The organism is Thioclava sp. DLFJ4-1 (assembly GCF_002020145.1).
Lineage (GTDB): Bacteria > Pseudomonadota > Alphaproteobacteria > Rhodobacterales > Rhodobacteraceae > Thioclava > Thioclava sediminum.
Window position 1 is genome coordinate 391,965 of sequence record NZ_MPZT01000003.1, and the last position, 57,671, is coordinate 449,635.

The 57,671-nt window shown below is 63.3% G+C and carries 47 protein-coding genes and 1 pseudogene (1 of these 48 only partly in view); 21 read left to right on the forward strand and 27 right to left on the reverse strand.

The features are described 5' to 3' along the window. Nucleotides 1-678: 678 nt before the first annotated feature. The 16 genes from BMI85_RS11755 to tsf all read left to right on the forward strand — a co-directional run bounded on the left by BMI85_RS11755 (nt 679) and on the right by tsf (nt 16,500). Complete coding sequence (locus BMI85_RS11755; RefSeq protein WP_143595063.1) at nt 679-1,101, forward strand: hypothetical protein; 423 nt, start codon at nt 679-681, stop codon at nt 1,099-1,101. A gap of 109 nt (nt 1,102-1,210) precedes the next feature. Further along, a complete protein-coding gene (locus BMI85_RS11760) occupies nt 1,211-1,651 on the forward strand; it encodes a hypothetical protein (RefSeq protein ID WP_078601410.1) in 441 nt (146 codons plus the stop codon). Nucleotides 1,652-1,758: 107 nt separating this feature from the next. Continuing rightward, the gene (locus BMI85_RS11765; RefSeq protein ID WP_078601411.1) at nt 1,759-2,094 is read left to right on the forward strand and encodes a hypothetical protein; all 336 of its coding nucleotides are present in this window, start codon (nt 1,759-1,761) and stop codon (nt 2,092-2,094) included. 1,184 nt (nt 2,095-3,278) lie between these two features. Further along, nucleotides 3,279-3,470 (forward strand): Thivi_2564 family membrane protein, encoded by a 192-nt coding sequence (locus BMI85_RS11770; RefSeq protein WP_078601412.1) that lies wholly within the window; start codon nt 3,279-3,281, stop codon nt 3,468-3,470. An 8-nt stretch (nt 3,471-3,478) separates the two neighbouring features. Beyond that, the gene (locus tag BMI85_RS11775; protein ID WP_210402347.1) at nt 3,479-4,555 is read left to right on the forward strand and encodes an ABC transporter permease; all 1,077 of its coding nucleotides are present in this window, start codon (nt 3,479-3,481) and stop codon (nt 4,553-4,555) included. Continuing rightward, nucleotides 4,555-5,328, forward strand: coding sequence for an ATP-binding cassette domain-containing protein (locus tag BMI85_RS11780; protein ID WP_078601413.1), 774 nt, complete (start codon nt 4,555-4,557; stop codon nt 5,326-5,328). Before BMI85_RS11775 ends, BMI85_RS11780 begins: the two co-directional genes overlap by 1 nt. After that, nucleotides 5,328-6,230 (forward strand): MlaD family protein, encoded by a 903-nt coding sequence (locus tag BMI85_RS11785; protein WP_078601414.1) that lies wholly within the window; start codon nt 5,328-5,330, stop codon nt 6,228-6,230. Before BMI85_RS11780 ends, BMI85_RS11785 begins: the two co-directional genes overlap by 1 nt. Continuing rightward, complete coding sequence (locus BMI85_RS11790; RefSeq protein WP_078601415.1) at nt 6,227-6,844, forward strand: ABC-type transport auxiliary lipoprotein family protein; 618 nt, start codon at nt 6,227-6,229, stop codon at nt 6,842-6,844. The genes BMI85_RS11785 and BMI85_RS11790 overlap by 4 nt, the downstream gene beginning before the upstream one ends. A gap of 252 nt (nt 6,845-7,096) precedes the next feature. Next, nucleotides 7,097-7,516, forward strand: a complete 420-nt coding sequence (locus tag BMI85_RS11795) for an HPF/RaiA family ribosome-associated protein (protein ID WP_246832548.1) — start codon at nt 7,097-7,099, stop codon at nt 7,514-7,516. Between the two features lie 497 nt (nt 7,517-8,013). Continuing rightward, entirely contained in the window at nt 8,014-9,651 is a 1,638-nt protein-coding gene (locus BMI85_RS11800) for a recombinase family protein (protein ID WP_078601417.1), read from the forward strand. Between the two features lie 169 nt (nt 9,652-9,820). Next, on the forward strand, nt 9,821-11,197 hold the full coding sequence (gene trkA / locus BMI85_RS11805) for a Trk system potassium transporter TrkA (RefSeq protein WP_078520699.1): 1,377 nt from the start codon (nt 9,821-9,823) through the stop codon (nt 11,195-11,197). A 13-nt stretch (nt 11,198-11,210) separates the two neighbouring features. Then, nucleotides 11,211-12,734: a potassium transporter TrkG gene (locus BMI85_RS11810; protein WP_078601418.1), complete on the forward strand. Its 1,524-nt coding sequence runs from the start codon at nt 11,211-11,213 to the stop codon at nt 12,732-12,734. A gap of 149 nt (nt 12,735-12,883) precedes the next feature. Beyond that, nucleotides 12,884-13,117 carry an RNA chaperone Hfq gene (gene hfq / locus BMI85_RS11815; protein ID WP_038060695.1) on the forward strand — a complete coding sequence of 78 codons (234 nt, stop codon included), beginning with the start codon at nt 12,884-12,886 and terminating at the stop codon, nt 13,115-13,117. 33 nt (nt 13,118-13,150) lie between these two features. After that, complete coding sequence (gene hflX, locus BMI85_RS11820) at nt 13,151-14,437, forward strand: GTPase HflX (protein ID WP_078601419.1); 1,287 nt, start codon at nt 13,151-13,153, stop codon at nt 14,435-14,437. A 340-nt stretch (nt 14,438-14,777) separates the two neighbouring features. Continuing rightward, nucleotides 14,778-15,545 (forward strand): 30S ribosomal protein S2, encoded by a 768-nt coding sequence (rpsB, locus tag BMI85_RS11825; protein WP_078540912.1) that lies wholly within the window; start codon nt 14,778-14,780, stop codon nt 15,543-15,545. A gap of 73 nt (nt 15,546-15,618) precedes the next feature. Continuing rightward, nucleotides 15,619-16,500 (forward strand): translation elongation factor Ts, encoded by an 882-nt coding sequence (gene tsf, locus BMI85_RS11830; RefSeq protein WP_078520695.1) that lies wholly within the window; start codon nt 15,619-15,621, stop codon nt 16,498-16,500. An 86-nt stretch (nt 16,501-16,586) separates the two neighbouring features. Here the strand turns inward: tsf and BMI85_RS11835 are convergent, their stop codons facing one another. The 19 genes from BMI85_RS11835 to BMI85_RS11925 all read right to left on the reverse strand — a co-directional run bounded on the left by BMI85_RS11835 (nt 16,587) and on the right by BMI85_RS11925 (nt 36,488). Then, nucleotides 16,587-17,315, reverse strand: coding sequence for a LuxR family transcriptional regulator (locus BMI85_RS11835; RefSeq protein ID WP_246832549.1), 729 nt, complete (start codon nt 17,313-17,315; stop codon nt 16,587-16,589). 188 nt (nt 17,316-17,503) lie between these two features. After that, nucleotides 17,504-19,255, reverse strand: coding sequence for a sulfate permease (sulP, locus tag BMI85_RS11840; protein WP_078601420.1), 1,752 nt, complete (start codon nt 19,253-19,255; stop codon nt 17,504-17,506). A 24-nt stretch (nt 19,256-19,279) separates the two neighbouring features. Beyond that, entirely contained in the window at nt 19,280-19,720 is a 441-nt protein-coding gene (locus tag BMI85_RS11845; RefSeq protein ID WP_083076851.1) for a TIGR01244 family sulfur transferase, read from the reverse strand. A gap of 67 nt (nt 19,721-19,787) precedes the next feature. After that, nucleotides 19,788-20,651, reverse strand: a complete 864-nt coding sequence (locus BMI85_RS11850) for an MBL fold metallo-hydrolase (protein WP_167376022.1) — start codon at nt 20,649-20,651, stop codon at nt 19,788-19,790. 48 nt (nt 20,652-20,699) lie between these two features. Continuing rightward, on the reverse strand, nt 20,700-21,401 hold the full coding sequence (locus BMI85_RS11855; protein WP_078601422.1) for an HAD family hydrolase: 702 nt from the start codon (nt 21,399-21,401) through the stop codon (nt 20,700-20,702). Beyond that, nucleotides 21,395-22,057, reverse strand: coding sequence for a phosphoglycolate phosphatase (locus tag BMI85_RS11860; RefSeq protein ID WP_078520689.1), 663 nt, complete (start codon nt 22,055-22,057; stop codon nt 21,395-21,397). Before BMI85_RS11860 ends, BMI85_RS11855 begins: the two co-directional genes overlap by 7 nt. Next, nucleotides 22,054-22,608: a thioredoxin family protein gene (locus BMI85_RS11865; RefSeq protein WP_078601423.1), complete on the reverse strand. Its 555-nt coding sequence runs from the start codon at nt 22,606-22,608 to the stop codon at nt 22,054-22,056. The genes BMI85_RS11860 and BMI85_RS11865 overlap by 4 nt, the downstream gene beginning before the upstream one ends. 8 nt (nt 22,609-22,616) lie before the next feature. Then, nucleotides 22,617-23,573 carry an MBL fold metallo-hydrolase gene (locus tag BMI85_RS11870; RefSeq protein ID WP_246832550.1) on the reverse strand — a complete coding sequence of 319 codons (957 nt, stop codon included), beginning with the start codon at nt 23,571-23,573 and terminating at the stop codon, nt 22,617-22,619. 2 nt (nt 23,574-23,575) lie between these two features. Then, nucleotides 23,576-24,484, reverse strand: a complete 909-nt coding sequence (locus tag BMI85_RS11875; RefSeq protein ID WP_078601424.1) for an MBL fold metallo-hydrolase — start codon at nt 24,482-24,484, stop codon at nt 23,576-23,578. Nucleotides 24,485-24,596: 112 nt separating this feature from the next. After that, a complete protein-coding gene (gene rpe / locus BMI85_RS11880; RefSeq protein WP_078550350.1) occupies nt 24,597-25,298 on the reverse strand; it encodes a ribulose-phosphate 3-epimerase in 702 nt (233 codons plus the stop codon). Nucleotides 25,299-25,313: 15 nt separating this feature from the next. After that, entirely contained in the window at nt 25,314-27,641 is a 2,328-nt protein-coding gene (locus BMI85_RS11885) for a VWA domain-containing protein (protein ID WP_078601425.1), read from the reverse strand. A gap of 12 nt (nt 27,642-27,653) precedes the next feature. Continuing rightward, nucleotides 27,654-28,490 (reverse strand): CbbQ/NirQ/NorQ/GpvN family protein, encoded by an 837-nt coding sequence (locus BMI85_RS11890; protein ID WP_078601426.1) that lies wholly within the window; start codon nt 28,488-28,490, stop codon nt 27,654-27,656. A gap of 84 nt (nt 28,491-28,574) precedes the next feature. Then, the gene (locus BMI85_RS11895) at nt 28,575-28,940 is read right to left on the reverse strand and encodes a ribulose bisphosphate carboxylase small subunit (RefSeq protein ID WP_078520682.1); all 366 of its coding nucleotides are present in this window, start codon (nt 28,938-28,940) and stop codon (nt 28,575-28,577) included. Between the two features lie 41 nt (nt 28,941-28,981). After that, complete coding sequence (locus tag BMI85_RS11900) at nt 28,982-30,415, reverse strand: form I ribulose bisphosphate carboxylase large subunit (protein WP_078540934.1); 1,434 nt, start codon at nt 30,413-30,415, stop codon at nt 28,982-28,984. Between the two features lie 71 nt (nt 30,416-30,486). Next, nucleotides 30,487-31,566 carry a class II fructose-bisphosphate aldolase gene (gene fba, locus BMI85_RS11905; protein WP_078540936.1) on the reverse strand — a complete coding sequence of 360 codons (1,080 nt, stop codon included), beginning with the start codon at nt 31,564-31,566 and terminating at the stop codon, nt 30,487-30,489. A gap of 44 nt (nt 31,567-31,610) precedes the next feature. Further along, nucleotides 31,611-32,612, reverse strand: coding sequence for a type I glyceraldehyde-3-phosphate dehydrogenase (gene gap, locus BMI85_RS11910; RefSeq protein WP_078601427.1), 1,002 nt, complete (start codon nt 32,610-32,612; stop codon nt 31,611-31,613). Between the two features lie 13 nt (nt 32,613-32,625). Further along, complete coding sequence (tkt, locus tag BMI85_RS11915; RefSeq protein ID WP_078601581.1) at nt 32,626-34,599, reverse strand: transketolase; 1,974 nt, start codon at nt 34,597-34,599, stop codon at nt 32,626-32,628. A gap of 17 nt (nt 34,600-34,616) precedes the next feature. Then, nucleotides 34,617-35,489: a phosphoribulokinase gene (locus BMI85_RS11920; RefSeq protein ID WP_078520678.1), complete on the reverse strand. Its 873-nt coding sequence runs from the start codon at nt 35,487-35,489 to the stop codon at nt 34,617-34,619. Between the two features lie 3 nt (nt 35,490-35,492). Beyond that, nucleotides 35,493-36,488 (reverse strand): class 1 fructose-bisphosphatase, encoded by a 996-nt coding sequence (locus BMI85_RS11925; RefSeq protein WP_078601428.1) that lies wholly within the window; start codon nt 36,486-36,488, stop codon nt 35,493-35,495. A 107-nt stretch (nt 36,489-36,595) separates the two neighbouring features. Here BMI85_RS11925 and BMI85_RS11930 point away from each other — a divergent pair, with 107 nt between their 5' ends. Next, nucleotides 36,596-37,525 (forward strand): LysR family regulator CbbR, encoded by a 930-nt coding sequence (locus BMI85_RS11930; RefSeq protein WP_078540940.1) that lies wholly within the window; start codon nt 36,596-36,598, stop codon nt 37,523-37,525. Between the two features lie 47 nt (nt 37,526-37,572). Then, the gene (locus tag BMI85_RS11935) at nt 37,573-38,544 is read left to right on the forward strand and encodes a quinone oxidoreductase (RefSeq protein ID WP_078601429.1); all 972 of its coding nucleotides are present in this window, start codon (nt 37,573-37,575) and stop codon (nt 38,542-38,544) included. Nucleotides 38,545-38,667: 123 nt separating this feature from the next. Here BMI85_RS11935 and BMI85_RS11940 read toward each other — a convergent pair whose 3' ends face one another. From BMI85_RS11940 to BMI85_RS11965, 6 genes are read right to left on the reverse strand one after another with little or no spacing between them, the layout of a single operon-like run. Beyond that, nucleotides 38,668-40,293 carry an alpha-D-glucose phosphate-specific phosphoglucomutase gene (locus BMI85_RS11940; RefSeq protein ID WP_078601430.1) on the reverse strand — a complete coding sequence of 542 codons (1,626 nt, stop codon included), beginning with the start codon at nt 40,291-40,293 and terminating at the stop codon, nt 38,668-38,670. After that, on the reverse strand, nt 40,290-42,308 hold the full coding sequence (gene glgX / locus BMI85_RS11945) for a glycogen debranching protein GlgX (RefSeq protein WP_078601431.1): 2,019 nt from the start codon (nt 42,306-42,308) through the stop codon (nt 40,290-40,292). Before glgX ends, BMI85_RS11940 begins: the two co-directional genes overlap by 4 nt. Beyond that, a complete protein-coding gene (gene glgA / locus BMI85_RS11950) occupies nt 42,305-43,726 on the reverse strand; it encodes a glycogen synthase GlgA (protein ID WP_078601432.1) in 1,422 nt (473 codons plus the stop codon). The genes glgX and glgA overlap by 4 nt, the downstream gene beginning before the upstream one ends. Nucleotides 43,727-43,784: 58 nt before the next feature. Next, the gene (gene glgC, locus BMI85_RS11955; RefSeq protein ID WP_078601433.1) at nt 43,785-45,056 is read right to left on the reverse strand and encodes a glucose-1-phosphate adenylyltransferase; all 1,272 of its coding nucleotides are present in this window, start codon (nt 45,054-45,056) and stop codon (nt 43,785-43,787) included. 26 nt (nt 45,057-45,082) lie between these two features. Continuing rightward, nucleotides 45,083-47,227 carry a 1,4-alpha-glucan branching protein GlgB gene (gene glgB / locus BMI85_RS11960; RefSeq protein ID WP_078601434.1) on the reverse strand — a complete coding sequence of 715 codons (2,145 nt, stop codon included), beginning with the start codon at nt 47,225-47,227 and terminating at the stop codon, nt 45,083-45,085. 13 nt (nt 47,228-47,240) lie between these two features. Continuing rightward, nucleotides 47,241-49,637 (reverse strand): glycogen/starch/alpha-glucan phosphorylase, encoded by a 2,397-nt coding sequence (locus BMI85_RS11965; protein ID WP_078601435.1) that lies wholly within the window; start codon nt 49,635-49,637, stop codon nt 47,241-47,243. 166 nt (nt 49,638-49,803) lie between these two features. Between BMI85_RS11965 and BMI85_RS11970 the strand changes: the two genes are divergently transcribed. From BMI85_RS11970 to BMI85_RS11980, 3 genes are all read left to right on the forward strand, one after another. Beyond that, nucleotides 49,804-51,390 carry an alpha-glucosidase gene (locus BMI85_RS11970; protein WP_078601436.1) on the forward strand — a complete coding sequence of 529 codons (1,587 nt, stop codon included), beginning with the start codon at nt 49,804-49,806 and terminating at the stop codon, nt 51,388-51,390. A gap of 239 nt (nt 51,391-51,629) precedes the next feature. Further along, on the forward strand, nt 51,630-54,236 hold the full coding sequence (mprF, locus tag BMI85_RS11975) for a bifunctional lysylphosphatidylglycerol flippase/synthetase MprF (RefSeq protein WP_078601437.1): 2,607 nt from the start codon (nt 51,630-51,632) through the stop codon (nt 54,234-54,236). A gap of 1 nt (nt 54,237) precedes the next feature. Continuing rightward, nucleotides 54,238-56,274, forward strand: coding sequence for a bifunctional DedA family/phosphatase PAP2 family protein (locus BMI85_RS11980; protein WP_078601438.1), 2,037 nt, complete (start codon nt 54,238-54,240; stop codon nt 56,272-56,274). A 9-nt stretch (nt 56,275-56,283) separates the two neighbouring features. Here the strand turns inward: BMI85_RS11980 and BMI85_RS11985 are convergent. Both BMI85_RS11985 and BMI85_RS11990 read right to left on the reverse strand, forming a co-directional pair. Beyond that, nucleotides 56,284-56,640 (reverse strand): annotated as a pseudogene (locus tag BMI85_RS11985) (YigZ family protein). 74 nt (nt 56,641-56,714) lie between these two features. Further along, nucleotides 56,715-57,671, reverse strand: the 3' portion of a protein-coding gene (locus BMI85_RS11990; protein ID WP_281481026.1) for an NAD(P)-dependent oxidoreductase. It continues 18 nt past the right edge of the window; 957 of the gene's 975 nt are visible here — the last part of the coding sequence; the start codon falls outside the window, past its right edge; it ends in the stop codon at nt 56,715-56,717.

Below are 57,671 nucleotides of genomic sequence, written 5' to 3' on the forward strand. Positions count from 1 at the left end.
TTGGCTGTCCCTTTCCAAGACTGGTCCGCCCGCCCGCCCTTCGAACGCAGCTGCCCCACGCACTCCCTCGTTCGACACGCCTTTGCCTAACCGGTGCGCAGGGGCCTCTACTCACTAAACGGCCCGCGCAATCGTCCTCCGGCCGATAGCGCGTCCCGTGCGTTCGCTGGGGCGCAGCCCCAGACCCGGCGCCGCTGCGCGCCGCATGGGGGAAGCTCCACATCCCCCAAACCCCCAGGGCAGGGATCGTTCGCCACTTTCCCTGCACCCTAAGGCGCCCGTCCGGCGGACCGGGGAGACCTTCGCCAATCTCCCCGGGCCCTCTCGGCGTCCTTCCGACGGATCGAAGAGGCGCCGCCACCCTCTCCGAACTCTCCCGGCGCCTCCGGCGGGTCGAGAGGGATGCCACCCCTCTCGACGCTCTCCCCTGCATCCGTGCGATCTGCCCGCAGGCGGGCGATCAATGGGTCGCGGGAGGGCAGGCCTCGGCGCATGTCTTGCTTGCGTGCAGCGTCTTTGACGCACGCAATCAAGCCAAGCCCCGAGGCTGCGTATCGGGGTTCGTTGGTGAGGTTCCGCGCGTCGTTTCTTTTTTAACGACACGAGGCACTCATGCTCCACGACCGATACCTTCGGCTGCTTCCGGGCGGCCAGCTCAAACCGGGCGATATCTTTCTGATGCGCTTTCCTTATGCATCCGACCGCAGGCGCGACGGCGAGTTCGACATCCCGCCTGGCACGCGTCCTTGCTTGCTGCTCTCGCGCGGGCTGATCGGCGATACACCGATGAATATCGTCGCGCCCGGTGTCAGCCCGGAGGGCCGGCTCCTGCGGGAAGATGACATCGTCATTTCCGATGACGACCAAGCTGCCGCTTGCGGGCTCTATCGCCCCACCATATTCCGCGCATCGCATCGGCTCTTCATCGCGACCGGTTCCGACCTGTTTGAACGCAATGCTCGTATCGGGCGCCTCGGCCCCGCGCAGCGCGAACAATTCGAGGCCGTCGAGACGCTACTCGCGACCGCACCGCGCGAGGTTCGGTCCCGGCTGAGGCCGCGGGTCGCGATCTACCGCCCCAAACCTCTCATCCAACCGTAACGCGCGCCGTCGATTGGGGCTGCAGCGTCCGCCCGCCTTCTCACCGAGGCGGGCGGATCTTGCAGCCCTGCTTCGTCTTCTGAACCCCAAATTTTTCGAAAGCTCACACATGACCCACGATAAACACCCGTCCGAACTCACCGCCGAAGAGCTCCGCAAAGAGCGCAATGTGCTCGCAAACGTCGTCCATGGAGCGACCGCGACGCCGTCCCCGAAAGATCTCGAGAACGCGCCGCTTCTCGACGATTGGTTGCTCTTCACCGGTTTCGAGGACATCTCGCTGATCGGTCGACTGACGGAAGCCAACGGCCGCACCCGAACGCTGATCACGCGAGCTCTCATCGCGCTCGATGACGATCTCGAGTGGGCCTACCTCGAAGACGGCTACATGCGGCTCGGACCTCGGTTTTCGGTCGAACAAGGACCGCCGCATCTCGCGATGCGCGCGGTCGCGACCGATCTGCGAGGGATCCGCACGCAGCTCGAAGGGCAAGCATATTGGGCGCAAAAAGCGCTCGATGCGCTTGGAGAGATGCGCTGCGATGCATGATCGCGCGATCGTTCAGAACGATCCTGATGGGATCGGCTGAACCGCCACCGCTGCGGCCCCTCGATGAGGGCCGCAGCGCCCGCAGTTCAGCTTTGGAAGGATGTCCGATGTTTCAGCAACCGAACCGGATCGACGATGTGAACACCATGGCGCGCGAGGCAATCGACGCTCTCTATGCGCTGCCGGTTGACGCTCTTCGGGGCGCAGAGTTTGATCGCGATATTTGCGAACGACTTGTGGTCAAGGGCGACGTCTTTGGTGCGGACTTCCGGGAGGCGGGTGCGGAAATCCTGCGCCTCCTCGCGCGGATCGAACCCGAAGGACGATTTGCACGCGATCTCGACAGCGCGATGCGTCGACTTCGGGACGCGATCAATGCCTCCTATAGCGCGGCCGTGGCATTCGGCGCCGAGCGCGCGACCAGTACCCAGCGAGCCGCATGATGGAAATATGACGCCGAACGGCGTAGAAGAGATGGCGGTGGTAACCCGTCTGGGCGCGCCAACAAATCCTTTCCGCATATGCTCCAAACTCAACCGGAACCGGCGCGCCCAAAGTTTCTTGAACCCAAGCTGTCCTGCGCTCAGGACATGCAGCGTTGCGGTGCCTGAGCTGTAATAGGCTCTTTATCGACGAATTTGACTCGCGCGGCCCTGTTGACCGAGACGTCGATGTCTGCCTTGAGCTGATATTGACTATGATCCTGATCACTGCGGTGCAGGTTCCCTAACCTGCCGTTGGCTACCAAGCGCAGCAATTTCAGTTAAGTGAAGTTCGGATTCTACCCGATTTGCACGGCCGCAACGGATTGATTGTGAAAGATATAACGCCGGTGTTAGCGATGAGTGATCGCGGCTTTCTCACGGAGGGCGAGGCGCGTCTGGTTCTTGCCGCGGCAGAGCAGATCCGCAGAAGCATCGCAGGCGGGATTTTCGTGCGTCGGCTGTGACTGGGAGCGTCCGGCAGATGGCGGAGTGCCCCTGCATGTTCGCTCACCAACAAGTCTGACTTAGACAAAAATTGGCGAATGGCTCGAACCCTAACTCGAATCGACGAGATGTTTGGAGGTCCGCAGATGCCGATCGACCATTTCTGTCGCTGATGTCGAAGCGAGCGAGATTATCCGCGGTCCCTAGACGCAGCTGCAATACGGGACTTCAATCTTTATCTCGTTGCCGACCATTCGCAACGACAATTGCTTCTGGGGGTACGCTTCGTGTCATCGATCGTGCCCCGCGCGTGATCACCCAGGAAGCCGAGAAGCTGTTCGAAGCTCTTGCCCGGCTGATCTCGCAACGCTCACTGTTCCGGATCAGGATCTTTTGCCCCAAATGATCAGATGAGCGGCAAACTTTTCGAGATAGGCAATCGTATCGCACGTTGAGTTTGAGAGGTCTCGGTCGACATGTGGTGAGGCGGAATATCTGATTTCGCTGTGACGAGCTGTCATTCCACCTCCGAAACTGATCCATGTGAGCGCGCCAAGCGAAGAATTCCGCATATATTGTTGGCAAGGCGCTTGGTTCCGCCTCCTTTGGGTCGCGACGGGTTTCATTGTCCTGACACAGCCCAAAACAGGACAGCGCATTGCGCGCCATACCTCGGATCTTCTGGCTGGAGACCTATCATGTCACTCATCAACCTGGCCATCACGCTGGTCGTCGTCGGCATCGCCCTCTGGGCAGTGAACACTTACATCCCGATGGATCAAAAGATAAAGACGATCCTGAACGGGTTTGTCGTGATCGTCGTCGTGCTTTGGCTGTTTAGCAGCTTCGGCCTGCTGGAAGGGCTCGGAGCAATGAGAACCTATGACTGAGGGCACACATGGCTGACGCGGTGCCGTCCTCGGTGCTGGCCCTCTCAGGGTCGGTGACGCTTGACACGCTTGATGAGGTGCGCGCCCTACTTTGCGGCGCCGAAACAGTGTCCCATGTCGATCTCTCGGCGGTTACGGCTCTCGACACTGCCGGGGCCTGGTTGCTGCTCGGTCATCAAGGGATGCGCATCGAGGCAGCAGCCCCCGCGCAGGACCTTCTGTTGCGCACGGTTGAGGCCGCAATGCCGCCCCCGCGCAAGTTTGAACAGCGAGAGGCGCGGCTCCAGCCAGGCGACGTGCTGGCGGACGTCGGCGCGAGGGTCGCCGGTTTCATTTCAACGAGCGCGCAAGGCATCGGCTTCACCGGGTTGATCGTAGCCCGGCTGGCGATGACGCTGGTGCGTCCGCGCCGGCTGCGGCTGACCGCGCTTGTCCATCACATGCAGGACGTCGGGCTGAACGCCGTGCCGATCGTGGCGCTGATGGGGTTTCTCATCGGCGTCGTGCTGGCGTTCCAGGGAGCCACGCAGCTACGCCAGTTCGGGGCGGAGGTTTTTGTCGTGGACCTCATCGCGGTGTCGATCCTGCGAGAGCTTGGTATCCTGCTGACCGCGATCATCGTCGCGGGGCGTTCAGCCTCGGCCTTTACTGCCGCAATCGGGTCGATGAAAATGCGCGAGGAGATCGACGCCATGCGTGTGCTGGGCCTTGATCCGATCGAATTGCTGGTGCTGCCTCGCCTTCTGGCGCTGGTGATCCTGCTGCCGGTCCTGGGCTTCGTCGCCAATCTCGCCGGACTGGTCGGTGGTGGGCTCATGGCCTGGTTCGAGCTTGGTATCTCGCCCAGCCAATTCCGGACACAACTCCTGGCGAATGTCGGCGCAAGCCAGGCGATGGTGGGCCTATCCAAGGCCCCGGTCTTTGCGGTGATCATCGCACTGGTCGGCTGCCAGCAGGGTTTCCTGGTCAAGGGCGATGCAGAGTCTCTGGGCATGCGGACCTCGCGTTCCGTGGTCATCGCGGTCTTCCTGGTGATCGTGGTGGATGCGCTCTTTTCAGTCTTTTTCGGTCTCTCGGGGGTGTGATGGAAGGCGAGGCCGTCATCACGATCCGCGGGCTGACCAACCGGTTCGGCACCACCGTCGTCCACGAGAACCTGTCGCTCGACGTGATGCAGGGTGAAGTGCTGGGGGTCGTCGGCGCCTCGGGCAGTGGCAAATCGGTGCTTCTGCGCAGTATTGTGGGGCTACAGACGCCAAGTGCTGGTCAGATCAACTTGCTTGGCACGGATGTGCTTGGAGCGGACCCGGCCGACCGGGCGAGGGTAAGCACGCGCACCGGCGTGATGTTTCAAGACGGTGCGCTATTCTCGGCGCTTACCGTGCGCGAGAATGTCGAGGCGCCGATGCGCGAGCGGTTGGCGATCGACCCCGACACCCGCGCGGCATTGGCCGATCTTAGAATCGCGATGGTTGGCCTGCCGCCAGAGGCGGGCGACCTCTATCCGGCCGAGTTGTCCGGCGGGATGCGAAAGCGTGCGGGTTTGGCACGCGCCCTGTCTCTAGATCCGAAGATTCTGTTTCTGGACGAGCCAACGGCGGGCCTCGATCCGATCGGCGCCTCCGCCTTCGATGGGCTCCTGAATTCGTTGAGTGAAGCCTTGGGCCTAACGGTGTTTCTGGTGACCCACGACCTCGACACCTTGCAGGCCACCTGCGACCGGATCGCGGTGCTGGCGCAGCGACGGGTGCTGGTGACTGGCACTCTCGCTGAGATGCGGGACTTCGACGATTCTTGGGTCCATTCCTATTTTCACGGGTCGCGCGCCCATGTGCCGTTAGAGTTGGAGGAAGACTGATGGAAACTCGTGCGCGCTTCATTCTGATCGGTCTGTTCACCATCTTTGGATTTCTTTCTGCGCTCGGGTTCATGCTGTGGCTGGCCAAGGTCGATCTCGACCGGACCTATGCACAATACGACGTCCTCTTCGGCACCGTCACGGGACTGAACCAGACAGCTACCGTGCGCTACAATGGCGTCGATGTCGGAAGGGTTTTGACCATTGCTCTCGATCGCGACGATCCCGCGCTGGTGAGGGTGCGCATCGAGATCCTCGCGAACACGCCGGTGCGCACCGACACCATTGCTACTCTTGCCTCCCAAGGGGTTACAGGGGTCGCCTTCGTTGCGCTGGAAGGCGGCAGCGCCACGGCGGCGCGCTTGGCGGTGGAGCCTCCGGCAGAGGTCCCGGTGATCCGGTCGGAGAAATCGGTCGTGCAGGACCTGATGACCAGCGGCCCCGAGCTGCTGGCCGAGGCGACCGCACTTATTTCTCAAATTCGGAGTTTTGCCACGCCCGAGAACCGCGATGCGATCGCGGGAATCCTCGCCAACCTGCAGAACGCCACCGGGCGGGTAGATGCGCTCGCCACCCGAGCCGAGACAACGCTCCTCCAACTCGATACCGCGCTGGACGCAGTCGAGACTATCCTTGCCTCCGGTGATGACCTGCTGGAGCGTGACATACCCGCGCTGGTCGCGGGCCTGCAATTAGCTGTCGACAGTACGGCGGGGGCCATGGATGGCCTGCGAGGCGCGACCCGAAATGACCTGCCGCGCCTTTCGATGCAGATCAGCGGCCTGATCTCGGACGCACGTGCGGTGATCGCGCGGTTCGACGCTCTCGCTCGCCAGATCGGCAGCGATCCGGGGCGTTTTCTTCTCGGCAACAAGACACCGGACTACAGGAGAGCCCAATGACCCTTTCGCGACGCAGCCTTCTATCGCTTTCTGCCATGGCTGGCCTCGCGGGATGCAGCGCCGTGTCTGCGGTCTCGAGGGCGAGCGAACCGCTTGACACCTATACGCTCTCGCCGCTCGCTCCGACACAGACGCGGCCCGGAGGCTCGCACCACTTGGTCGTCGAGATGCCGACGGTCGGTGGCGAGCTCGCCACCGACCGTGTCCTGATCAAGGTGTCTCCACTTCAGGCCGAGTATCTGCCCGATGCTCGTTGGTCCGAGCCAACTCCGGCCATGGTGCAGACGCTTTTCGTTAACTCGTTTCTCAATCGAGGCGGGTTCCGGCTGGTCAGCAGGGTGGGGGCAGGGCTTATGCCTGATTTCACGCTAATGTGCGAGATACAGGCGTTCCAAGCCGAACTGATCGGCCCCGACCCGACCTCGGCCCAGGTCCATCTCGCCTTGCAGATGACCCTAATCGGCGAAGCTGACCGCGAGATTATTGGAACGCGACGCTTCGACACCACGAGGTCTGTAGCATCGGACACTACGGTCGTCCTGATCGCAGGTATCGATGCGGTCATGCAATCGGTGCTCGGCAATGCCGTCGGTTGGGTGCAGGCTTCGGTTTGATATGGCATCTTCGATACAGCATGTTGGGCGTCAACGCGCCAGCCACGTCTTCGATGATGGGTCGATGTGGATCGTGTCTAGAAGGTCGCAGGATTTTTTTGGGCGGAGAGCTCGCGGCAGGTGAAATTGGCTCCGTTCAGGCACTCTAACGCGTTGGTGGTCCTTGCCGATTTTCATTGCGAAGCGTCAAGGCGGGTGAAGGTGAAGAGTTGGTCTCCGGTCTCCTCGCGAATGTGACCGACAGCGCAGCACTTGAGCTTCCAGTTTCGCGAGAAGACCTTGCGGCCGCGATTGGCTTGTTCTGTGTCAATTATCGCGACGAAAATCTTTGGTAAAATGCAAAAAAGGAGAGATGATATGCAGTTTCAAATGAACACAGGTTCCGACATTCATGGCGATCGACATTTGGTTGATGACGCCGAGAAGATTGTCACTGCCGCGCTAGGACACTTGGCTCATCGTCTGTCCCGGCTTGAGGTGCACTTGGCCGATGTAAATGGTGCAAAAGGCGGGGCCGACGACATTCGTTGCACCATTGAGGCGCGCCCCGAGGGGATGAAGCCGCTGGCCGTCACCCATAGCGATGCGAATGCCAAAGCTGCCATGCACGGTGCAGCGAAAAAGCTCCGGACCCTTTTGGATAGCGAATTCGGAAAGCTAGCACGCCGCTGACCCGCCACGGGATTTTTCGGTCACCATCGATTAGGCCAGACCCAACTTGCACTGCCTTCGCTTTTGGACCGCGTTACAGCGCGGACTTTTTCGGAACGGTGAGAACAGAACCGGACGTCGCGGCTCGCCGCAGCGAGTGTACCGGATCTTCCCCAACTGAGCGCGAGTCCGCCCCTGAGAAGAACGCTAGGAAGGGCTCGTTCGCCATGAACTTGAGCTTCATGCCAACCTTTTCCCATCGCGAGTTTCAGTTTCTTCGTGATCGCGTTTCCGCGCTCTGACAGATGAACCCAGCTTCCTTAGTAGGACACCGACACTAAGGATCTTTTCATGCCATCCGCCCATATCACCGCCGCCAACGATACACTTGGTGAATCGACGACAGTGCCACCAGCCTGCAACGCGATTGCGCGGCTGCTGGCGCGTGCTGTTGTCCGGAATCTCGCGAATACGATCCCCGCCAACAGGCGCGCCGCGCCTCGAAAGGACGAAGCACAATGACGAAACGCGTCGCAATCTATGCTCGCTACAGCTCGGGTCTCCAGAAGCAAACTTCGATCGACGATCAGGTCGCCATGGCGGAGCGTTTTGCGGCCGAGCGCGGATGGGTGGTCACACATCGTTTCACGGATTACGAGAAATCGGGCCGCAACACGCGCCGCGAGGGTCTCCAGGCGCTGTGCGCTGCGGTCAACGCGCGGCAGGTCGATGCGATCGTCATCGAAGCTGTAGATCGCCTCACCCGCAAGATCGCCGACGCGCTCAATCACTACGAGCTGTTCCAGTTCCAGCAGGCCGAGCTTTACTCTGTCGCTGAAGGTCAGCAGGACTTCTTCAAAGTTCTGATCAACGCGCTCGGCGCGCAGCTTTATGCGCAGATGATCGGTGAACATACGCGCCGTGGCATGGTGCAGGGGCTCACCCGGAAGCGGCTTCACACGAGCGCTTACGGCTACCGCAAGCGTGACGGCGACGACGGGCTCAACCGCGAAATCGACCCCGAGGAGGCCGAAGTTGTGCGCCGCATCTTTCGCGAGTTTGCGGACGGGCATTCGACGCAGGCGATCGTCAAGCGGCTGAACGGAGATGGCATTCCGGCCCCGCGCGGTGGCACCTGGGATATCAGCACCATCCGAGGCAACCCGGCACGCTTCGAAGGCATTCTGCGCAATCGCCTCTATATTGGTATCGCAAGCGTCGCGAAGACCTCACGGCGCTACCATCCAGAAACCGGGAGCAAGGAAGTCTACGAAACCCCGGGCGCGGCCACGGAGATCGAGATCCCGGCGCTGCGGATCATCGATCAAGATCTCTGGGTTCGGGTTGAGGCCCAGCTTGCAACCCAAGCCGCAAGAGCCAAAGGCAAGGGCAATCCCGTCGGGGCCCGGCGCAGCAAGCACCTGCTGAGCGGTCTGCTGGTCTGCGGCTGCTGTGGCGCGACTTATGTGAAAGTCGGCCGAATCCATTTTGGCTGCCGCGAAGCGCGCAAAGGGGCGTGCAACAATAAGACGACAATTCACCGCGACCGGATTGAGGCTCGCATCTTCGCGAAGCTTCGGGGCACCTTCCTGACGCCGGAACTGGCCGCGAGCTTCGATGCCGCGCTGAAGGCGGAGTACGAGCAGTTGGCGAGCGCCCAGGGCGCAGGTGCCGCAACTCGGCTCGAGCGACGGCTTAAGAAAGCACGTACGAGCCGCCAGCGGATCTTTGAAGCGATAGAGCAAGGCGCACCCTACAGTGCCTACAAAGCGCGCGCCGAAGACCTCGAACGCGAGATCGCCGATCTTGAAGCCGCGCTGGCTCAGCATCTTGAGACCCGCGCGGTCCTGCCGCAACTTCCGACCGACAGTGCTGCGCTCTTTGCGCGCGCTGTGCAGGAAATCGAGACACTGCTCGCCGACCCCGAGCTTGTTCACCAAGCCAACGAACATTTGCGAGAACTCATAAGGCTGGTCGAGTTGAGACCCGACCCTGATGCACCCGATTCCCTTGCCGCCGAGATCGTTTCTGATCTCGGCGCTTTGCTTTCTGCGGGGGGCGTTACGCAAAGTGTCGTCGATATTTTCAGTGCCAAGCGGCAACTATCGGTCAGGCAGGGGGGGCTGCCCCCGTTGCCCGAGGGCGACAATAAATAGTGAAAGAGGGGGCGCTGCCCCCGCTCCCTTCGGGAGCCCCCCGGGATATTTTACCCAAGAGGAAGGGGCTTAGGTTTTCGCCGCGACGTGCGCCTTGCACGTTTGCCATTTGACCACCCCCGGCAACGCGGCCTAGATAGGGGCCAAGTGAGGCGCGGAGGCATTTGCCATGAAGGTCATCATCTGCGGTGCGGGTCAGGTCGGTTGGCAGATCGCGCGCCATCTGGCGGGCGAACGCAACGACGTCACGGTGGTCGATTCCAATCCCGAATTGGTGCGGCGCGCGGCCGATACGCTCGACGTGCAGGGGGTGGTGGGCTTCGCCTCGCATCCCGACATTCTCGAGCAGGCCGGGGCGCGCGACTGCGATCTGATGATCGCCGCGACCCATTCCGACGAGGTCAACATGGTGACCTGTCAGGTCGCGATGTCGGTCTTCGGGATCACGCGCAAGATCGCCCGCATCCGGGCGCAGAGCTATCTGCAGCCGCAATATTCCGACCTTTATCGCCGCGATCACCTGCCGATCGACGTGATCATCTCGCCTGAGCGCGAGGTGGCCGAGGCCGCGCTGCGACGTCTGGCGGCGCCCTCGACCTTCGACACGGAAAGCTTCCTCGACGAGCAGCTGCAGCTTCTCGGGATCGAGCTGGACGCCGATTGTCCGGTGCTCGACACGCCGCTGCGCCAGCTCACCGATCTGTTCTCGACGCTCCGCGCGGTCGTGGTCGGCATTCGCCGCGAGGGCCGGCTGTTCGCGCCCGAGCCGGGCGATCAGCTTTTCGCGGGCGATCAGATCTATGTCTTTGCCCATGTCGAGGACGTGAACCGGACGCTCGATATCTTCGGCAAGTCGACGCAGAAGCAGGAACGCATCGTCATCATCGGCGGCGGGAATGTGGGGCTCAGCGTGGCCAAGGCGCTCGAAGCGCGGACCGAGCGGGTGCGCGCCAAGATCATCGAACGCTCGCGCGCGCAGGCCGAGAAGGCCGCCGATGCACTGGACCGGACCATCGTGCTCAATGGCGACGGGATGAGCTCGGAACTGCTGGAGGAGGCGAATATCGCCACCGCCGATGCGGTTCTGGCAATCACCGATGACGATAAGACCAACATCCTCGTCTCGGTGCGCGCCAAGCAGGCGGGCTGCCGGATGGCGATCTGTCTGATCAACGACCCGACGCTGGCGCCTTTGCTGTCGGCGCTCGACATCGACGCTTATATCAACCCGCGCGCGACGACCGTTTCGTCGATCCTGCGCCATATCCGGCATGGCCGCGTGCGCGCGATCTACTCGATCGGGGATGCCGAGGGCGAGGCGATCGAGGCGCAGGTGATGGGCACCTCGCCGATGTCGGGCAAGGCGGTGCGCGATGTCGATTTCCCCGAAGGCGTGCTCATCGGCGCGATCCGCAAGGGCGACAAGATCGTCAAACCCACCGGCAATACCCGCATCGAAGAAGGCGATATCGTGGTCCTGTTCGCGCTGACCTCCGATGTGCCCGAAGTGGAGCGCCTGTTACAGGTCTCCATCGACTTCTTCTAAGGGCGGGTCCCCGATGGAACGCATGATCAAGGCCTTGCCGCTGCCGATCCTCCTGATGGGAGTTTCGGCGCTGGCGATGTATGTGCCCGCGATCCATGCGCTTTTGACCCACCATCACCACACGGCGCGGGCGTTTTTCTATTCCGCCACGCTGTTCCTCTTCGCGACGGCCCTGATCGGTCTGGCCAACGGGTCGAACCCGCGGCCTGCGCGCGCGGGGCGGGCGAGCCTTTTGATCATGCTCGCCGCCTTCACCGTGCTGCCGCTGATGCTGGCGGTGCCGTTCTATGTCGCGGTGCGCGACACCTCGTTCTTCAACAGCTGGTGGGAGATGGTCTCGGCCTTCACGACCACGGGCGGCACGCTCTACGAGCCCACCCGGCTGGTCGGGTCGGTCCATCTGTGGCGCGGGTTGGTCGCGTGGATGGGCGGTTTCTTCATCCTCGTGATGGCGATCGCGGTGCTCGCACCGATGCGGCTGGGTGGGTTCGAGGTGTTCTTCTCGGGCGGTCCCTCGGGCGCGCCGGCCGCGGCGGCCCCGGCGGCCGATGGCGGGGCGGAGATGTCCGAGCGCATTGCCCATTACGCGGTGTCGCTCGCCCCGATCTATACCGGGCTGACGGTGCTCTTGTGGGTCTGCCTGCTGATGGCGGGGGACCGGTCGCTGACGGCGTTGATCCATGCGATGTCCACGCTGTCGACCTCGGGGATCTCACCGGTGGGCGGGATGGCCAATGCGCGCTCCGGCATGGCGGGCGAGATGGTGATCTTCATGTTCTTTCTGCCCGCGCTGTCGCGCAGGCTCTGGCCGGGCGGGGGCGAGCTGCGCGCCTCGCCGAAGCTGATCGACGATCCCGAGCTGCGTCTGGCTGCAGCGCTGGTGATCCTCGTGCCGCTGTTTCTCTTCATCCGTCACTGGATCGCGGCGCTGGAAGTGCGCACGCCGGGCGATTTCGGCGCGATCTTCAAATCGATCTGGGGCTCGCTGTTCACCTCGCTGTCCTTCCTGACCACGACCGGCTTCGAATCGTCGGCGTGGCATGACGCGCGCGACTGGTCGGGGCTGGGCACGCCGGGCTTGATCCTCGCGGGGCTTGCGATCATCGGCGGCGGGGTCGCGACGACGGCGGGCGGCGTGCGGCTGCTGCGGGTCTATGCACTGCTGCGCCACGGCGAGCGCGAGCTCGACAAGTTGATCTACCCGAACTCCATCGCGGGCGGCGGCATGATGGCACGCAGGTTGCGCCGGGAGGGCGCTTATATCAGCTGGATCGTGTTCATGCTGTTCGCGATCTCGATCGGCGGGGTGATGATGGCGGTCTCGCTGTTCGGCCTGTCTTTCGAGCCGGCGACGATCCTGACGATCGCGGCGCTGTCGAATACCGGTCCGCTGGCGGGGATCGCGGCGGATGTGCCGCTGAGCTGGGCCCATCTGAGCGAGCCCATCAAGGCTATATTCGCCTTCGCGATGGTGCTTGGGCGGCTCGAGACGCTGGCCATCATCGCGCTCTTCAACCCCGAGTTCTGGCGCTCCTGAATCCCGCATTTGATACGCAAATTCTGGCTCAGGGCCTAACAAACTGTTTTTTGGGCTGGAATCTCCCGCTCTGCACTGCATACTTGAATCAAATGGGCGCCTTTGACGCAGGCGCCCGGACGCGAGACACGAACAAGGGCAAGAACAATATGGCTGGCGATAAACAGAACCTGCAGGACGCATTCCTCAATCACGTTCGCAAAACGAAGGTTCCGGTCACGATATTCCTGATCAACGGGGTGAAGCTGCAAGGCGTCATTACCTGGTTTGACAACTTCTGCGTGCTTCTGCGCCGCGATGGGCAGTCTCAGCTTGTCTACAAGCACGCGATCTCGACGATCATGCCGGGACAGCCTATTTCGCTTTACGAAGGCGACGACTAAGCGTCGCGGCACGCGGCTTTAGCGATACATATCTTGAGCGAAACGACCTCTACCGAGACGCCCGACACGCGGGCCTACGTGATCCATCCCGACATTCCGTCGCGAGAGGGCCAACGGCACTTGCCCCAATTCGCGCTGTCCGAAGCGGTCTCGCTGGCCGCGGCCCTGCCGCATCTGCAGGTCATCGGCGAGGAGATCGTGAAACTGCGCAAGCCCGAGCCGGGCAAGCTGTTCGGTCAGGGCAAGCTGGCCGAGATCAAGGCGCGGCTGGAAGCGAACGAGATCGATCTTGTCTTCATCGACGGGCCGGTGACGCCCGTGCAGCAGCGTAACCTAGAGAAGGAATGGGGGGTGAAGCTCCTCGACCGGACCGGGTTGATCCTCGAAATCTTCGCCGACCGTGCGCGCACCCGTGAAGGTGTGCTGCAGGTGGAGCTGGCCGCGCTCAGCTATCAGCGCACGCGGCTGGTGCGGGCTTGGACCCACCTCGAGCGTCAGCGGGGCGGGCTCGGTTTCGTCGGCGGCCCCGGCGAGACCCAGATCGAGGCCGACCGCCGCGCCATCGACGAGCAGATCGTGCGCCTGCGCCGCCAGCTTGCGAAGGTTGTGAAGACCCGCGAGCTGCACCGCGCCGCGCGCCGCAAGGTGCCGTTCCCGATCGTGGCGCTGGTGGGCTACACCAATGCCGGGAAATCCACGCTTTTCAACCGCGTGACCGGGGCGGAAGTGCTGGCGAAGGATATGCTCTTCGCCACGCTCGATCCGACGATGCGCGGGCTGGAACTGCCCACCGGGCGCAAGGTGATCCTGTCCGACACGGTGGGGTTCATTTCCGACCTGCCGACGCAGCTTGTGGCGGCTTTCCGTGCGACGCTTGAAGAGGTGCTGGAAGCCGATCTGATCTTGCATGTGCGTGACATCTCGCATCCCGAGACCGAAGAGCAGGCGGAGGATGTGAACGACATTCTCGCCAAGCTGGGCGTCGCCAAGGAAGTGCCGCTGATCGAGGTCTGGAACAAGATGGATGCGGTCCCGCCCGATCAACGCCGCGCGCTGATGGTGCAGGAGGCCCGCGAGCCCGATCTGCAGGCGATCTCGGCGCTGACCGGCGACGGGCTCGACGCACTTCTGACCGCGATTGACGAGAAGCTCTCCGAAGAACGCTACCAAGAGGAAATCACGCTGCGTTTCGCGGATGGGCGCAAGCGCGCCTGGCTGCACGAGCAGAACGTGATCCGCGGCGAGACCCAGACCGAAGAGGGCTGGACCTTCGAGGTCGAATGGACCGGCAGCCAGCGCAACCGGTTCCGGGCGCTGTAAGGGCAGGTCGACCGAGGCAGGGGCGCTGCCCCTCTTCGCTGACTTCGCCGGCCCTCCGCTTACGCTTCGGGCGTTCGGCGGGCGTCCTTCCACAGGAAGGCCGCTGAACCCGCCTCACCCCCGGGATATTTTCGCCAAGCCGAAGCGGGCGCGTGCGCCATGGTTTTCCCCGGGGACGCCCATGACCGGTAGGGGTTGCCAAGCCTGCGCGATGGGTCTATATCGCGCGCACTTCACAGGCGGAGGCGGGCCAATGAGGGAGACATCCTCAAAGGTCCACCGGTTGGGGCATCTGCCCTGAGACCCTCCGCTCAGGCGCAAACCGGAAAAGGAATTGGACATGGCGCTTCCTGAATTCTCCCTGCGTCAGCTCTTGGAAGCTGGCGTTCACTTTGGCCACCAGACGCAGCGTTGGAACCCCCGTATGGGTCAGTACATCTATGGCGAGCGTAACGGCATCCACATCATCGATCTGACCCAGACCGTTCCGATGCTGGACCAGGCTCTGCAGGTCATCCGCGACACCGTTGCGAAAAACGGCCGCGTTCTCTTCGTCGGCACCAAGCGTCAGGCAGCTCGCCCGATCGCTGAAGCCGCTGAGAAATGCGCACAGTATTACATGAACCACCGCTGGCTCGGCGGCACGCTGACCAACTGGAAGACCGTCTCCCAGTCGATCAAGCGTCTCAACGAGATCGACGAGAAACTCGCGGAAGGCGCTGAAGGCCTGACCAAGAAAGAGCGTCTCGGCATGGAGCGTGACCAGGCGAAGCTTCAGGCGTCGCTCGGCGGGATCCGCGAAATGGGCGGTCTGCCGGACCTGCTGTTCGTGATCGACGTGAACAAGGAAGACCTCGCCATCGCGGAAGCCAAGAAGCTCGGCATCCCGGTCGTGGCCGTGGTCGACACCAACTGCCCGCCGAACGGCGTGGATTACGTGATCCCGGGCAACGATGACGCAGCGCGCGCCATCGCGCTCTATTGCGACCTCGCTTCGCGCGCGGCTCTCGACGGCATGTCGGCCCAGATGGGCGCAGCAGGCGTGGACGTCGGTGCCCTGACCGAGACCCCGGTCGAAGAGGCGCTGACCGAGGCTGAGGCTCAGTAAGCCACGACCGTCACCCAGATGACATGAGGGCGGGCTATCCCGCCCTCGCAGAGTTCTTGAAGGAGATCCGACCATGGCGATTACCGCCGCTCAGGTGAAGGAACTGCGCGAAGCAACCGGCGCAGGCATGATGGACGCGAAAAAAGCGCTGACCGAGACCGATGGCGACATGGACGCCGCCGTTGACTGGCTGCGCACCAAGGGCCTCGCGAAAGCCGCGAAGAAATCCGGCCGCGTCGCGGCTGAAGGTCTCGTCGCTGTCGCCGTGAACAACGGCAAGGGCGTCGCGATCGAGATGAACTCGGAAACCGACTTCGTCGCGAAGAACGCCGATTTCCAGAAGCTCGTCTCGGACATCGCGGAAGTCGCGCTGGAAACCGGTGAAGATGTCGAAGTCGTCAAGGCTGCGCATCTCAACGGCAAGAAGGTCGAAGACGTGATCACCGACGCCATCGCGCGTATCGGCGAGAACATGAACCTGCGCCGCATGCACATCCTCGAAGGCGACACGCTGGTGCATTACGTGCACAACGCTGCTGCCGACGGCATGGGCAAGATCGGTGTGCTCGTCGCGCTGAACGGCGCCGACAACGGCATCGGCAAGCAGATCGCGATGCACATCGCCGCGACCAACCCGGCCGCGCTGTCCGAAGCCGATCTCGACCCCGCGGTCCTCGAGAAGGAAAAGCAGGTTCAGATCGACATCGCACGTGAATCGGGCAAGCCCGAGCAGGTGATCGAGAAGATGATCGAAGGCCGCATGAAGAAATTCACCGCGGAAGTTACGCTGCTGAACCAGCAATTCGTCGTCAACCCCGACCTCACCGTCGGTCAGGCTGCGAAAGAAGCTGGCGTCGAAATCACCGGTTTCGTCCGGATGGAAGTCGGCGAAGGCATCGAGAAGAAAGAAGAAGATTTCGCTGCCGAAGTGGCGAAGACCGCAGCTGGCAACTAAGCCCGCGCCTCTTCTTTGAAATCGGAAAACGCCGCCCGGATCGGGGCGGCGTTTTTCGTTATTCGGCTGACTGTTGCGCGGCGATCTTAACGTGCGGCCGCCGTATGCGAAGTGTTGAGGAAGATCTGTTTTTGCACCGACGCTTTCATCACCGCCTGCGCAGTGGTGTCGACATCGAGCGCTTCTCGTGCAAGCCGCAGATGCTTTTCCACCGTAGACGGCGTCAGCCCCATGATGATCGCGATATCGGCGGTCGTTTTCCCCTCGGCCACCCATTCGAGCACTTCACGTTGTCGATCCGTCAGCGGGCGGCGTCCGGTGGAATAGGGCATGGTGGAGATGCGCAGATGCACGAGGCTGTTCATCACCATTAACTCGCGCTCGTTCTCGCGCCAGATCCGGTCGATCTCGTCCTGGCTCAACCCCGGCCGACCGACGAGGCCGATCGCGCCGCGCGCGTAGGAGAGCGGATCAGAAAATCCGATCGAATAGCCCGTACGAATTCCGAAGCGATGGTTGATTTCGATGACTTCGATTTCGCCCGGGGTCAATTCGCCCCGCATCGCACGGTCTGCCACCACGCGCCATGAACAGGGGCCGTCGTTCTGCGCCGCCCACTGAACCATCGGGGCGTTGCGGTATTTTCCCTCCCCGACAAAAATATCGAGATATTCCTTCGGGTGGTTCGATAGGATCAACAAATCGTCTTCGTGGCCGAAATTGTTGCCCTTTCGGAAACTTGTGAAGCCATAGATCAAACGATGGAACCCGTAGCGTTCCATTTCTTGGCAGTGACGTGACCAGATCTCCTGCACCGATTTCGCGCGTAAGACTGCCTCGCAAAAGGATAACATCGCGTTTCACCTCACAATTAGGTAGGTCGCGTAGCTCGTTACTACTATTCCAGCGCGCGAATTCTCCGCTCCGGAAGATATATCCGAATGTCTTATTTTTCGGGCGTTATGGCAACCCGCATGGGCGCCGATCTAGGTGGTGAAACGCTTTAGCGATGGGTCTCGATGCGGCTCTCGTGCGCGCAACCTTGGGTGGTCTCGGGGGCAAGGGTCGCGAGCGCGTCGTAATGGGTGAGGTAGATCTGCCCGGTCAGATGCGTGATCAGGTCCGAGCGCGTGAGCCGGTCCATCACAGGGCCTTTCACTTCGGACAGGTGCAGGCGCACGCCGGCGTCATTGAGCTGGTCGTTCACCTCTTCCAGCGCCTCGAGCGCGGACATGTCGATATGGTTGATCGCGGGGCAGTTCAGCACGACATGCTTGATCGTCTCGTCACTGGCGATGCGGTCGTAAATCATCTCCTCGACGAAGCGGGCATTCGGGAACCACAGGCTCTCGTCGATGCGCAGGCTGAGGATGCCCGGCGCGCAGCTTACGCGGTGGCGTTGAACATTGCGGAAATGCTCGGTGCCGGGAACCTGACCCAGTTCTGCCACATGCGGGCGCGAGCTGGCCCACAGCCGCAGTGCGATCGAGAGGATCACACCGAAGGCGATGCCGTCCTCGACGCCCCAGATCAGCGTGACCAGCACGGTCAGCGCCATGCCGATGCCTTCGCGGGGCGCGTATTTGAAGGTGCGCTTGAGCGCTTTGCTATCGACCAGCGTCAGCACCGAGACGAAGATCGTGGCCGCGAGCGTCGCTTGCGGCAGGTAATAGAGGGCAGGGGTCAGAGTGAAGGTCGCGAGCGCCACCCCGATCGCGGTGAAGGCCCCGGCGGCGGGCGTTGTGGCGCCGGCCTCGAAACTGACGACGGAGCGCGCGAAGCCGCCCGTGATCGGGAAGGACCCCGAGATCGCGGAGCCGATGGAGGCGCCGCCAAGGGCGATGAATTCCTGATCGGGGTCGATGCGCTGACGCTTTTTCGCGGCCAGCGTCTGGGCGACGGAGATCGTCTCGACATAGCCGATGATCGCGATCAACAGCGCCGGAACGAAGAGCTCTTTCCAGAGTGCGAGATCGGCGGGCGGAAGGCTCGGCGTCGGGAAGCCCAGCGGCACGGTGCCCACCACGCGGACGCCGCGTCCTTCCAGCCCGAAGAGCCAGGTGATCAGGATGGTCGCGGCCACGGCATAGACGGGGGCCGCGCGGGTCAGGATCGCCGCGAGCCGCTCGGACAGCCCCGCCTTCAGCAGGCGCGGTTTCAACCCACGCCGCGCCCAGAACAGAAAGACCAGCGACAGGATCGAGATGACGACCGTGTAGCCGTTGGTCTGACCGAGATGCGCCCAGAGCCCGCCGAGAATGTCGAAGATGCCGCCGCTCTCGCCTTGAATGCCGAAGAAATGCTTCATCTGACCGGCGGCGATCAGGATGCCGACGGCGGAGGTGAAGCCCGACAGAACCGGGTGGCTGAGGAAGGCCGTCATGAAGCCCATCCGCAGGAACCCCATGATCACCAGCATCACGCCCGACAGGAAGGCCAGCGCCACGGCGGCGGCGATATATTCGGGCGTGCCCTGCGCCGCAACCTTGCCCACCGCGGCCGCCGTCATCAACGAGATCACAGCGACCGGTCCCACGGCCAGAGGCCGCGAGGTACCGAAGACCGCGTAGATCAGCAGTGGCAGCACCGAGGCGTAAAGCCCGTATTCCGGTGGCATGCCAGCCAGCAGCGAATAGGCGAGCGATTGCGGGATCAGCATGATCGTCACAATCACAGCCGCGATCAGGTCGGCCTCGAAGGTCGGGCGATCGTAGTCGCGCCCCCAGCTAAGGATCGGCAGGTAGCGTTTGAGCATCTCGGTCTTCGGATTAGGCGCGGATCAGGCCTGATCGCGGCGGCTGGCGTAATACTGCATCACCGGCACCAGCGAGGAATGGTCATAGCCCGCCTCGGCCGCCGTGGCGACGATCTTGTCGATCTCCATCTCGCCCGCTTGGCTGACCCCCCACAGATGCGACGAGCGGGTGCCCGAGCGGCAATAGCCCAAGGCGGGCTTCTCCGCGGCATCCATGATCGTCGCGAAATCGTCGACCAGTTCCAGGCTCAGTTCGCCGGGATAATAGGGAAGGTAATAGGGGGTGAGGCCATGCGACTGGCACAGCGCCGCGATTGCGTCCGAGCGTTGATCCGCGTCCTCGATCTCTTCGTCGGGGCGATTGATGATCAGCGTGCGAAAGCCCATTTCCGCGAGCTTCGGCACGTCCTCGGGCTCGATCTGCGGGGCGACGGAAAACTCGTCGGTAAGTTTGCGCAGTTCCATAATCTGTCCTGTTATCCTGCCTTTAGATGGAGACGGGCGGGTCATGCCCGCCCGCTCGCTTATGGTCTCAGAGGCCGTTCACCGGAACCTTGAGATAGGTCTTGCCCTCGTCATCGGCGGGCGGCATCTGGCCCGCGCGCATGTTCACCTGCAGCGAGGGGATGATCAGCTTGGGCATCGCCAGCGTCGCGTCGCGCTCGGTGCGCATCTTGACGAATTCGGCCTCGGACTTGCCGCCGCCGATATGGATATTGCGGGCCTTTTCCTCGGCGACGCTGGTTTCCCACGCATATTCGTCGCGGCCGGGTGCCTTGTAGTCATGGCCCACGAAGATGCGGGTCTCGTCGGGCAGCGTGAGGATCTTCTGGATCGAGGAATAGAGCGTTTCCGCCGACCCCCCGGGGAAGTCGCAGCGCGCGGTGCCGAAATCGGGCATGAAGAGCGTATCGCCCACGAAAGCCGCATCGCCGATCACGTAGGTGAGGCAAGCGGGCGTGTGGCCCGGCGTGTGCAGGACCTTGCCTTCAAGTGCGCCCACGGAGAACGTGTCGCCTTCCTTGAAGAGCTTGTCGAACTGCGAGCCGTCGCGCTGGAATTCGGTGCCTTCGTTGAAGATCTTGCCGAACGTGTCCTGCACGACCTGAATGCGGTCGCCGATACCGATCTTGCCGCCGACGCGTTCCTGGATATAGGGCGCGGCGGAGAGGTGGTCGGCATGGACGTGGCTCTCGAGGATCCACTCCACCTCAAGCCCGTGCTCTTGCACATAGGCGATGACCTCGTCGGCGGATTTGGTATCCGTGCGCCCCGAGGAATAGTCGAAATCGAGCACGCTATCGACGACGGCGCAGGATTTGCTGCCCGGATCTTTCACCACATAGGAGACGGTGAAAGTCGCGGTGTCGAAAAACGCTTTGACGTCAGGTTTGATCATGGCGGCCTCCGTTAACCTGCCCAGCAGATAGTGCCGGGGATAATCTTATGAAATTGCGGCACTCTGTCCCAGCCCTTCCGTGATCTCGGGCGGTAAGGGATGCGAGAGGTCGGGAAGAACCCACTCCGCGGTCGAAAAATCGCCCCCGTCGGTATAGGCCGAAGGGGTTATCAGTACGCGCAGCCCGGCCCCTTGCGCCGATTGTAGACCCATTTCGCTATCCTCGAAAGCGATGCAGGCCTCGGGCGGCAGATGCAACCGGTTCAGCGCCAGCTCGAACACGTCGGGCGCGGGCTTCTTTGTCTCCACCTCGTCTCCGGCTGCGATCGCGTCGAACAGGTGATCGGGATCGGCGCCCAGCGTCGCGCGGATCAGCGCATCGACATTGGGCCGGTTGGTGGTCGTGGCGATGGCGAGCTTCATTCCCGCGTCGCGCGCATTGGCGATCAGTCGCGCCACGCCGGGGCGCAGCGGCACCTCGCCGTCGGTGATGATCTCGACATAGCGCCGGGTCTTGATCTTGTGCAGATCGGCGATTTCGTCGTCAGAGGGCCCGAAGCCAATGACCTCGCGGTGGCGCGCCATGCGCTCCTTGCCGCCGGTGGTCTTCAGCAGCTCGCGGTACGTTTCCTGCGACCAGTTCCAGTCGACGCCGCGCGCCGCGAAAGTTTCGTTGAAGGCGCGGCGATGCGCTTCTTCGGTCTCGGCCAGCGTGCCGTCAACGTCGAAGATCAGCGCGCTTACCATTTCCAGCCCTCCACCAGACCGGGCAGCATCGCCCAATCCGAGAAGGCCACGTCATGGGGCACTTCGGTCAGCGGCGTCTTGCGATAGCCCTCGGAATAGATGGCGAAGGGCGCCTGCGCGTTCACCGCCGTCTCCGCATCGACCTCCGAGTCGCCGACATAGATCATCGCGCCGCCGCCAAGTGCCTGATGGCAATGGTGCAGCATCTGCGGCTCGGGCTTGCGGGTGGGCATGGAATCCCCGCCCAGCGTCAGTTCGAAATACTCCCAGAGACCGACATGGCGCAACGCGGCCTCGGCGGGCGCGAAGGGCTTGTTGGTGCACACAGCCATCCGGCAGCCCATCTCCTTGAGCGTGTCGAGCGCGGCGATCACGTTCGGATAGGGCACGTTGCCCTCGACGTCCGTCTCGTAGCGCGCGATCAGCGCGTGCTCCACGCGGGCGAAAAGCGGCCCGTCCGGGTCTTCGCCCGAGGTGATCAGCAACTGGCGCACGAGGTTGGGCACGCCCTTGCCGACGAAGCTGCGGATCATCGGCAGCGAGAGCGGCTCGAAGCCCATCTCGGTCAGCACGGCATTCGAGACGGCATGGATCGCGGGCACGGAGTCGATCAGCGTCCCGTCGAGGTCGAAGATGACGGAAGGGGCGTCGCTCATGCGGCTTTCCACTTGATCGAGCAGCCCATCGACGGGATCTGGTCGCGCGGGCCTTCGCCGGTTTCCACGACCATCATCATGCCCTCGTACAGCTCGCGCTTGGCATCTGCCGAAGCGGCCTGCTTGGTCGAGGCATCGAGACGCCCGCGATATTGCAGCCCGTCCTCGGCGTTGAAGCCGAAGAAATCGGGGGTGCAGGCGGCGCCGTAAGTCTTCGCCACCGCCTGGTTTTCGTCATAGAGATAGGGGAAGGGGAAGCCCTTCTCCTCGGCCAGTTTGGCCATGTTCTCGAAGCTGTCCTCGGGGTAGTCGTCGACATCGTTGGCCGAGATCGCCACGACCCCGATCCCCGCCTTCTGCAACTCCGCCGCATCGCGCAGGATGCGGTCGAGGATCGACTGGACATAGGGGCAATGGTTGCAGATGAACATCACCAGCGTGCCCTTGGGGCCACGGATGTCATCGAAGCTGTATTGCTTGCCATCGGTGCCGGGCAGGGTGAAGCCCGGAGCCTTCCAGCCGAAATCGCAGACGGGGGGTGTGACGGCCATGAGACCTCCTATTCGAATTCCATTTCCTCGTAGACGACGCCCGCGTTCTTCGTCGCCAGTTCCTCGAACGTGTCGAGGTTTTTGTAGGGGCTCTGATCCACGTAGTAGGCCTCGGTCAGATCGCCACCATTGTCGATATGCTCACCGATCTTGCCGCGCAGGTATTTCAGGTAGCCGGTCGTGCCACGCGTGACCTTGTCGAGATTGGTCGGATGGCCGTGGCCGGGGATGATGAAGGCGGGCTCGAGCGGTGCGAATTTGGTTTCGAAGGTCTCGATCCAGCAGCTCGTGCAGGTGCCCGAGAAAATCGGCGGCATCCGTTCGGAGAAGGCGATATCGCCCGCGATCATGAACTTCTGTTCGGGCAGCCAGACCTGCGTATCGCCAGGGCTGTGCGCGGGACCGAGATGCATCACTTCGATGGTCATGTCGCCCATCTCGATGACGCGTTTGTCCTCAAAGGTCTCGGTGGGCAGCTTCGGATCGGTGCCCTCGGCGGTCTCCTTGCCGTAATTTTTCAGCGCCTCGAAAGCGCCGCCTGCGTCATGCTCGAACTCGGCCGCCGCATCGACATGGGCGAGCACCGGCACGCCCTGTTCGATCCAGTAATTATTGCCGAGCATCGCATGGCCCTGACCGTTCTCGTTGATCACCAGCTTCACCGGCTGATCGGTCACCGCCTTGATCTCGTCATGCAGCGCACGGGCGAGCTGATAGGACGCGCCGGAATTCACCACGACCACGCCATCGCCGGTGACGATGAAGCTGAGATTGTTGTTATGGCCCGAATTCTCATAGGTCGGCGGTGCGGTCGCGCCGATCGAGGTCCAGACGCCGGGGATCACCTCATAGGGTTTCGAATAGAGAACCGAGCCGGGATACATGTCCGGCACGTCCTCCGAGGCGAGCGCGGGGCTTACATGAAGAAGCCCCGCCAAGACGCTGGTCAAAAGAAGTTTTTTCACCCTCAGACCTCCGGCACGTAGCGATAGGCGTCGCCGTCGCGCTCGACCCGGCCCAGACCACCTTCGGGCAGGTGATAGCCGATGATCGGCAGCTTATCGGTCGCAAGCTGATCCAGCAGCGCCACGCGGGTCTTTGCGCCCAGCTCCGGGTTCTGATCCGAGCCCGCCTCCATGCCCGGCGCCGCGAAGGCGAGGTAGTGGTTCACGATCGCATCGCCGATGATGAAGGCCTGCGTGTTGCCGTTCTTGATGTGGAAGGACATGTGACCGGGCGTATGGCCGGGGGTCATCTGCGCCATGATGCCGGGCAGGATTTCCGCGCCATCGCCGAAAGTGTCGATCTGATCTTCAAGGATTTCGAGGCGGCGCAGCGCGCCGGCCGCGAAGGTCTTGCGGCCATCGTCGATCGTGTCGAGCGTCTCGGGATTCAGCCAATATTCGAACTCGTCCTTGCCCATCATGTGCTGGGCGTTAGCGAAGAACGGCTCGTCGAAATCGTCGAGCACACCCCAGAGGTGATCCGGGTGGCCATGGGTGAAGACGACATGGGTCACGTCATCGGGCGCGACTTCGAGCGCATCCATCGCTTCCATCAGCTTGCCGGCCGAGGGCATGAAATCATTGCCCGAGCCCACGTCGAACAGCACCGTGTTGGTCCCGTCGCGATAGAGCGTGACGTTGCAGGGCGGCTCGACCGAGTCACCGGTGATGCCGTAGCTCTCGAGGATCGGCTTGGCGTCGGGGTTGTCGCTCACGAAGCTGAGCGGCAGGACGAGATTGCCATCGGACAGCGTGTCGAGCCGGGCCGACCCCATTTCGAGGGTCTGGGCGGCGAAGCTGAGCCGGGGAAGGGCGGTCATGGCGCCCATCGCCAGCCCTCCGCGCAGAATGGTGCGTCGCGTGAAAGTCATGCCAGTCCTCCCTTACTGGTATTCAATTCCACGAATATGACTGAGAGGTCGCCGCAGGGCAAGCGGTCAGATCACGGTTTTGCGACCGCGCCACCCTGCACCGATCTGGCCGTCATTGCGCCGCTTTGAGTGCTCCCTGAGCCGCTTCGCGGATCGCGCGCATATTCGCACCATAGACTTCGGGTTTGTCGACCGAACCGCCCTTGAAGACGGCCGAGCCCGCCACGAAGCAATCCGCACCGGCCTCGACCAGCGGGCCGACCGTGGTCGGATCGACCCCGCCATCCACCTGAATGTGAATCTCGCGATCGCCAATCATTTCGCGCACTTGGCGAACCTTGTTGACGCTACCCGGGATGAATTTCTGACCACCAAAGCCGGGGTTCACGCTCATCACGAGAACCATATCGACGAGGTCGAGCAGTTCCGAGATCACGTTGGCAGGCGTGCCGGGGTTCAGCGAGATGCCGCATTTCACGCCCTGCGCCTTGATCGCCTGCAGCGTGCGATGCGGGTGCGGACCGGCCTCCCAATGCGCGACGATCATATCGGCGCCCGCTTCGGCATAGGCCTCGATGTAAGGGTCGACCGGCGCGATCATCAGGTGGACGTCCATGAAGGTTTTCACATGCGGGCGGAACGCTTTCACGGCGGGCGGGCCGAAGGTGAGGTTCGGCACGAAATGCCCGTCCATCACGTCGACATGGACCCAATCGGCCCCCTGATCTTCGATGGCGCGGATCTCGGCGCCGAAATTGGCGAAATCGGCCGACAGGATCGACGGCGCGATCTTGATGGAACGGTCAAAGCTCATAGGGTCCTCCGGGGATCATTTCGTCAGTTGCGCGAACAGGGTCGGCAGTTTCTCGGGCAGGCGCTCGACCTGATCGATCACGGTGAAGTTGTTGGCCCCGAAGATGCGCGACACATAGGCGTCGGCCTCGGGGTCCAGCGTCAGACAATAGCTGTTAATGCCGATCTGCTGGAGTTCCGCAACCGCCTTCTTGGCATCCATGCGCAGATATTGCGGGTCGCGCTCGTCGATATCGGCGGGTTCGCCATCGGTAACGATCAGTAGCAGCTTGTGCGCCTCGGGGCGCAGGCTCAGGTGATGGGCGGCATGGCGCATCGCAGCGCCCATCCGGGTCGAGAGCCCGCCTTTCATGCCCGCGAGGCGGCCTTTGACCTCGGAATCGAGCTTCTGTTCGAAATCCTTGAAGCGCTGATATTGCACGTCGTGGCGACCGTCCGAGGAAAAGCCGTGGATCGCGAAAGGGTCGCCAATGCCGGAGATCGCCGAGGCCACGAGCGCCGAGGCCTCGCGCGTCAGCTCCAGCACGGTCTTGTCCGAGCCGCGCACGGTCTCGTTCGTGCTTTCCGACAGGTCGAGCAGGATGCAGACCGCCAGATCGCGCCGGTTGATCACGTTGCGCATGGTTATCCGCATGTCGGGCTGCATGCCGATCCGCTGCATCACCATCGCATCGACGGCGGCGTTGATGTCCAGCTCGTCGCCATCCTCCAGCCGCCGCTGGCGCGAGATGCCCTGCGGGCGCAGCCGGTCGACGATCTGCTTGATGCGATGCCGGATGCCGCGATGGGCGGTCAGGATCGTGTCGATCTCGTCCGGGTCGCCCATTGGCGGCCGGTGTTCATAGACGGTCGACCACGACGGGCGCATCAGCTGCACCTTGTAATCCCACTCGCCGTAGTGAAACGGGTCGGAGATCGGGGCTTTGCCCTCCATCTCGTTATAGCTGACGCCCTCATCCTCGTAGGGGAACAGCTCTGACGAGAGCACCCAGACTTCCTGTGCATCGTCGCCCGCGGTCTCGACATCGACCTCGTTGACGAATTCCATCAGGCCCACGCGCTTGCGCACTTGTCCTTGGGCAGGCTGGTAGGCGTTCTGGTTCGACCAGTCGTAATCCGAGAGCGACCAGATGAAGCGGTTGTCGTCGCGATACGGAATTTTCAGAGATTCGAGAATGCGAAGGGACGGCACCGCGCGGCGCTGCGCGAGCAGGTTGAACAGCTCGACCCCCAGCGACCAGGAGAACATCGTCTCGCGCGCATTGCCCGCAATCTCGCCGTGGAAGGTCTCGACGAGATTGTCGATCTCCAGATCGCCGGTGCGGGTGCCGGGCGTGTTCAGCGCGCGCGCCACCTTCTCCAGCAGATACATCGTCTCGTGTTCGTATTGCCCTTGCGGCGTTTCCGGCATCAGCCGGTCGAACATCGCGCGCAGCCCCGGAAAGGCCTGCGTCGCGCAATATTCGACCCGGGCATCCTCGATCATGCCGATCAGGAAGATCTGCGCGGGGTTGAGCGCTTCCTGCCCCAGCCCATGATCGGAATAGACGATATGGGCCGCCATATGGGCGCACATCGCGCGGTAGAGATCGAGGCCGGAGGCGCCGTTGATCCCGTCCACCGCATCGGGCAGATGCAGCGCGCCGTCCTCGATGAAGGGGCGGAAGCCTTCGAAGTCGGCGGCAGAGGGACGCAGGAAGAAATCGCGGGCCCAGAAGGCGCGGAGGTAGAAGTTCAAGCGGCGCTGGCTGTCGATGAAGAGCGTACCGCGGCGTTCCTGTTTCAGGACCGCTCGGCTGTCTTCCGAAACAAGACCGAAGTAATCCGCCTGTTTCGGCAGGTCGCGGCGATAGGCTTCGGCGCCGAAATCCACCCAGCGGCGTAGGCCCGAAAGCGTGAGTTTGCTCAGCAGCTCTTCGAGCACGCCGAACATCGGACGCAGGCCCCGCGGCGCACGGGCCGCCAGCCGGTGCAGCAGCGCGAGATAGCCGCGCAGCAGCTCCGGGTCACCGAAACGGTTGGCGGCGCCGGGCAGCGTGTCGAGCATCAGCACCAGAATTTCGCCCGAAACCATCGAGGCCAGCTTCAGCACCGCGCCCACCACGTCGCGGATCACGTCCTCGCCGCATTCCTTGGCGACCTGCGGCATCTCGTCGAGATAGGAGATCAGCAGGCGCGGCCCCTTGCCGAGCGAGGTCATCGCCTTCGCGCCGTCCATGTAATCCCTCAGACCGGCGGGCGACATCATCCGCGCCGCCTCGTGGAAGAGCCCGTCGAGGGTCTCCACCAGCTCCGGCGCGGATTTGATCAGATCGGCGGCGTAATCGTCGAGATCGACCTTCATCGGACGCGCTCCTTAGGCCACCTTCGAACTGTCGGTGATCTCTGGGAAGAAGGTCTGGACGGCCGCCTGCAACGTGTCGCGCATATCCGCGTCATCGGTCAGCGGCTCCACCAGCGCCATCTGGCAGGCGGCGGGCGCGGGAATGTCCTGCGAGATCAACTGGCCCGCATAGACCAGAAGGCGCGTCGACATGCCCTCATCGAGCCCGTGGCCCTTGAGGTTGCGCGAGCGTTCGGCCACCTGCACGAGGCGTTCGGCGGTCTTCAGGTCGATCCCGGCCTCGTGGCTGACGATCTCGGCCTCGGTCGCGGCCTGCGGATAGTCGAAGTTCATCGCCCCGAAGCGCTGCTTGGTCGATTGCTTGAGGTCCTTCATCATCGACTGGTAGCCGGGGTTATACGAGATCACGACCTGAAAATCGGGATGGGCATCGACCAACTCGCCCTTCTTCTCCAGCGGGAGCTGGCGGCGGTGGTCGGTCAGCGGGTGGATCACGACGGTGGTGTCCTGTCGGGCCTCGACGACCTCGTCGAGATAGCAGATCGCGCCGATCCGCGCGGCGACGGTCAGCGGGCCGTCCTGCCATTTCGTGCCGTTGATATCGAGGAGGAACCGCCCGATCAGGTCGGAGGCGGTCATGTCCTCGTTACAGGCCACGGTGATCAGCGGGCGCTGCAGCTTCCACGCCATATATTCGACGAAACGCGACTTGCCGCAGCCCGTGGGGCCCTTGAGCATCACCGGCATGCGCACGTCATAGGCGGCGGCATATTGCTCGATCTCGTTGCCGACGGGCCGGTAATAGGGCTCGGTCTTCACACGGAACTGGTCTGGGTCGATATCGCTCATGGGTGGCTCTCCGTCGCGCTGGAAAATCCGGAAAAATGGGGCAGGGCGGGCCGCCGCGATCGGCAGCCCGCCCCTCGTGTCAGATCAGGCAGAGGCCGACATGTCGGCGCGGTGCACCACCATCGAGGTGCCCTGCGTCTGCTTGAAGTTGTCGTAGCCCACGAGGCGGACATGGTTGCCCGGGTTCGCCTTCTTGCACATCTCGATTTCGCGGAAGATCGCATCGACATCGGTTTCCCCGAACATCGGCAGCTTCCACATATACCAGAAGTTCGAGCGCATATTCTCGGGCTCGGTATGCTCGATGGCCGGGTTCCAGCCCTTCGAGACGATGTACTCCACCTGCTTGCGCAGCTCGTCGTCGTTGAGCTGGGGCAGATAGGAGAAGGTGCCCATCTTGCGGCTGTTCGGGTCCGAAATACGCGAGCCGTAATCTTGCATTTCACTCATGGTGTCAGTCCTTTCTCAGGCGTTGGTGGGAGGGGCGCGCCTTAGCGGTGCGCCACGTCCAGCTTGTCCACGGTGTCGAACTCGAACTTGATCTCTTTCCACGTCTCCATGGCGATCTTGAGTTCGGGCGAGTGCTTGGCGGCCGAGGTCATGATGTCTTTCGACTCCTTCTCGAGATCGCGACCCTCGTTGCGTGCCTTGACGCAGGCCTCGACCGCGACGCGGTTTGCCGCTGCGCCGGCTGCGTTGCCCCAGGGGTGGCCCAGCGTGCCGCCGCCGAACTGAAGGCAGCTGTCATCGCCGAAGATGTTGACCAGCGCGGGCATGTGCCACACGTGGATGCCGCCCGAGGCCACCGGGAGCACGCCCGGCATCTGGCCCCAGTCCTGATCGAAGAAGATGCCGCGCGAGCGGTCTTCCTTGACGTATTTGTCGCGCATCAGGTCGATCCAGCCGAGCGTCGCTTCGCGGTCGCCTTCGAGCTTGCCGACGACGGTGCCCGAGTGCAGGTGGTCGCCGCCAAGAAGGCGCAGCATCTTCGCGAGAACGCGGAAGTTGATGCCGTGCTTGGGGTGGCGGTCGATCACGCCATGCATCGCGCGGTGCACGTGCAGCAGCATGCCGTTATCGCGGCACCAGCGGCTCAGCGAGGCCTGCGCGGCCCAGCCCATCGTCAGGTAGTCCGACATGATGATCGGCGAGCCGATCTCCTTGGCGAACTCGGCGCGCTTGTACATCTCCTCGATGTTCGGCGCGGTGACGTTCAGGTAGTGGCCCTTGCGCTCGCCGGTTTCGCGCTCTGCTTTCTCGATCGCTTCCTGACAGAACTCGAAACGGTCACGCCAGCGCATGAAGGGCTGCGAGTTGATGTTCTCGTCATCCTTGGTGAAGTCGAGACCGCCACGCAGGGCCTCATAGACCGCTCGGCCGTAGTTCTTCGCCGACAGACCCAGCTTCGGCTTGATCGTGCAGCCGAGGAAGGGACGACCATATTTGTCGAGCTTGTCGCGCTCGACCTGAATGCCGTGGGGCGGGCCGTCGCAGGTGGTCACGAACCACAGCGGGAAACGCACATCTTCCAGACGCAGCGCGCGGACGGCCTTGAAGCCGAACACGTTGCCCACGAGCGAGGTGAAGACGTTGACGACCGAGCCTTCCTCGAACAGGCCCATCGGGTAGGCGATGAACGCGTAGTAGCTCTCGTCGTCGCCCGGCACGTCCTCGATCGCATAGGCGCGACCCTTGTAGTAGTCGAGATCGGTCAGAAGGTCGGTCCAGACCGTGGTCCAGGTGCCGGTCGAGGATTCCGCGGCGACGGCGGCTGCGGCTTCCTCACGCGGGACACCCGCCTGCGGCGTGATCTTGAAGACGGCGAGCACGTCGCTGTCTTTGGGGGTGTAGTTCGGCTCCCAGTAGGTTTCACGGTACTCTTTGACGCCGGCGCTGTATTTACCGGGATTTGCATGCTGGTTCATCGGGGTCTCCTTGTCTCCCTAAATCCGATATCTGCGGCCCCGGGCGCTCGACTGCCGGGATCGCGGGTGTGTCAGGCGGCTTTAGCCGCGGAAATCACCGGGTCGAGCGATCCGTCGGCATAGCGCTTGGCCATGTCATCGAGGTCGATCACCTTGATCTTGCTGGCATTCCCGGCAGTGCCGAAGCGCTGGAAGCGGTCGAGGCAGAGCTTCTCCATCTCTTCCATCGCGGGGATCATGAATTTGCGCGGGTCGAATTCGGTCGGCTTGTCCTGCGCGACCTTGCGGAACTGAGCCGTCAGCGCCATCCGGTTGTCGGTGTCGATATTCACCTTGCGCACGCCCGACTTGATGCCGCGCTCGATCTCTTCGACCGGGACGCCGTAGGTCTGGGGCATCTCGCCGCCGGACTCGTTGATCAGATCCTGCAGATATTGCGGAACGCTGGACGAGCCGTGCATCACGAGGTGAACATTCGGGATCTTCGCGTGGATCTTCTCGATCTGGCTGATCGCGAGGATGTCGCCCGTGGGCTTGCGCGAGAACTTGTAGGCGCCGTGGCTGGTGCCGCAGGCGATCGCCAGCGCGTCGACCTTGGTCAGCTTGACGAAATCGAGCGCCTCGTCGGGATCGGTCAGCAGCTGGTCATGGCTGAGTTTGCCAACCGCGCCCGAGCCGTCTTCCTCCGCCGCTTCGCCGGTCTCGAGATTACCGAGCACGCCCAGCTCGCCCTCGACCGAAGCGCCGACCCAATGGGCCATGTCGGCCACGCGCTTGGTGATCGCGACATTGTAGTCCCAATCGGCGGGGGTCTTCATGTCTTCCTTCAGCGAGCCGTCCATCATCACGGAGGTGAAGCCATGGCGGATCGCGGTGAGGCAGGTGGCCTCGTTATTGCCGTGGTCCTGATGCATGCAGAGCGGGATGTCGGGATACATCTCCGACAGCGCCTGGATCATGTGGCGCAGCATGATGTCGCCGGCATAGCTGCGCGCGCCGCGCGAGGCTTGCATGATGACGGGGGCGTCGCATTTCGCCGCCGCCTTCATGATGGCGATCCCCTGTTCCATGTTGTTGATGTTGAACGCCGGCACGCCGTAGCCGTATTCCGCGGCGTGATCGAGCAGTTGTCTGAGCGTAATCAATGCCATATCAGGTGTTCCTTACGTTGTGGGCCAAACGGTTCGAACCGCGGTTAGAGGAGTTTTCCCATCGCGACGGCGGTGTCCGCCATGCGGTTGGAGAAACCCCATTCGTTGTCGTACCAGCTCAGGATGCGGACCATCCGACCGTCCATCACTTTGGTTTGGTCCATGTGGAAGACCGACGAGTGAGGGTCGTGGTTGAAGTCGCTGGAAACATTGGGTTTGTCGGTGTAGCCGAGGATGCCCTTCATCGGGCCGTCAGCGGCGGCGCGGATAGCCGCGTTGACCTCTTCCACCGTGGTGTCCTTCGCGGCCTCGAAGACCAGATCGACGACCGAGACATTCGGCGTCGGCACGCGGATCGCGACACCGTCGAGCTTGCCATTGAGCTCCGGCAGCACCAGACCCACGGCTTTCGCGGCCCCGGTCGAGGTCGGGATCATCGACAGGGCGGCGGCGCGGGCGCGATACATGTCGGAATGCATCGTATCGAGCGTCGGCTGGTCGCCGGTATAGCTGTGGATCGTCGTCATGAAGCCTTTCGAGATGCCGATCGCGTCATTGAGCGCCTTGGCGACCGGCGAGAGGCAGTTCGTCGTGCACGACGCGTTCGAGACGACCAGATCGTCCTTCGTCAGCGCACCGTCATTGACGCCGAAGACGATGGTCTTGTCGGCACCGGCAGCCGGAGCCGAGACCAGCACGCGCTTCGAGCCGTTCTCGAGGTGGAAGGCCGCTTTCTCGCGCGCGGTGAAGATGCCCGTGCATTCCATCGCGATGTCCACGTCGCCCCAGGGCAGCTCCTTGGGATCGCGGATTGCGGTGACCTTGATCTTGCCGCGGCCTGCGTCGATCCAGTCCTCGCCGGTGGTAACCTCCTGCGGGAAGCGGCCGTGGACACTGTCGAATTGCAGCAGATGGGCGTTGGTTTCGACCGGGCCCAGATCGTTGATCGCGATCACCTCAATATCGGTGCGACCCGATTCAATGATCCCGCGCAGCACGTTGCGGCCGATACGTCCAAACCCGTTGATGGCAACTTTAACCGTCATTCTCGTTAGTCCCTCAGATCAGTTCTTTTGCATCCGAAACAATCGCTTCGGACGTGATGTTGAAGTGTTTGTAGAGCGCCGGTGCAGGGGCCGAGGCCCCGAAACCGGTCATGCCCACGAAGCGGTCCTCTGGGCGCAGGAAGAGATCCCAACCCTGACGGATCGCCGCTTCGCAGCCGACGCGCGGGGCATCGCCCAGAACCTCGGCGCGATACGCCGCATCCTGTTTCTCGAAGAGCTCGAAACACGGCGCGGAAACGACCGCCGCCTTGATCCCTTGCTCGGCCAGCTGGTCGGCTGCCGCCATCGCGATCTCGACCTCGGACCCGGTGGCGATCAGCGTCACGTCGCGGGCCTCGGGGGCACGCAGCAGATAGGCGCCGCGGGCGGTGAGGTTCTCGTCCGTGTGTTCGGTGCGAACCGTCGGCAGACCCTGACGCGAGGCTACGATCATCGTCGGCATGGCCGTCGAGGTCATGGCGATTTCCCAAGCCTCGGCGGTCTCCACCGCATCAGCCGGCCGGAGGATGAGCAAGTTTGGAATGGCTCGGAGCGAGGCCAGATGCTCTACCGGCTGATGGGTGGGACCGTCCTCGCCGAGGCCGATCGAGTCATGGGTCATGACATAGCAGGTCGGCACGCCCATCAGCGCCGACAAACGAATTGCGGGGCGGCAGTAATCCGCGAAGGCCATGAAGGTGCCGCCATAGGGCCGCAGCCCGCCATGCAGCACGATGCCGTTCATCGCGGCGGCCATGCCGTGCTCGCGAATGCCGTAATGGATGTAATCGCCGGTGAAATCGGTGGGCGTGATCGATTTCATGCCCGAGGATTTCGTCAGGTTCGAGCCGGTCAGATCGGCCGAGCCGCCAACGGTGAAGGGCAGGGTGGCGTTGACCACTTCCAGCGCCATCTGGCTCGCCTTGCGGGTCGCGACCTTGGGCTTCTCCTCCGACAGTTTGCGCTTGTATGCGGCGATCGCGGCGGTCAGAGGGCTGGTGTCGGCCTCTTCCGCAGCGAGGAATTCGGCGCGGACGGTTGCGGTATTCAACCGCTGTTCCCACTCCGCCCGCGCCCGCGCGCCTCGCGACGCGATCCGGCCCCATTCGTCGTAAATCGCCGCAGGGATGTCGAAGGGCGGGTGATCCCAATGCAGCTGCTTGCGCGCGGCGGCGATTTCCGCGTCACCCAGCGGTGCGCCGTGGACATCGTGACCGCCTTGCTTATTCGGCGCGCCGAAGCCGATGATGGTGCGGCAGGCGATCATCGAGGGGCGCGGATCCTGACGCGCGGCCTCGATCGCGTCGGCGATCTCGGTCGGCGTATGGCCGTCGCATTCGAGGACATGCCAGCCAGCCGCCGCGAAACGCGCCTTCTGGTCCATCGAGGTGGACAGATCCGTGTCACCGTCGATGGTGATCGAATTGTCGTCCCACATCACGATCAGCTTGCCGAGCTCGAGATGCCCCGCGAGGTCGATCGCCTCGTGGCTGATCCCTTCCATGAGGCAGCCGTCGCCTGCAATGACATAGGTGAAATGATCCACCAGATCAGTGCCATAGCGCGCGTTCTTCATCTTTTCGGCAATCGCCATCCCCACCGCCGTGGCGATACCCTGACCGAGCGGCCCGGTGGTCACTTCGATCCCCTCGGCATGGCCGTATTCCGGGTGGCCAGCGGTGCGCGACCCCAGCTGGCGGAACGCCTTGATCTGGTCCATGCCCATGTCTTCATAGCCCAGCAGATGGTTGATCGCGTAGATCAGCATCGAGCCATGGCCCGCCGACAGAACAAAGCGATCGCGGTCGGGCCATTTCGGCGCGGTGGGATCGATATTGATGAAGCGGTTGAATAGAACGGTCGCCACATCGGCCATGCCCATCGGCATCCCGGGATGGCCCGAATTGGCCTTTTGCACCGCGTCCATCGCAAGCGCACGGATCGCATTCGCCATGCGCGTTTCTTGCGTGATTTGAATGTCTTTCATCACCTTGTTCATCCTTCTCAAGCCCGCTTCGATTCACGCACGATGCGCTCGATGAGGGGGGTGAGGATCAGCTGCATGGCCAGATCCTGACGGTTGCCGGGAATGACGATCGAGTTGGCGCGGCTCATCCAGGAGCCGTTGATCATCGAGGTGAGGTAGGGGAAATCGATGCCGCGCGGGTTCTTGAAGCGGATCACCACGAGGCTCTCATCCGCCGTCGGGATCCAGCGCGCCACGAACGGGTTCGAGGTGTCGACGACCGGCACGCGCTGGAAGTTGATATCCGTTTCGGTGAATTGCGGCGTGATGCAGTTCACGTAGGAATGCATGCGGCGCAGGATCACGTCGGTGACCGCTTCCGTCGTGTAGCCCCGCGAGGCGCGGTCGCGATGGATTTTCTGAATCCATTCGAGGTTGATCACCGGAACCACGCCGATCTTCAGGTCGGCCAGCGCCGAGAGGTTCACCTCGTCATTGACCACGCAGCCGTGCAGACCTTCGTAGAAAAGCAGGTCGGATTCGTCCTCGAAATCGCTCCACTCGGTGAAATGACCGGGCGGCGTGCCCCATTTCTCGGCCTCGGCATCGTCATGGACGTAATGGCGGGTCTTGCCCTTGCCGGTCTCGCCATATTCGCGAAAGACGCGCTCCAACTCCTTGAGTTCATTGGCTTCATAGGAGAAGTGGGAAAAGCCCTGATCGCCCGCGTCGTAGCGCTTTTGCAGCTCTTCCTTCATGTCGGCGCGGTTGTAGCGGTGGAAGGCGTCCCCCTCGATCGAGACCGCGGAAATCCCTTCGCGACGGAAGATCTGATCGAAGGTCGATTTCACCGTCGAGGTGCCTGCACCGGAGGAACCGACGACGGAAATGATGGGGTGTTTCTTGGACATGTATCAGCTCCGGAAGAGGCCGCGGGTGTTGAAGAGCGCGTGGGCTTCATCCTGCGGCAAGTCGTGATAGGCGGCGACGCGGGCGACCTTGCTGGCCGAGCCGAAGACGAAGGGCGTGCGGGCATGCAGCCGGTCGGGCGTCGCGGACATGATGGGATCGGCGCCGTCGGTGGCCTCGCCGCCGAGCTGCTCGATCAGCATCGCGATCGGCGCGCATTCATAGACGTGGCGCAGACGGCCGTGCTCGTAGCCGTCGCGGTCGTCGCCCGGATAGAGGAAGGCGCCGCCGCGCGAGATGATGCGATGGGTTTCGGCCACCAGAGAGGCGATCCAGCGCATATTGAAATTGCGCCCGCGCGGACCTTCGGCGCCTGCGACGAGATCGTCGATGAAAGCGCGGATCGGCTGCGGCCAGTGGCGATAGTTCGACGCGTTGATCGCGTATTCCGAGGTCTCGGAGGGCAGGGGCTTCGGATCGGCCACGCGGCGCCAGATGTCGCTGCCGGGCTCGAGAACCCATTGCTGCACACCCTTGCCGAAGGTCACGACCAGCGCGGTCTGCGGCCCGAAGATGATGTAGCCGCCTGCGATCTGCTCATTGGCCGGGCGCAGGAAGCTGGCATCCATGTCGTCGGCGGCCTCGAAGATCGAGAAGATCGTGCCGATCGAGACATTCACGTCGATATTCGAGGATCCGTCGAGCGGATCGATGGCAAGCGCGAGCGTGCCCTCGCCGAAATCGACCACCTCGTCTTGTTCTTCCGAAGCGTAATGACGAACCGCACCACCGCGCAGCGCATCCATGAAGGCCTCATCCGCGATCACGTCGAGCGCTTTCTGCCCGTCGCCACCGGCGTTGGTGCCTGCGGCTTCCGCCAGATTTCCCTCAAGCCCGTTGCGCGCAATCATGCGGGCAAGCTGGGCGCCGACGCTGGTCAGGCGGGTCATGGTGTCGGCAAGATCGGCAGAAATACCGAGGCCGTCGAAACTCACGGACATCTTCTCCTCCTCCAAAGTCGATGTTCTTGTGAGCCAGACCATTGCCCGGATCGAATTTTTATGAAATTTAAATAAAGGGAATATGCGTTAAGGGAATTAGAAACTCGATGCGGATGAACGCTGTAACGCTGAAGCAATTGCGTGCGCTTGATGCGGTGGCGCGGGGTGGGTCTCTGACGGCAGCCGGGGAAAGCCTGAACCTCACAACTCCCGCAATTCATACGCAAATTCGGGGTTTGGAAGATGCGGTCGGGATGAAGTTGATCCAGCGCGCCGTCGACGGTGCGGGATCCGAGCTGACCGAGGCCGGCAAGGCGTTGCGCGAAACCGCGCTGCGGATCGAGGACAACTTGTCGCAGGCCGAGGCGACGCTGAGCGCCATCGCGCGCGGGCAGGTGGGTCGGATTACGCTGGGCGTCGTCTCGACCGGGAAATATTTCGCGCCGCGGCTGGTGAAGATGCTGCAAGACGCCCATCCCGAGATCGAGGTCGCGCTGCGCGTGGGCAACCGCTCGGCCATCATCGAGGGAATCGAGCGCGGCAGTTTCGACATCGCCGTGATGGGTCGTCCGCCGCGCCATCCGCCCGTCGTGGCCGAACCGATCGGCCAGCATCCGCACGCGCTGGTCGCGCCGCCGGACCATCCGCTGATTTCCAAGGCCGACGATCTGGAGCAGCTTTTCGGCGAGACCTTCATCTCGCGCGAGGAAGGATCGGGGACGCGTATCCTGATGTCGCGCTGGCTCGACCGGGTCGGCGATGGGCGGCTCTATGACACGCTGGAGATGGACAGCAACGAGACGATCAAGCAGGCGGTGATGGCGGGTCTCGGCATCGCGTTTCTCAGCCTGCACACGGTGACGGACGAGCTGGAGACCGGACGCCTGGCGCTGATCCCGGCGCCGGGATTGCCTCTGATGCGCCACTGGTTCCTCGTGCGCCGCGAGAGCGAGCGCCCGCGCGAACTGGCGCTGCGCGTCTGGGATGAGATCGTAGAGATGAACGGAGCCTTCCTGCCGCATCCGATCCCGGATTGACGCCGGGGCCGCGCGCAGTACCTTTGCGCGGCAACAGGGAGGAAAACATGGCTTATGCGATGGCAATCTCGCGCCCCGGCGGGCGCGACCAGTTCCACAAGATCGAAATCGAGGTCCCCAAGCCGGGTCCGGGCGAAGTCACTTTAAGACATACCGCTATCGGATTGAATTTCATCGATGTTTACTTCCGAACGGGGCTCTATCCGTGGCCCGTCGAGAGCGATCTGATCACCGGTGGCGAAGCGGCGGGTGTAATCGAGGCGGTCGGCGATGGCGTCGATCTGCAGGTCGGACAGCGCGTGGCCTATACGCAGCCCAACGGCGCTTATGCCAGCCACCGGGTGATGGCCGCGAAAAACGTTGTGCCGATCCCGGACGATATTTCCGATGAGGTCGCGGCGGCGGTGATGCTCAAAGGTCTGACCGTGCATTACCTGATCCATCACTCATATCCCGTAAAGTCTGGCGACACCGTGCTTTTCCATGCGGCGGCCGGTGGCGTCGGCTCGATCGCGGGACAATGGCTGAAGGCCAAGGGCGTGCGCGCGATCGGCACGGCTGGCGGGCCTGAGAAATGCGCGCGGGCGCTCGAGCACGGCTATGACGCGGTGATCGATTACCGGTCCGAGGATTTCGGCGCGGAGGTCAAACGGCTCACCGATGGCGCGGGCGTCGCCGCGGTTTATGACTCGGTCGGCGCGGATACGGTGATGACGTCGCTCGATGTGCTCAAGCGGTTCGGCACGCTGGTGTGCTTCGGACAGAGCTCCGGACCGGCGGATCAGTTCAAGATCGGCGATCTGGCGCGCAACTCCCTGTTCCTGACGCGTCCGACCTTGTTCCAGCACACGGATCAGCCGGGCTGGCTGCGTAACTCCGCCGCAGAACTCTTTGAGATGATTGGGAAAGGCGAGATCAAGATCGACGTGCCACAGAGCTTTTCTCTGGAGGATGTTGCCGCAGCCCATGAGGCGCTGGAGGGCCGGAAAACGGTCGGGAGCACGGTTTTGACCCCATAATGGGCGTCAAATCGCACTTATAATTTACATAATACCGATTATCGGTATAGCACTGGTATGAAAACGGGGGGCGATTTCAGCCCCCCGACTTTGTTTTTCGGCTGGATTTGTCGCCTGACGGTATCAGGTGATGACGTCGGGTTTCTGGCGCCCCGTACGTTCACGGATGCCCACTAGCGCCTCTGTCGCCCGGATGATCGGTGCGAGCGCATCTTGCGGATCATGGTCCAGCCCATCCGGTCCCGGCGCATAGCGCTCGAGATACACGCGCAGCGTCGCGCCCTCGGTGCCCGTGCCCGACAGACGCAGCACGACGCGCGAGCCGCCCTCGAACAGAATACGGAAACCCTGACCTTCCGCGACCGAGCCATCGACCGGATCGGTATAGGAAAACTCACCTGAACTTTCGACCGTAAGTCCTTCGACCTGCGTCCCTTTCAGCTCTCCGAGGCGAGCGCGGAGATCGTCCAGCATCGCCTCTGCCTGCTCGGTCGGCAGCGCCTCGTAATCGTGGCGCGAATAGTAGTTGCGGCCGTAACGCGCGAAATGATCGGCCATGATCTCGGCCACCGACATCTTGCGCGCCGCAAGGATGTTGAGCCACATCAGCACCGCCCAGAGCCCGTCCTTCTCGCGCACATGGTCGGAGCCCGTGCCGAAGCTTTCCTCGCCACAGAGCGACACGCGTCCCGCATCCATCAGATTGCCGAAGAACTTCCAGCCCGTCGGCGTCTCGTAGCAATCGAGGCCAAGTGCCTCGGCCACCCGGTCCGTCGCCGCCGAGGTCGGCATCGAGCGTGCGACGCCCTTCAGCCCGTCCTTGTAGCCCGGCACGAGATGCGCGTTTGCGGCCAGCACCGCGAGACTGTCCGACGGCGAGACATAGGTCCCCGCGCCCAGGATCATGTTCCGGTCGCCATCGCCATCCGAGGCCGCGCCGAAATCCGGGGCATTTTCGCCCATCATCTCGTCCATCAGCTCATGCGCCCAGGTCGGGTTCGGATCGGGATGCATGCCGCCGAAATCCGGCAGCGGCGTGCCATGCGTGACGGTCCCTGCGGGTGCGCCAAGGCGGTTCTCGAAGATCTCAACCGCGTAAGGTCCGGTGATGGCGCACATCGAGTCCATCCGCATCCGGAAGCCCGCTTTAAAGACGTCCCGCAACGCGTTGAAATCAAATATTGTTTCCATCAGGTCGGCATAGGCGGTAACCGGGTCGACGACTTCGACGGTCATCTCTCCGAGCGGCGTCTCGCCGAGGCTGTCCAGATCGGGATCTGCTGCATCCAGCAGATGATATTCGCTGAGCTCCTGCGTGCGCTTGTGGATCGCCGAGGTGATCGATTCCGGCGCGGGGCCACCATTTGCAGAGTTGTATTTGACGCCGAAATCTTCCTCCGGGCCGCCCGGATTGTGGCTGGCCGAGAGGATGATCCCGCCATCCGCCTGGCGCTGCCGGATCAGGTTCGACGCGGCGGGCGTGGACAGCCACGCACCCTGCCCCACGATCACCCGCGCGGCCCCGTTGGCGGCGGCCATTTTCAGGATCGTGCTTGCCGCTTCCCGTCCGAAGTAACGCCCGTCACCGCCAAGAACCAAGGTCTTGCCGCGCAGGCCGCCGATTGCGTCGAAGGTCGATTGCACGAAATTCTCGAGGTAGCTTGGCTGCATGAAAACGCGGGTTTTCTTGCGCAGCCCCGAGGTGCCGGGTTTCTGGCCGTCAATGGGCTGGGTCGCGTGGCGGGTCATGATTTCTCCTGCACTGTGGCGCGGGTAAAGACTTGAACGGATTGTGCGGCAAGGCAAGCCTCGGGGGCGTCGATTTGTTCCGCTTCTCGTCCGGGCAAGGCGGAAGCGAGCGCGCGAGTCCAGCGGCCCGGCGGCAATTTCACATCGCACGCGGGCCCTGCGTTGAGGATCACGTAGACGGCTTCGCTTCCGGCCTCGCCTGCGGGTCCTTCGGCGGCGCCGCGGATTTCGACGCCGATGCAGCGCAGTTCGGGGTCGTTCCAATCATGCGGCTCGGGCTCTTCGCCGGAGGCAAGCCGCCAGATCAGATCGCGCATCCCGTCCTGCTTGCGGATCAGCGAGTGCAGATAGCGGTTTTGTCGCAGGACGCGGTGATCTTTGCGTATCTGGATCAGATGCTTGACGAAGGTTTTTAAAGTATCGTCGGGCGTGCTCCAGTCGACCCAGCCGATCTCGTTATCCTGCGCATAAGCGTTGTTGTTGCCGCCCTGCGAATTGCCGATCTCGTCGCCCGCCAGCAGCATTGGCACGCCCTGGCTCATCATCAGCGTCGCAAGCAGCGCGCGTTTGCGCAGGGCCTGCGCCTCGACGCTCTCCAGCGCCTCCGAGAAATTCGCGTCGTGGCCGTCGCGGTTTTCCTCGCCATTCGCGAGGTTCTGTTTTTCGCCATAGGAAACAAGGTCTTGCAGCGTGAAGCCGTCATGGGCGGTGATGAAATTCACCGAAGCCGTCGCGGGCCGCCCCTTCTGGTCGAAGATTTCCGCCGAGCCTGCCACGCGCCGCGCCAGATCGCCCGCCATGCCCCGGTCGCCGCGCCAGAACCGCCGCGCATCGTCGCGGAAACGGTCGTTCCATTCGGTGAACGGATGCGGGAAGCCACCGAGGTAATAGCCGCCTGGACCGATATCCCAGGGCTCCGCGATCAGCTTAACCCTTCGCAGCACCGGATCCTGCTCGATCGCGGTGAGAAATTGCGCATGCGCCTCAACCGCTCCCGAGGTGCCGCGCGCCAGCGTCGCCGCCAGATCGAAGCGGAAGCCATCGACGCCCATCTCCTCGACCCAATGGCGCAGGCAATCCATCACGAGCCGCAGACAGAGCGGGTTCGACAGGTCCAGCGTATTGCCGGTTCCGGTCTCGTCGATGTAGGCGCCCTCGGGCGTCAGGCGGTAATAGCTCGCATTGTCGATCCCACGCAGACTGAGCATCGGCCCGATCGCATTGCCCTCGCCCGTGTGGTTGTAGACGACGTCGAGGATCACCTCGATCCCGGCGCTATGGAAGCGCCGCACCATCTCGCGGAATTCGGCGCGCGGATCGGCGCCGGAATAGCGCGGCTCAGGCGCGAAATTGGCGATGGGCTGATAGCCCCAGTAATTGCTCAAGCCCTTCTCGACGAGGAAGCGGTCATCGAGAAAGGCGCAGCTCGGCAGCAGTTCGATCGCGGTGATCCCGAGATCGGTGAGATGCGACAGGATCGGATCGGAGGCGAGCCCCGCCCAGGTGCCGCGCAAGGCTTCGGGCACGTCCGGATGGGTCATCGTGAGCCCCTTGGGATGGGCCTCGTAAATCACTGTCTCCGACCAGCTATGCTGCGGCCGATCCCATTCGGGCCGCGCGATCTCGGCCACCACGGATTTCGGCGTGACGCTCGCGCTATTGCGCCGGTCAGGCTTGGATTTCCCATATTGCATAGGGGCTTGCCAGCTGATCTTCGAGTCGATCTCGCGCGCATAGGGGTCGATCAGAAGCTTCGCCGGGTTGAACCGATGCCCCGCCTCGGGCGCCCAGGGCCCATGCACCCGGTAGCCGTAGCGCGCCCCCGGCTTAAGACCCGCAACGAAGCCGTGCCATGTCGGCCCGGTGCGCCCCGGCAGGTCGATCCGCTGCTCGCCAGATTTGGTGAACAGGCACAGCTCCACCCGCTCGGCATAGGCCGAGGCCAGCGCGAAGTTCACGCCGCCCTCGCAGGGCGTGGCGCCCAGCGGGTCCGGTTTTCCGGGAGTAATCTTCATCGGCCGAGGAGCGCGTCATAAAGAGCGGCGTAGCGTGCGGCCGAACCGTCCCAGCCCCAGTCGGTCTTCATTGCTCGGCGCTGCATCGCGGCCCAGCCCTTGCGATCGCCGTGTAGCGCGATCAGCTTCATCAGCGCCTGCCGCAACGCGAGATCGTCGACGGGATGGAAGACGATACCGGTCGATGCGCCTGCGGCCTCGGTTGCAGGGGTCGCGCCCACCACCGTATCGGCGAGGCCGCCCACGGCGGAGACCACCGGCAAGCACCCATAGCGCAGCCCGTAGAGCTGGGTCAGTCCGCAGGGCTCGAAGCGCGACGGCACCAGCACCGCATCGCCGCCTGCATACATCCGATGGCTCAGCGCCTCGTCATAGCCGATCTTCACGCCGACCCGGCCGGGGTGGCGCGCGGCAAGGTCGCGCATCGCGTCTTCCGCCCAACCGTCGCCCGATCCCAGCACCGCAAGACCGCCGCCCGCCTCGAGATAGGGCCCGAGCGCAGGTGCGATCAGGTCGATACCCTTTTGTGGCGTCAGGCGCGAGATCAGGATCGCCAGCGGTCCCGGCACATCGAGATCAAATTCGGCCTCCAAAGCTTTGCGGTTCTTCGATTTTCCGCCGGGTTTCGCCGCCGAGAAAGAGCTCACTTCCGGATCGGTCTCGGGGTTCCAGACATCCAGATCGATCCCGTTGAGAATACCGTGCAGGTCACCCGCGCGCGCCTGAATGACACCTTCCAGCCCCATGCCGAACTCGCCGCGCATCAACTCGTCTGCATAGCGCGGGCTGACCGTGGTGATCGCGCTCGCCGCGACCAGCCCGGCTTTCAGCGTCGAGATATCGCCCCAGAATTCCACGCCTTCGCGGGTGAAATCCCAGGTCTGCAGCCCGAGCGCCGCCAGCTTGTCGCGGCCGAACCGGCCCTGAAACGCGATGTTGTGGATCGTCATCACCGTCGGAATGCCGGTGCCGCGCAGATACCACGGCACGAGCCCGGTCTGCCAATCGTGGCAATGCACCAGATCGGGCTGCCATTTGCCTGCACCCTCGCGCGCAATCTCGGCGGCGACGAAGCTGAGCGCTGCGAAGCGTTCCGCGTTGTCGGGATAGTCGCGCCCGTCTTGCGAATACGGGCCCCCGTCCCGGTCGAACAGATGGTCGGCCTGCAGCGCCAGAACCTCGATGCCGCCCGCCTTTCCCAGCACCAGACGCGCCGGGCCGCCATAGAGGCTCTCGCTTTCCCATACCGGTTTCGGTGATTTCAGCTTTTTCAGAATCCCGCGATAGGCCGGGATCATCACCCGCATCTCCCAGCCCTGCCCTTTGAGCGCGGCGGGCAAGGCGCCTGCCACATCGGCCAGACCGCCCGTCTTGATCAGCGGAACCGCTTCTGACGCAACCGAGAGCACGCGTTTCATATCTTCGCTCTTTCCAAATATCCCGGGGCGCGGGGCAGCGCCCCGCTCTCTGACCCCGTTAGTCCAATGCCGCCGCGCGTTTGTCGAGCATCGTCTGCGTGATCAGCACGACGCCGCCTTCCGACCGGCGGAACCACTTCTCGTCCTCCTCCGGGTCTTCGCCCACGACGAGCCCTTCGGGAATATGCACGCCGCGGTCGATCACGCATTGGCTCAGCCGCGCATGCCGCCCGATATCGACGTAAGGCAGCACCACAGCCTCCTCAAGGCTCGCGAAACTATGCGCGCGCACGCCGGTATAGAGCAGCGAATTGCGCACCTCCGCGCCCGACACGATGCAGTCGCCCGAAACCAACGAGGAGATTGCCGAACCGCGTCTGCCATCCTCGTCATGGATGAATTTCGCGGGCGGCACGATCTCGGCATAGGTCCAGATCGGCCATTCGGTGTCGTAGAGGTCCAGTTTCGGCGTGAAATCGGTCAGGTCGATATTGGCCTGCCAGAAGGCATCCACCGTGCCCACGTCGCGCCAGTAAGGTTCGGTCTCGAGCCCCGTCGTCACGCAGCTATCCGAGAACTTATGCGCCATCGCCTTGCCGTGTTTGACGATCTGCGGGATCAGGTCATGGCCGAAATCATGGCTCGAATTCGGGTCTTCCATGTCCCGGATCAGCAATTCGCGCAGGAATTGCCAGTCGAAGACATAGATCCCCATCGAGGCCAGCGCATGATCGGGATCGCCGGGCATTCCGGGCGGGTCTGCGGGCTTTTCGAGGAAATCGGTGATCTGTCCGGTCTTGTCGATGGCCATCACGCCAAAGGCGGTCGCCTCCATCCGCGGCACGGTTAGACAGCCGATCGTGACATCGGCCTTGGTGTCGACATGCTGGCGCAGCATCACCTCGTAATCCATCTTGTAGATGTGGTCTCCGGCGAGGATGATGACGTATTTCACGCCGTAATCTTCAATGATATCAATATTCTGCGCCACCGCGTCGGCGGTGCCTGCATACCAGCGGCTATCGGCCACGCGTTGGCTCGCGGGCAGGATGTCGAGATATTCGTTCCGCTCAGCGCGGAAGAAGTTCCAGCCGCGCTGGACGTGCCGGATCAGAGAATGGGCCTTGTATTGCGTGGCGATCGCCATCTTGCGGATGCCGGAATTGAGCGCGTTCGACAGGGCGAAGTCGATGATCCGGGTCTTGCCGCCGAAATAGACGGCGGGTTTCGCGCGCCGGTCGGTCAGTTCCTTCAGGCGGCTCCCCCGGCCGCCTGCCAGCACGAAGGCCATGGCCTGTGCGCTGAGGCGTGTGTTGGGCTGTGGTTTCATATTCCTCCCCCTCCTCTGGGCACCGCTTACGCGGGCGTGAACATCACGACTGACAGCGGCGGCAAATACACCTCCGCGCTATGGGCGCAGCGGCCCTGCGCGTGGTCTTCGGCGCGGATCGCACCGAGATTGCCGCGGTTCTCGCCGCCGTAGAAACCGGAATCCGTGTTGAGTATCTCGCACCATTCGCCGTCCAGCGGCAGGCCGATGCGGTAGCTGTGTTCGACCGGCGTCAGGTTCGCGACCACCACGACCGGATCGGACCCGGGCGCGCGACGCTCGAAGATGAAGACCGAGGCCTCGGAATCGTCGGCGGCGATCCATTCGAACCCCTCCGGCTCGCAATCGCCCCAATGCAGCGCAGGCGTCTCGCGATAGAGCCGGTTGAGGTCGCGCACCAGCGCGCGCAGCCCGTCATGGCGCGGATCGTCGAGCAAATACCAGTCCAGTTCGCGCTCATGGCTCCATTCCGACCATTGGCCGAATTCCTGCCCCATGAACAAAAGCTTCTTGCCCGGATGCGCCCATTGGAACGCGTAGAAGGCGCGCAGATTGGCGTATTTCTCGGGGTCGTTTCCGGGCATCTTGCCCAGCATCGAGCCCTTGCCGTGCACGACCTCGTCATGGCTGATCGGAAGGATGAAATTCTCGCTGTAAATGTACGAGCTCGCGAAGGTCAGCTCGTTGTGGTGGAATTTGCGATAGAGCGGATCGCGCGCGAAATAGCGCAAGGAGTCGTTCATCCAGCCCATGTTCCACTTGTAGCCGAAACCCAACCCATCCTCATGCACGGGGCGCGTGACACCGGGATAGGCGGTGCTTTCCTCGGCCACCGTCATGATGCCTTCCGCGCCGCCATAAGAGGCCGCGTTCATGTTCTGCAGGAATTCGATCGCCTCGAGGTTCTCGCGCCCGCCATATTTGTTGGGCACCCATTCGCCAGCGGCCCGCGAATAGTCACGGTAGAGCATCGAGGCCACCGCATCCACGCGCAGCCCGTCGAGGTGATATTCCTCCAGCCAGAACAAGGCGTTGGCGAGCAGGTAGTTGGACACTTCCCGCCGCCCGTAATTGTAGATCAGCGTGTTCCAGTCCTGATGGAAGCCCTCTTTCGGGTCGGCATGCTCGTAAAGCGCGGTGCCGTCGAAATGTCGAAGCCCGTGATCGTCGGTCGGGAAATGCCCCGGCACCCAGTCGAGGATCACGCCGAGGCCCCGCCGGTGCGCCGCATCCACGAATTCGGCGAATTCCTCGGGGCGACCGTGGCGGATCGTCGGCGCGTAAAGCCCGATCGGCTGATAGCCCCAGGAGCCATCGAACGGGTGCTCGGTAATGGGAAGCAGCTCGATATGGGTGAAGCCCATGTCGCAGACGTAGTCGACCAGTTTCTCGGCCAGTTCGTGATAGGAGAGCGGTCTGCCCCCCTCGTCCCAGATCCGCATCCAACTCCCGAGATGCACCTCGTAGACCGAGATCGGCGCGTGGCGTTCCTGCGCCTCGGCGCGCGTCTGACACCACGCGCTGTCGCCAAAGCGATGCCGCCCGAGCTTGCGCACGACCGAGGCCTGCGCGGGCGGGTGCTCTGCGCCGAAGCCGACCGGGTCGGCCTTCAGCGGCAGCACAGTGCCTTCGGTGTCGAGCAGCTCGTATTTGTAGAGCGCGCCTGCATGGATGCCGGGGACGAAAATCTCCCAGACACCGGACGCGCCAATCCTACGCATCTGGTGGCGGCGGCCGTCCCAGAAATTGAAATCGCCCACGACCGAGACGCGGCGCGCATTGGGTGCCCAGACCGCGAAATGCACGCCTTCGACGTCCTGATGCGTGATCACATGGGCGCCGAGCTTCTCCCAGAGCCGCGTATGCGTCCCCTCCCCGATCAGGTATTCGTCGATCGCCCCCAATACCGGCGCGAAGCCGTATGGATCGTCGAAATCCCATGTCGTCTGATCGTGCCGCGCGCGCAGACGGTAGGTTTCCTCGGTCCATTTGCCGGCGAAGATCCCCGGGACGACGGGCTCCAGCGCGACCTCTGTCTTGCCAAGCGCCCAGACCTCTTCTGCGCCGGGCACCAGCGCCACGATTTCCCAGTCATGCAGCCCCAACACGGAAAACGGATCGGGATGTTGCGCGTGGATCAGCGCTTCGGCCTCGTCGCGGGAAAGTGTCATAGCGCTCCTTGGTTCACAGGGCCGATTGCGTGGTCCAAATCTCGTCCATGTAGCCCTTGATCGCCCGGTCGGAAGAGAAGAACCCCATCCGCGCGGTGTTCAAAACAGCCATCTTCGCCCAGCCTGCGCGATCGGCGAAGGCCGTGTCCACATCTTTCTGGGCCGCCGCGTAGGCCTCGAAATCGGAAGCGACGAGGAAATAATCGCTATGCCACATATTATGAACAAGATCGTGATAGCGTTCTGGTTCCTCAGGAGAAAACCGTCCCTCGGCGATCATCTGCAGCACATCCTGCAAAGGCTGGCTAGCAAGGATGGCGTGGCGCGCATGTTCGGGATCGCGGCGGCGCTCCATCACCTCGTCGGCGGTCATGCCGAAGAGGAAGAAGTTCTCCGCGCCCACCTGTTCACGAATTTCCACATTCGCGCCATCGAGCGTGCCGATGGTCAGTGCGCCGTTCAAAGCGAACTTCATATTGCCAGTGCCGGAGGCTTCCTTGCCCGCGGTCGAGATCTGTTCTGACAGGTCCGCCGCCGGGATCAGCCGCTCGGCCATGGAGACGTTGTAATTGGGCGGATAGACGATCTTGAGACGTCCATCGACGTAAGGGTCGTTATTGACCACCTCGGCCACGTCATTGATCAGCCGGATGATCTGTTTTGCCGTGTGATAGCCCGGAGCCGCCTTGCCGCCGAAGATCTTCACGCGCGGCTGGAAGTCGGCCTGCGGGTTCTCGCGGATCGCGTGCCATTCGGCGATGGTCTGCAGGATGTTGAGCAGCTGGCGCTTGTATTCGTGGATGCGCTTGACCTGAATGTCGAAGATCGCATCGGGGTCGAGGGTGATCCCTTGGGTGTCGCGCACCCAATCCGCCAGATGCACCTTGTTGCGCCGTTTCGCGGCCATGAAAGCCTCGCGGAAGCTCGCATCCTCGGCGTAAGGCTCGAGCTCGCGCAGCTTGTCGAGATCGGCCTCCCAGCCATCGCCGATCGTGTCGATGATGAGATGCGACAGCTCGCCATTGGCCATCCGCAGCCAGCGGCGCGGCGTGATCCCGTTGGTCTGGTTGATGATGCGCCCGGGATGCAGTCGGTCCAACTCGGGAAACAGGTTGCGCTTGATCAGCTCGGTATGGAGCGCCGAGACCCCGTTCACCTTATGCGAGGTGATGAAGGCCAGCTCGCCCATCCGCACTTCCTGATGCTTCACGATGCCGACGTAATGCGCGCGTTTGGGGAATTTGCGCCGGTGCCAGCTGTCGATCTTTTCGATGATCTGCATATGGCGCGGCAGCACGGTGCCCATCAGATAGGTCGCCCAACGCTCCAGCGCCTCGGGCAGCAGTGTGTGGTTCGTGTAGCCCAGACATTGCATCGTGATCTCGAGCGCGGCGTCGAACTCCATGTCATGCAGATCGGTGAGGATACGGATCAGCTCCGGCCCCGCGATCGCCGGATGCGTGTCGTTCATCTGGATCGCGACGAACTCCGGCAGCTCCTCGATCGTGTGCCCGGCGGCCAGATGGCGGCGCATGATGTCCTGCAGCGCGGCTGAGGTCAGGAAATACTCCTGTTTGAGGCGCAATTCCTTGCCCGCATAGGTCGTGTCATCGGGATAGAGCACGCGGCTGAGCGTGCGCGCCAGCGCCTCGGGCTCGGCGGCGGCGGCGTAATCGCCGTGATTGAAGCGTGCCAGATCGAACTGCTCGGTGGGCTTGGCCGACCAAAGCCGCAGCGTGTTCGCCCATTTGCCCTCCCAGCCGATGATCGGCATGTCATAGGCCTCGGCCAGAACCGTCTCGCCCGGCACCCAATGCGGCTTGCCGTCCAGCGTTTCGACATGGCCCTTGAAGCCGATCTCATAGGCCGCCTCGGGCCGCTCGAATTCCCACGGGTGGCGCTGCTTGAGCCAGTCCTCCGGCGTCTCGACCTGACGCCCGCCCTCGAAGCGCTGCTTGAAAAGGCCGTGTTCATAGCGGATGCCGTAGCCGTAGCCCGGGCAGCCCAGCGTCGCCATGCTCTCCATGTAGCACGCGGCCAACCGCCCTAGCCCACCGTTGCCGAGCGCCGCGTCGGGTTCGTTCTCGACTACGGCTTCCCAGTCCTGACCCAAGCCTTCCATCGCCTCGCGGCAGGTGGCGCGCAGACCGAGGTTGATCGCGGCATCCTCGAGCATCCGCCCGATCAGGAACTCCATCGAAAGATAATAGACCCGCTTGCGCCCCTCTTCCCATGTCCGCCGGGTCGCTGCGAACCACGGCGCCACGACCCGGTCGCGGATCGCCAGAGATAGAGCCATGCGCCAGTCATAGACCGAGGCGTGATCGGGATCCTTGCCCATCGAAAAAGTGATGTGGTGCAGAATTTCTTCGCGAACTGTCTCGGCACTGGGCAATTGGGTGTCTTTCAAGGGGGAGGTCTCCGGAACGCGTCAGATAGCAATTGATTGATGTGCCGCCCCCTGCTCAAGGTCAAGCGAAGGCGCAGAAACGGCCTGAGCAGTGGTTGCCGTTTGCGCTAACAAGTCTACCCTTGCCGCGATAACGGGCAACAGGAAACTGAAAGAGGAGCGATTCATGGCGAAGGATTGGTGGCGCGGGGCGGTTATCTACCAGATTTATCCGCGCAGCTTTCAAGACGACTCGGGCGACGGGATCGGCGATCTTAAGGGGATCACGCGCAGGCTCGATCATGTCGCCTCGCTGGGCGTCGATGCGATCTGGCTGTCGCCGATCTTCACCTCACCGATGGCGGATATGGGCTATGACGTCTCCGATTATCGCGGCATCGATCCGCAATTCGGCACGCTGGAGGATTTCGACGCGCTGGTGGCGCGCGCCCATGAGCTGGGTCTGAAAGTCGTGATCGATCAGGTGATCTCGCACAGCTCCGATCAGCATCCGTGGTTCAAGGACGCCAAGAAAGGCGGAGCCAAGAAGGATTGGTATGTCTGGGCCGATCCCAAGCCCGATGGCAGCCCGCCCAACAACTGGCAGGCGGTGTTCGGCGGCTCGTCCTGGGAATACGCCCCCGAGCGCGGCCAGTATTACCTGCACAACTTCCTGATCGAGCAGCCTGACCTGAACCTGCACAATCCCGAGGTTCAGGACGAATTGCTCGACGTGTTCCGCTTCTGGCTGGATCGCGGTGTCGATGGCTTCCGCCTCGATACGGTGAACTACTACTTCCACGACCCGAAACTGCGCGACAATCCGGCGATGGATCCCGATCCCGAACGCTGGCCGCCGGTTTCGACCTACGACATGCAGGATCACGAGTTCGACAAGAACCGCCCCGAGAACATCCCCTTCCTCAAGAAGATGCGCGCCGTGATGGACGACTACGAGGCGCGCACGTTGATCGGCGAAGTGGGCGAAGCGCCCCATCGCGCGCTCGGCATCATGGAAGAATACACCCGCGGCGATGACCGTCTTCACATGGCCTACAGCTTCGACATGCTGGGCCCGAAATTCTCGCCCGCGCATTTCCGCGGCAAGATCGAGGGCTTCTTCAAAGGCGCGCCGGACGGCTGGCCGAGCTGGTCCTTCTCGAACCACGACGTTCAGCGCCATGTCACCCGCTGGGCGAAATACGGCACCGAGGACAGCATCGCGCGGCTGGCCATCGCGATGCTCGCGTCCTTCCAGGGCACGATCGGGATCTATCAGGGCGAGGAACTCGGCCAGACCGAGACCGAGATGGAATATCACGAGCTGACCGACCCGCCGGGTCTGCGCTTCTGGCCCGAGAACAAGGGTCGCGACGGTTGCCGCACGCCGATGGTCTGGGACGAGAGCGCGCATGCGGGCTTCTCCAAGGCCAAGCCGTGGCTGCCGGTAAAGCCGCCGCAAGCGGCCCGCGCCGTGGCACTGGAAGAGGCCGATGAGGGCTCGGTTCTCGCCTATTACCGCCGCGTACTGGCCTTCCGGAAGGAAAACCCGGTGCTGCGCGAGGGGACGTCGAAATTCCTCGACCTGCCCGACCCGGTGCTCGGCTTCATTCGCGACGATGGCGCGATGAAATTCGCCTGCTACTTCAACCTCGGCCCCGATCCGGTAACGCTCGACGCCGACGGGGAGCTTGTCGGCCCCTGCCTTGCCGCGACGCTGGAGGGCGGCACGCTGTCGCTCGGCCCGAATGGCGCGGCTTGGGTGAAGCTCTAAGAGCCCATGACGCGGCGGCCGGGTCCGGATTTAAACCTGCCGCCGCGTAACGGACCCGCGACGGCGTCGGGAGCGTTTGCTCTCGGCGCCGCGTGTGTTTCTGTTTTCTTTCTCTAGTAAGTCGCGCGGTCTCGGCCAATAAGGTGCGTTCGGGACGATTTCTTACGGAATTTTAAGAAGGCCATAAATTCCTTCTGCGATTGTCCCGCCAGAGATAGGAAAAAACGTGGAAATATAACATGGCTCTCGCTGATCCGGCGCAACCTGCCCCGCCCCAATCGCGTGTGAAGATTCTCTGGCCGATTGCGCTCGGGCTCGTGCTGTTCCTGATGGGGCTGTGGGCGCTGCATCATCTTCTCGCGAGCATCGACGTCCATCAGGTCATCGCGCAGATCAAGGCGACGCCGTGGCCCAAGCTCGGCGCGGCTGTGGGCGCGACCGCTTTGGGCTATCTAGCGCTGGTGGGCTACGATTTCTGGGCGCTGCATTACCTTGGCAAACAGCTGCCGCTGCGCACCGTCGCGCTTGGCGGGTTTCTGGGCTACGCCTTCGGCAACACGGTCGGGATCAGCGTGATTTCGGGCGGGGCGGTGCGCTACCGCATCTATTCCGCCGCCGGTCTGAACGCCTTCGAGGTCGCGGCGCTGTCGTCCTATATCGCGCTGGCGATGGGGCTCGGGCTGACGATGGTGGGCGCTCTGGCGCTCTGCGTGCATCCGGCAGCGCTCGCGGGTGTCATTTCGGCGCCCGAGCCCGTGATCCGTATCGGGGCCCTGGCCGCGACGGCTCTTATTCTGGGCGGGGCCTTCTGGCTGTCTTATACCGGGCGCGCCCTGCGTATCCGGAACCGCGAGATCGCAATGCCCGTGCCGCGCATCCTGATGGGCCAGCTCGGTGTGGCGCTCTTCGACTCGACCATGGCCGCGGGCGCGCTTTGGGTGCTGATGCCCGCAGGCACCCCGCCATTTGCAAGTTTCGTCGCGATCTATGCGGCGGCCAGCATGGTCGGCATCCTCAGCCACGTCCCCGGCGGCGTCGGCGTGTTCGAGACGGTGGTGATCGCCGCCCTGCCCGCGGGCGTGCCCCTGGGCGAGGCGGCAGCGGGCCTTCTGGCTTTCCGCATGATCTATTTCCTGCTGCCCTTCGTGATCGCCTTCGTCGTGGTTTCGCTGAACGAGGCGCGGCTTGCCGGCGGCTGGGCCACGCGCGTCTTCGGCGAAATATCAGAGCCGATGCGCCCGGTGATCAGCGGTATCGAGGGGCTCGCCCCCCGGATCGCCGGGGTCGCGGTGCTGGGCCTCGGCTTCTGGATGGTGATCGTCGCGCTGATGCCGGTGCTTGGCCGACAGGGCGGAGAGCCGGGGCTGATCACGGCGGTTCTCGCGGAAGGCGGCACGCAGCTTTGTGCCCTCGCGGGTGTGCTGTTGATCGTGCTGTCGCATGGCTTGGTGCGCCGGGTGCGACTTGCCTATTGGCTGGTACTTGCGGGGCTGGTGCTTGGCGTGATCTCGGTTTTGGCGGCCGATCTCGACATCGACAACGCGGTTGTCCTGTCGCTCGCCGCGGTCGTGTTGCTGCCGTTTCGCGGGGCCTTTCACCGTCGGGTCGCGCTGACCGAGGGCGGCTACGGGCCGCTGTGGTTCGCGGTCATCCTTGGGATGGTGGCCTCCGCGGCGGTGTTTTTCTTCCTCGCCTATGCAGCGCATCCCTATTCCAACGCGCTCTGGCTCGATTTTACCGCGAGTTCACCCACACCACGTGCGCTCCGGGCCGGGCTCCTGATCAGCGCGCTGCTGCTCGGGTTTCTTCTGTGGTTGACGCTGCGCCCGATGCGCCGCTTCACCTTTTCCGTCGATCCGGAACAGGACATCGCGGTCGCTGAAATCCTCACCGCCCAAGACGTGCCACAGGGCTGGTTCGCGCTGACGGGCGACAAATGCGTGATGTTCTCGCCCGACCGCTCGGCCTTCCTGATGTATGCGCAACGCGGCGGGATGCGGGTCGTGCTCGGCGATCCCGTCGGCCCGCCCGAGACCGCGCGGCAATTGGCGTGGGAGTTTCACGAACGCGCGGTGAGCGAAGGGCTCACCCCCGTCTTCTACGAGGTCTCGACGAAGAACCTGCCGCTCTGGATCGAGATGGGCTATGCGCTGCACAAGATCGGCGAAGAGGCCGTGGTCGACCTGCAGAAATTCTCGCTCACGGGGTCGAAATTCAAGACGATGCGGGCCGAGCAGAACCGCGCCCTGCGCGAGGGTTTCACGCTTGAGATCGCGTCCCCGCCGCATGCGCCGGAGCTGATAGCGACGCTGCGCGATGTGTCCGACGCGTGGCTCGCAGGCCAGAAAGGTCGCGAGAAAGGCTTCTCCATCGGCCGCTTCGATCCGCGCTACCTCAACCATTGCGAGATTGCGCTGATCCGGCGCGACGGCGAAATCCTCGGCTTCGCGAACCTTCTGGGCGGGCCGGATGCACGGCGTTTCGCGATAGATCTGATGCGGTACCGCCCGGAGGCGGCCGACGGCGTCATGCAATTCCTGTTCATCGGCCTGATCGAGGCGCTGCGCGACCGCGGTGCGACTGAGCTCAGCCTCGGCCTCGCGCCGCTGGCAGGTCTGCCCGACCGTGCCTCTGCGCGGCTGACCAGCCGCCTTGGCAATCTGATCTATCGTCACGGCGGAAGTTTTTATAACTTCGAAGGGTTACGTCGTTTCAAACAGAAATTCCGGCCCGAATGGCGGCCCCATTATGTCGCGCTTCCGCCCGGCACCTCCCCCTATCTCGCGCTCACCGAAATTACCCTGCTGATCTCCGGCGGCGCCCGCAATCTGCTGACAAAGGACTGAAATGCTCGACGCCATCCACCAAGTGCTCCCGAATCTCGCCGCCCTGGGGATCTTCGGCTACTGGGTGATCGGGGCGGCGGCGGGGCTGGAGGCCTTCCTGCCGACCGGGATTTTCCTGCCCGGCACCCTGCTTGTTGATGCCGGCGGGGTGATGGTGCAGCAGGGGATGCTCGACCCGCTCGACCTTATGTGGTTCGTAGCGATCGGCTCGGTCCTCGGCGGCGAGGCTACGTTCTGGCTTGGTCGCCACGCGCGGCGCGGCATGCTCGGGCGCTGGAATGTCGAAGGCATGGCCGCCTATCGCCGCGCGGAGAAACTATTTGCGCGCCATGGCGGCTTCGCGATTGTCATGGGGCGGTTTCTCGGCCCCGTGGCGGGTTTCGTGCCCTTCGCTGCCGCCCTCGCGGGGATGGAGACGCGACGCTTCCGCATCTGGAACCTGCTGAGCGGCTTTCCTTACGCGATCTTCCATGTCGGCTTCGGGTATGCGCTTGGCGCGGGGTTCACCAAGCTCGGCCCGATGATGACACGCAACACCTTGTTCCTGCTGGGTCTCGTGGTGATCGCCGCGCTGATTTTCTGGATCCTGAGGCGGCTCGACCGGGCGGTGCCCTATCTCCTCGCGATGGCAGGCGGGCTGATGGACGAGATCGCCCGCCACCCCCGCGTTGACAGCTGGGGCGGGCGCCACCCGAAAACGGCGGCATGGATCGCGCGCAGGCTTGACCGCAGCAAGTTCTCCGGCCTCCCGCTGAGCCTTCTGGCACTCGCCTTCCTCTACCTCGCCTCGGTGCTGGTCGGGCTGTCGCTCGACTTCCTGCAAAGCGACCCGATCGTGCAGATCGACGCGCGGCTGGCGGCGCTGATGCGGCTGTTCTGGACGCCGGGCCTCATTCAGATCTTCACCTGGATCACCGCGCTCGGCGATACCCAGCTCGTGGCGGCGCTGCTCGTGCTGGCGCTTGTCTGGCTCGCGTGGCTGCGTCGGTTCGATCTGGCTGCGGGGCTCGTGGTCTCGCTCGGGCTGGACCTGATCTCGGTGATCATCCTGAAGGCAAGCTTCGGGCGGCCGCGCTCGATCCTGGGTTATTTCCACGAGACCTCGGGCAGTTTCCCTTCCGGCCACGCCACCCTCTCGGTCGCCTTTTACGGGATGTTGGCCTTCCTCCTCTGGCGGCTGACGCGGCTCGGGGCGCTGAGCGCGAGTTTTCTGGCGGCCTTGGTCGCCGGTCTGATCGGGTTGAGCCGCCTCTATCTCGTCGAGCATTACCTGAGCGATGTGCTGGGCGGCTGGCTTCTCGGCGCGATGTGCTTGCTGGTGGGTATCGCGGTGGCCGAGTGGTTGTATCCGCGATGGGCCGGGGCGCCGCGCGCCCGGCCCAGTTGGCAGATGGGCGTGATCGGCGTCGTGACGCTGGCGCTGCTGGGCTTCACGATGGTTCGCGTGCGCGATTATTCCAAGGCGCTGAACCCGCCCCCCGTGGCGCAGCCGCTGATCGTGATCTCGGAAGGGGCCGAACCGCAGGCGCTGCGTGACGCGCCGCTGATGGCGCAGACTCTCGATGCGGATCAACAATTCCCGCTCTCGATCGCGCTATGGGCGACGAACCCCGATCAGATTACCGCGGCGCTGAGCGCGATCGGCTGGCAACGCGCCGATGCGGTGACGCTCAAGGCGCTGGCGGGCGCGGCCTTCGGGGCTGTGCGCGATACGATGCGCCCCGGCGCCGCGCTCGCGCCGCTGTTTTGGAAGAACGAGCCGAGCGGGCTTGGCTTCACCCGCCTGCCGGATGGCGACGCGACCGACAAGCTGCCGCGGCTGCGGCTGTGGCAGACGCGCTATACCGACGCATCCGGTGCGCGGCTCTGGATGGGTGCGATTACCCGCGATGACGGGCTGGTGCCGAGCGACGGGTCGACGGCGGGGCCGCTGGCATCCGATCTTGCGAAGGCATTGAGCCAGAACGGAGGGGCCAAGCCGGTGGGCCAGATCTCCGGTACGACCGCGTCGGATATCCCGGTTCTGGCGCTGCGGTAGCGGCGCGCGTCAGCCCGCGCGCAAATCTTCGAGGTAGATCCGCACCGCTTCCTGCACGTGGCGGAAACGGTCGCCGCCCAGATGTTTGCCGCCGAACCAGCGCGTGACGACGATGATGTGGTCATAGAGCTCTTCGCGCTCGAGCATCCGCAGGATCACCATGCCCGCTCCCGCCTAGCCATCGTCGTTCTTCACCGGAGCCTCCGCCGTCAGAAGCGCCCATGTGTTATGCGTGGCCTTTGCGTATTTCTTCTTCCGGCACAGCTCCTTGACGAAGGCCTTGGCCTCCTCCTCGGAGGCGCAAGGGCCGCCCGAGACCGCGTATTTCGAGCCGCGGTCGCTGATGATGTTCTCGAGGATGCGCATGGCGCTGGTATAGGGGCCAAGCGCCGAAGCGGCAAGGGCGGGCAGCGGACCCAATGGCCCGCCGCCCTGCCCGCTCAGCCCAGTTTGCGCAGGCGCGCGATCAGCGAAGAGGTATCCCAGCGGTTGCCGCCCATCGCCTGGACGTCCTTGTAGAACTGATCGACCAGCGCGGTGACGGGCAGCGAGGCCCCGATCTCGTCGCCGGTCTTGAGGCAGATCCCCAGATCCTTGCGCATCCAATCCACCGCGAAGCCGAAGTCGAATTCGTCCTTTGCCATGGTCTCGTAGCGGTTGGCCATCTGCCACGAGCCGGCGGCCCCTTGCGAGATCACCTCGACCACGGCAGCGATATCCAGGTCGGCCTTCTCGGCGAAGTTCAGGCTCTCGGCGAGACCCTGCACCAGACCTGCAATCGCGATCTGGTTGCACATCTTGGTCACCTGCCCCGCGCCGCTTTCGCCCAGACGGCGGCAGATCTTGGCATAGGCGTCGATCACCGGCTCGGCCTTGTCATAAGCCGCCGCGTCGCCGCCGCACATGACCGACAGCTGGCCGTTCTCGGCCCCGGCCTGCCCGCCCGAGATCGGCGCGTCGATGAAGGCCACGCCATGGCCCGCCGCTTCGCCCGCCAATTCGCGCGTGACGGCTGCCGAAACCGTGGTGTGATCGACGAAGACCGCGCCGGTTTTCATGCCCTTGAACGCGCCATCCTTGCCGAGGCAGACCTCGCGCAGGTCATCGTCATTGCCGACACAGGACATCACGAAATCCGCGCCTTTCGCGGCCTCGCGCGGCGTTGCTTCGGCCGACCCGCCATGCTCGGAGACCCATTTCTCGGCCTTGGCACCCGTGCGGTTATAGACCGTGACCTCATGGCCCGCCGATGCGAGATGCCCCGCCATCGGATAGCCCATCACTCCAAGCCCCAGAAATGCAACTTTCGCCATCGACCTCTCCCTTGCGTGAATACGAAACCGCGCCCCGTGTAGCGCGAGCGCGTTGATTGTAGCGCCGGGCTCAACTACTAACGC

Coding starts and splice junctions, on each gene's coding strand:
- BMI85_RS11860 (WP_078520689.1), bottom strand. CDS start 22,057: ATGAGCGACGCCCCTTCCGTCATCTTCGACCTCGACGGGACGCTGATC.
- rpsB (WP_078540912.1), top strand. CDS start 14,778: ATGGCGCTTCCTGAATTCTCCCTGCGTCAGCTCTTGGAAGCTGGCGTT.
- BMI85_RS11760 (WP_078601410.1), top strand. CDS start 1,211: ATGACCCACGATAAACACCCGTCCGAACTCACCGCCGAAGAGCTCCGC.
- BMI85_RS11900 (WP_078540934.1), bottom strand. CDS start 30,415: ATGAACCAGCATGCAAATCCCGGTAAATACAGCGCCGGCGTCAAAGAG.
- gap (WP_078601427.1), bottom strand. CDS start 32,612: ATGACGGTTAAAGTTGCCATCAACGGGTTTGGACGTATCGGCCGCAAC.
- BMI85_RS11890 (WP_078601426.1), bottom strand. CDS start 28,490: ATGAGCGATATCGACCCAGACCAGTTCCGTGTGAAGACCGAGCCCTAT.
- BMI85_RS11855 (WP_078601422.1), bottom strand. CDS start 21,401: ATGGTAAGCGCGCTGATCTTCGACGTTGACGGCACGCTGGCCGAGACC.
- BMI85_RS11810 (WP_078601418.1), top strand. CDS start 11,211: ATGGAACGCATGATCAAGGCCTTGCCGCTGCCGATCCTCCTGATGGGA.
- BMI85_RS11940 (WP_078601430.1), bottom strand. CDS start 40,293: ATGACCCGCCACGCGACCCAGCCCATTGACGGCCAGAAACCCGGCACC.
- BMI85_RS11765 (WP_078601411.1), top strand. CDS start 1,759: ATGTTTCAGCAACCGAACCGGATCGACGATGTGAACACCATGGCGCGC.
- glgX (WP_078601431.1), bottom strand. CDS start 42,308: ATGAAGATTACTCCCGGAAAACCGGACCCGCTGGGCGCCACGCCCTGC.
- trkA (WP_078520699.1), top strand. CDS start 9,821: ATGAAGGTCATCATCTGCGGTGCGGGTCAGGTCGGTTGGCAGATCGCG.
- hfq (WP_038060695.1), top strand. CDS start 12,884: ATGGCTGGCGATAAACAGAACCTGCAGGACGCATTCCTCAATCACGTT.
- BMI85_RS11920 (WP_078520678.1), bottom strand. CDS start 35,489: ATGTCCAAGAAACACCCCATCATTTCCGTCGTCGGTTCCTCCGGTGCA.
- sulP (WP_078601420.1), bottom strand. CDS start 19,255: ATGCTCAAACGCTACCTGCCGATCCTTAGCTGGGGGCGCGACTACGAT.
- BMI85_RS11970 (WP_078601436.1), top strand. CDS start 49,804: ATGGCGAAGGATTGGTGGCGCGGGGCGGTTATCTACCAGATTTATCCG.
- BMI85_RS11770 (WP_078601412.1), top strand. CDS start 3,279: ATGTCACTCATCAACCTGGCCATCACGCTGGTCGTCGTCGGCATCGCC.
- BMI85_RS11845 (WP_083076851.1), bottom strand. CDS start 19,720: ATGGAACTGCGCAAACTTACCGACGAGTTTTCCGTCGCCCCGCAGATC.
- mprF (WP_078601437.1), top strand. CDS start 51,630: ATGGCTCTCGCTGATCCGGCGCAACCTGCCCCGCCCCAATCGCGTGTG.
- BMI85_RS11925 (WP_078601428.1), bottom strand. CDS start 36,488: ATGTCCGTGAGTTTCGACGGCCTCGGTATTTCTGCCGATCTTGCCGAC.
- tsf (WP_078520695.1), top strand. CDS start 15,619: ATGGCGATTACCGCCGCTCAGGTGAAGGAACTGCGCGAAGCAACCGGC.
- BMI85_RS11800 (WP_078601417.1), top strand. CDS start 8,014: ATGACGAAACGCGTCGCAATCTATGCTCGCTACAGCTCGGGTCTCCAG.
- tkt (WP_078601581.1), bottom strand. CDS start 34,599: ATGAAAGACATTCAAATCACGCAAGAAACGCGCATGGCGAATGCGATC.
- BMI85_RS11885 (WP_078601425.1), bottom strand. CDS start 27,641: ATGAAGGTCGATCTCGACGATTACGCCGCCGATCTGATCAAATCCGCG.
- fba (WP_078540936.1), bottom strand. CDS start 31,566: ATGGCATTGATTACGCTCAGACAACTGCTCGATCACGCCGCGGAATAC.
- BMI85_RS11930 (WP_078540940.1), top strand. CDS start 36,596: ATGCGGATGAACGCTGTAACGCTGAAGCAATTGCGTGCGCTTGATGCG.
- BMI85_RS11755 (WP_143595063.1), top strand. CDS start 679: ATGCGCTTTCCTTATGCATCCGACCGCAGGCGCGACGGCGAGTTCGAC.
- BMI85_RS11895 (WP_078520682.1), bottom strand. CDS start 28,940: ATGAGTGAAATGCAAGATTACGGCTCGCGTATTTCGGACCCGAACAGC.
- BMI85_RS11935 (WP_078601429.1), top strand. CDS start 37,573: ATGGCTTATGCGATGGCAATCTCGCGCCCCGGCGGGCGCGACCAGTTC.
- BMI85_RS11865 (WP_078601423.1), bottom strand. CDS start 22,608: ATGGCCGTCACACCCCCCGTCTGCGATTTCGGCTGGAAGGCTCCGGGC.
- glgA (WP_078601432.1), bottom strand. CDS start 43,726: ATGAAACGCGTGCTCTCGGTTGCGTCAGAAGCGGTTCCGCTGATCAAG.
- BMI85_RS11875 (WP_078601424.1), bottom strand. CDS start 24,484: ATGACTTTCACGCGACGCACCATTCTGCGCGGAGGGCTGGCGATGGGC.
- BMI85_RS11775 (WP_210402347.1), top strand. CDS start 3,479: ATGGCTGACGCGGTGCCGTCCTCGGTGCTGGCCCTCTCAGGGTCGGTG.
- BMI85_RS11790 (WP_078601415.1), top strand. CDS start 6,227: ATGACCCTTTCGCGACGCAGCCTTCTATCGCTTTCTGCCATGGCTGGC.
- glgB (WP_078601434.1), bottom strand. CDS start 47,227: ATGACACTTTCCCGCGACGAGGCCGAAGCGCTGATCCACGCGCAACAT.
- BMI85_RS11780 (WP_078601413.1), top strand. CDS start 4,555: ATGGAAGGCGAGGCCGTCATCACGATCCGCGGGCTGACCAACCGGTTC.
- BMI85_RS11980 (WP_078601438.1), top strand. CDS start 54,238: ATGCTCGACGCCATCCACCAAGTGCTCCCGAATCTCGCCGCCCTGGGG.
- rpe (WP_078550350.1), bottom strand. CDS start 25,298: ATGAGCTTTGACCGTTCCATCAAGATCGCGCCGTCGATCCTGTCGGCC.
- glgC (WP_078601433.1), bottom strand. CDS start 45,056: ATGAAACCACAGCCCAACACACGCCTCAGCGCACAGGCCATGGCCTTC.
- BMI85_RS11785 (WP_078601414.1), top strand. CDS start 5,328: ATGGAAACTCGTGCGCGCTTCATTCTGATCGGTCTGTTCACCATCTTT.